Origin of the sequence: Streptomyces sp. NPDC048349 (genome assembly GCF_040651925.1) — a bacterium.
Lineage (GTDB): Bacteria > Actinomycetota > Actinomycetes > Streptomycetales > Streptomycetaceae > Streptomyces.
Genome location: NZ_JBEZLA010000010.1, coordinates 1 through 55338, shown reverse-complemented (window position 1 = coordinate 55338; position 55338 = coordinate 1). Strand labels below are relative to the sequence as shown.

Genomic DNA, 55338 nt, shown 5'->3' with positions numbered 1-55338 from the left:
GTCTGATCGTTGAAGCCGCGGGAGGGCTTGATCTGGAGGGCCTCGTGGGGGCTGAGGACGGCGGAACGGAAGCCTGCGACCCAGGCGGTCGTCGTCATGAGGATGAACTCCCTGTCGTGGTACGGGTTGCGAGGTCGGTCGGCGTCCGATGACCGACGCCGTTTTTAGTTGCTGTGAGGAATATCCCCGCAGCAAGTAGTTTCTACCGCCTAGATGTTCCGCACGTCAACTATCCTCATGTCAAACATCTGGGGTTAGAATGAGGGCATGGACCCCGATGTCTTCGACGACCCCCGCCTGACCGCGGCCGGCCTGCTCTTCGAGGCCCACGACGGCCTGATCGCGCGGCTGGCACCGACCTTGGAGAAGGCAGGCATGTCCTCTCTGGACTTCAGCGCCCTCACTCGGTTGAGCCGCTCCCCCGAGGGCCGCTTGCGGATGACCGACCTGGCCGCCCAGTCGCTGCTGTCGACCAGTGGCGTCACGCGGGTGGTGGACCGCCTGCAGCGCGGCGGCCTCGTACGCCGCGAGGCAAGCCCGGACGACCGGCGCAGCACCTATGCCGTCCTCACCCCCGAAGGCGCAGACCGGCTCCGCGGGGTACTGGCCGACCACCTCGAAGAGATCGAGCGCTGGTTCACCGGCCTCTTCACCCCTGAACAACTGCGCGACCTGGTCGTGGGCCTGCGGACGCTCCGCGATGCCGTCCACCCCAACGCTGCGAAGAACACCGACCCACCGCCCACCGCCGGGGAATGAGACCCCTCGCCCGGAGGACCAGGGCACGCCGAAAATGCCTCGACATCGGTTGCGGTGATCGGGGACGCTTCGCGCGATGACCAGAATCGACGACACCCCGCCCTCGTGGGACGAGCGCACCCAGCTCACCACTTTTCTCGACTACACACGTGACACCGCCCGCGCCAAGTGCGCGGGCGTGTCTGCGGAGAACGCCCGCAAGGCGCTCCTGCCGGGATCACCGCTGATGACGATGAGCGGGGTGATCAACCACCTCCGCTGGGTCGAGTACTACTGGTTCCAGGTGGTCTTCCTCGGCGAGGAAGACCACGGCCCCTGGACCGAGGAGGACCCCGACCGCGAGATGCGGATCGCCGTCGACTTCCCGCTCACTCAGCTGCTCGACGAATACGCCGAACAGAGCTGCCGCTACCGCGAGCTGGTCGCCGGGAGCGGCCTGGACGCCCAGGCCAAGCGAGCCGTCCGCGACGGCCTCCATGTCGACCTGCGCTGGATCCTCCTTCACCTCACCGAGGAGACAGCCCGGCACAACGGCCACTTGGACATCCTGCGCGAGATGCTCGACGGCACGACGGGCGGCTAGGTCGTCCCTTTCGGATCTTGCTCCCCCAGCTACCGCTGGGAGGTGCCGCCCCCAGACCCGCCCCGCACCATGGGATGGGAGCAGGTGGAGGTAAATGCGTCGACAGCCTCCCTCGGCACCGTGCAAGGTGGCTGCCCATGACGAGCAGTGAGCTGTGGACCCGTGCGACCGCTGACCGCTACGACGCCGAGGAGGTCCAGATGTCTTCGGCGGCCGTCCTCGAACCGACTCTTGCCTTCCTCGCCGAGCTCGCCGGAGACGGTCCGGCACTGGAGTTCGCCATCGGGACCGGACGCGTGGGCGTCCCGCTCCGCGAACGCGGCGTGCCGCTCGTGGGCATCGAACTGTCCGAGCACATGGCCGCGGTGCTGCGGCACAAGGTCGACGGCCACACGCTCCCGGTAGTCATCGGGGACATGGCCACCACCGTGGTTCCCGGCGAGTTCACCCTGGTCTATCTCGTCTACAACACCATCACGAACCTGCTCACGCAGGACGAGCAGGTCGAGTGTTTCCGCAACGCCGCACGCCATCTGGCGCCCGGCGGCCGGTTCGTCATCGAGCTGGGCGTGCCGCCGCTGCGGTTCCTGCCGCCCGGCCAGGTCGCGGTGCCGTTCGACGTCTCCGAGCAGCATCTCGGGTTCGACACCTTTGACCTCGTCGAGCAGATTCTCGTCTCGCACCACTTCACCCGCGACGGCGACGGCAGCGACGACGACGGCCGCTATCGCCGCAGCAAGTCCCGGCACCGCTACGCCTGGCCGGCAGAGCTCGACCTGATGGCACGGATCGCTGGGCTCGAGCTGGAACGTCGCGTCGCGGACTGGGACGGGTCGCCGTTCACCCAGGACTCCGCGAAGCACGTATCCGTGTGGCGCAAGCCGGCCTGAGGTCGGCCGCCGGCCGTCGACGTAGGCGGTGCCTGTCTTGGCACCCTACCGGTGTACGGAGTACTCAGCCTGGGGGCACTGCCCGCGGGAGGGGCTGGCTGATGCGGCGGCGGGAGGTCGTGGTCCCATGGGTTCCGAGCCCGACGGGCACCGGTCTTCGGCGAGCCCCATCCCCCTCTCGTTGCATTGGAGTTTCCTGCGTGACTGGTACAGCTGCCCTCGCGGAGCAGATCCGGACCCGCCTGGCCGGGTACGAGAGCCGGTTCGGGAGGCTCTGCGAGGAGTACTTCGCCGGTCTGGCGGCCACATTGGAGGCTCCGCGGTTCAGCAGGTTCACGCCTGAGTGCGTGGATCTGGTGAGGGACCTGTCCCTGCGCGGCGGCAAGCGGACGCGCGCGGCGTTTGTGTTCGAAGCCGCCCGGCTGGTCACCACCGAGCCTGTGGAGGGCCTGGATGCGGCGGCGCTGAGCATCGAGCTGCTGCAGACCCATGGCCTGATCCACGACGACATCATCGACGACAGCGCCACCCGCCGGGGCGGACCCTCCACCTACTACGCCTACCGCAGCCGCTTCCCCGGCCAGCCCAAGACGGCCTTGGGGCTGGCCGTGCTCGCGGGTGACCTCGCCTTGGGTCTGTGCCTGCAGGTCCTCCTGGATTCCACCGCGTCCCTGCCGGTGCGCCAGGCCATGGTCGAGACACAGCTCAAGGCGGCTACGGCTTCCTTCGTTGGTCAAATAGCCGACATCGAACGGGACTTCATTGCCGTCCCCTCCCAGGACGTCCTCGACGACGTCGCCGAGTACAAGTCCGCGCGCTACTCCGCGCTCGCGCCCTTGCAGCTGGGGCTGATCGCCGCCGGCCAGGACCCGGCCCCCTTCGAGAAGGAACTGAGCCGCTACGCGCGGCTCATCGGCATCGGCGGGCAGATGTGCGACGACTACCTGGACCTGTTCGGTGACGCGACGGCCATGGGTAAACCGACGGGAGGTGACATACGCGAAGGACGCCGCAACTACACCGTCAGCGCCATCCTGCGAGCCGCGTCCGGGGCTGAGCGGGCCCTGGTGGAGGCCGTGCTCGGCGATGAAGCCTGCACCCAGGACAGGATCGACACCATCCGCGACATCGCCGTGCGGCTCGGAGTCCAGCAGAAACTGCGGGCCGACGTGCAGCACTACGCCCAGCTGGCCAGCGCTGAGGCCGCCACCTGGCGTTCGCGCTGGCGGGACGAGGCGGTCGCGTTCTTCGAGCTTCTCCCCGTGTGGAGCGCGCAACGCATCATGCGCTGATCGGAGAGCGGCAGGCCGCTCAGGCCCTGCACTGCCGGGCCGGTGCCCCGGCCATGGCTACGTCATAGGAGCCCAGGGCCTGACCGGCGGGGGCCCCCGCCGCCTCCCGGCACGCGGACCAGTGGCACGAACATACCCTGCACACCTCGTGATCTTGTCGTTCCGTACAAGATCGTCCCGGAGCGCGCCGGCTGTACCCTGCGGGTGGAGCCTCGAGCTCCGAACTGCCCGCGGTGCCGCGAGAGTTCACCGCCCAGGCGACGCCTGGCAGGGCACCGGTCACGGCGGCGGCGACATGGGGGAAGCAGCATGTTCACGGTGGTCTCGACCGACGGTACGGCCCTGGCCTGCGAGCAGCACGGGGAAACAGGGCCGGCGCTGATTCTCGTGGGCGGTACGTTGATGACCCGGGCACGACACACGCCCCTCGCCTCGCTGCTGTCCCGGGACTTCACCGTCTACCACTACGACCGCAGAGGACGCGGCGACAGCGGGGACCATCCGCACTACGAGGTGCAGCGCGAGATCGACGACCTGGACTCCCTGATCGAGCACGCGGGTGGGCCGGTGCTCCTCTTCGGCATGTCCTCCGGAGCCGTTCTGGCCTTGGAGGCCGTGGCCAGGGGCAGCGCAGTCTCTGCCCTCGCCCTGTACGAACCGCCGTTCGTCGTCGACGGGACCCGTGCGCCCTTGCCACCCGACTACGCCGACCGCATCAAGGCCCTCGTCGCGAGAGGGGATACCGCAGGAGCCCTCGCCTACTTCCTGACGTATGGGCTGGCCATGCATCCGGCAGCCGTCGACGGCATGCGGCAGCACACGGGTAGATGGGCCGCGTGGGAGGCCGCTGCCCGCACCCTGCCCTATGACGGCCTGCTCATGGCCGACTTCATGGACGGACGCCCGCTGCCCAGTGATCGCTGGGCTGGTGTGACCATTCCGGTCCTGGTCGGACACGGCGCCGCGGGTGAGACCTACATGGCCAACGCGGCGAAGGAACTCGCCTCCCACGGGAGCAACTACACCCTTCACTCCTTCCCCGGCCAGAACCACGACGTCGACCCGCACGCCCTCGCACCCGTGCTCACCACGTTCTTCACCACGGCGCGGGCGACGGTGCAGAGCTAGGGCCTGGGGTCCGACCGTTCCCACCAAGGTCCGGACCGACCGTGTCCCGCGGGACGCCAACCCTTTGGACGCCCCGTGGGAACGCACCTACCATGCCGATGATCACCGCCGCCGTGACGAACCACGGCGGCGTCACCGTATCCCGGGGGAACATTCATGGACGCGTACAACGTGCCGGTCGGCCCGGCCGCCGTGCGGGGGCCCCGCTACAGATTCCGCAACCCGAACGGACCGGCGCTCGTCGTCCAATCACTGATCGCCACCTCAGCCCTGACCGACGTGTACGTCATCGCGACCGGCGGCAAGGACTCGCCCTGGCTCGCAGAGGACATGGTCCCCCTCCCGGCCGCGCTCCAGGTGTTGTGCTGGGCCTCGTTCCTCGTCTGGTTCCACCGCGTCCGCTGCAACGCCGAGGTCCTCGCCCCGGGCAGCCACAAGTACGCCCCCGGCTTCGCCGTCGGCTCCTGGATCATCCCACTCGCCATGTGGTGGCTGCCGCGCCGCATCACCCTCGACATCCACCGGGCCGGCGGCCCGCCCCGCGACGCCTGGCTGATCAACGCCTGGTGGTTCGTCTGGCTCCTCGACGGGCCGCTCTCGGTCGCCTTCCACCTCCTGGTCCTCGACCAGACGGACTACCGCAACCCGGTCGACGAGAGCCTCAACATCCTCTGCGCGATCCTCGCCATCGCGGTCGTCCGCCGGGTGACCGCAGCGCAACCGGCCGGCCCCCTGCCGTACTTCAACATGACCTGAGCCCCGAGGCCGTCTCTTCCGGATCGTGTCCGCCGGCCGGAATACACGATCACCGGCCGGCCGATCTGGCTTAACCTGCCCGCATGGTCTTCAAACGTCTGCTGAGCAAGGGCGGCATACCGCTCGAAGTGAACACGATCATCCAGTCCGACCCGGCCCGCCCGGGCGGACTGCTCACCGGCGAGGTGGTGCTGCGCGCCCCGGAGCGCGCCGTGGAGCTGAAGGGCATCAATCTGACGCTCCTCTACAACCCGCCCCAGGTGCGCAAGGGCGGTGGCGAGGGCACGAAGGGCGACACGATCGACCACATCCACGCGAACGGGTACTTCACCCTCGCCAAGGGTGCGGAACGGCGGGTGCCCTTCGCGCACCGGCTCCGATGGGAGACCCCGGTGTCCGAGACCCGCGGCCGGAAGCTCAGCGGCATCGACCTGTTCCTGAACACCGGGGTAAGGATCGAAGGGAGCGACACCCAGAGGGACTTCGACCCGGTGCGCGTCACCACGCTCCCCCTGCACGAGGCCGTCCTCGACGGCTTCACCACTGCGGGTTACGACCACGACCGCGCGGCCGTCCACCAGCTCCACGTCCCCGACGTCGAATGGCACCTCTCCCTCCGGCAGACCTTCCTGCTCACCGGCCCGCGACCGCTGGAGCTGACCTTCCACACCAACGCGGTCGGCAGTGAGGTCTTCCTTCGCGAGGCCGACCGGCGCCACACCTCATGGGAGGACAAGCCGCCGGCCCTGCGCTTCGTCGCTGCCCACCACGAGGTCGGCCGCCTCGACTTCATCGAGGCGGTCCGGCGCTGGATCAGCGATCTCGACGCCGTAGGCCAGGCACAGGGCGCGGGCGTCTGACCGTAGCTCCGGTGGCACCAGCGCCAAGGGCGGCGGCGAGCTGAGGGTGCAGAAGGCCCGCCCGGGCGGGAGTCGACACCTTCGCCTCGATCTGATCGACTTCGGCCGCTCGACGCACTTCGGCCCCGGAGGAGGAGCCGGGGCCGGGGCCGGCGGTGATCGCTTCGGTGGGTGTTGCAGCGGCGGAGTTCGTACCTTCCCGGTACGCCGGAGAACCCAGTCCTGTGCCAGGCATAGGGTCGTTCCCATGAACGACTTCCGAAGCGACAACCCTGATGAGCAGCCCGGAGTTGCCGTCGTCTGCCGGGACAACGCGTCCGTGAGGGTGAGATTCGGCGGGCGGGAATCCTCGGACGGCTACTGCGTGCACTACGCGGTCGAGATCCAGGCACCAGGACTCAGTGCCCGCATCGACAGGGCCGTGGCGTGGGCCGGCGGCCACAGCGAGCTGGCACCGTTCCTGGATCAGCTGGCTGCCGACTTCGCCGGCTGGGACGGAGAGCGCTGCTGGGAAACCAACGACCGGGACCTGGTCGTGTCCGCGGTCTGCCGGTCGGGCGGGTACGTCGGCCTGACGTGGACCCTGCGGCCCTGGCGCAATGCCGCGCGTGGATGGAATGCGTCGGTGACCACATGGCTGGAAGCCGGAGAGCAGATGAGATCGCTGGCCGCCGACATCCGCCACTTCATCGACGGCCAGGCGAGCTGATCCCCCAACTCCCCGGCAGCAGCGGCTTTCTGTCACGGGGGGCTTCGGCAGGCCGCTCAAGTCCTCCTTCCAAGCCGGACTCGCCTCGGCGATGGTGCCGCAGCGTTCCGGCGTCAGGAGCCGTCGGCGGCCTTCCGCAGCTCGTACAGCTTTCCGGAATCCGGGTGACCCACGTGCTGGTAGAGCCAGGGCTTGCGGTCGGTACCGCCGACGCTCCACGCCGGCCAGGAACACCCCGGGACGCGGACGTGGACTTCCTGACTCCAGGCGTCCCTGCCGGGCTGGTAGGACCAGGTGCCGGAACCCGAACACCGCCGTGACGGGCCGCTGGGATGGTCGTCGGGATCGTGTTCGCCGACGCCGGAGGCCGTGACCCGGCCGTCCGACGTGAAGACCAGCGTTCCGGTCGTGTGGTCGACCCATGTGCCGGGCACGGTCGCGGGACCGATCGTCGGCGGCTCGTACGCGGGCAGCAGGCCAGTGGTGAGTCCGAGAGCGCCGACAAGGCCCGTTCCCGCCACCACCGCCGTGCCGCCAAGGGCCACTTGCCGGACCAGTCCCGGATGCCGGGGCCGGGCTACCAGGCCACCCACCGAGAGCGCGGCCGTGGCCACCGCGCCGAAGACGAGCACGGGCCGCACCTCCACGTGGTTGTACGCCGCGAAAGCCACGACGGGCGGCGCCACCAGGGCCGCCACCACCAGCGGCACCCACCACCACGCCTCGCGGCCGCCGATCCGGCGCCCGAGCAGGTCGGCCAACGCCACCGCCGGCAGTACGAAAACCACGGACAGCACGAGCGCGATCACGCCGACGATCACACCGAAGGAGAGCAGGCCCGCCACCAGGGCTGCATGGTCGACGGGAGTGTTCGGCGGCGGCTGCGTCCGGACGTACAACAGGACCACCACGACGGCGAGCGCGACCTCCAGGCAGCCCACCAGCACCGACACCAGCAGCATCCGGCCGTACAACCGCTTCTGATGCACCGTAACCCCCCCCTGGTGACACGGCGAAACGAATGCGTACGCCCCTGTGGGCGACGTACATCCAGTCTGCCAGCTGCACTGAACACGTTCAATTCATTCTTCGTGCCTCGCAGGCGAGCGCGCACCTCCGGGGCCGGCAGCCACGGCGGCCCGGCGGCATCGCCGCCTTCGTGGGCAGGGGCGGTGGGCGTCTCCAGGGCCTGGCATGCCGACGGGTCACGGGCGGAGGGACGGTGGCAGGCCCCGCACCTTCTTGAGTGTGGCGCCGCCGAGCTTGGTACCCGTGAGGTCTGCGCCCGTGAGATTCGCGCCGGTGAGATCGGCCTTGGACAGGTCCGCCTTGGCGAGGCGGGCCCGTGTGAGGTCGGCGTCGGTGAGGTCCGCCCCGGACAGGTCCGCGCCGGTCAAGTCCACTCCGGAGAGGTTTGCGCCGGTGAGGGCCGCGCCCCGGAGGGTGGCACACATGACCTCGCTCGTCGGCTCCTCAGTGCTTCCGACGCGAGAGAGGAACCGTTCCGAGCAGAGCGTCGCCTTCCTGAGATCCGCGCCTTCGAGGATGGCGCGGCTCAGGTCCGCGCCTGCGAAGATCACCCCTGCCACATCCGCGCATCCGATCTCCAGACGACAGAAGGAGGCATCGGCGAGGTCGGCGAAGGTGAAGTCTGTGTCGCGTAACCGTGCTTTCAGAAGAACCGTTCCGGTGAGGGTCGCATGCGAGAGATCTGCCCGGCCGAGGTCTGCCTCGTCCAGGCTGGCTTCGGCGAGATCTGCGGAGCTGAGCTTCGCATCACTCAGGTTCGCCCCTGTGAGAACCGCTCCCCGCAGGTGGAGGACCCGCGCTTCATAGGGATACGTGGGCTTCCAGCCCCGCAAGTCGGTGCGGCTCAGGTCCAGTTCCAGGCCTCCGTCGTGTTCGGGGCGCCGCCGGACCAGCACGTTCATGGCCGCATTGATGTCGGCGGCAGGTGGGGAGGACGTAGACAGCGGGGCGTGACGGCGGACGTAGGCGGAGAGCACGGAAACGACGGTGGCCTGATCGCGCGGAGAGTCGCTCATGATGCGTTCCAGCGCATAGATGCCGCCGAGTCGCACATCCACGGAGCCCGATCCCAGGTTGCCGATGGCCGCGTTGAAGCGGTTGGTGATCTGCCCTTCTTCGATGATCCGCAGTTCCTTGCCGGTCTGGCCGACCTGGAGCCAGGTGAAGAGCAGCGCGGCCACGGCAGCAAGCCCCGGCAGGCTTAAGACCAGCAGGGACAGGCGGGAAGACTGGCCGTTACCGGATACCCCCGTACCGGCGGCCCGGCGGCGCCGGTTTCTCAGGCGGCGCCGCGCGGCACGCCGATGCGCGTTTCGGCGGAGTCGGGCAAGGGCGGAGCTCCCGGTCATCTGATCATTGGGACACGCCAGGGCAGAAGGGGGCGGCCGCCACACCGCACCTCCCCCCTTTGGAGCCGCGGTGCGGTCGACACGGCGACCTGCGGAGCCTCACCGACCCACGACACGAGTCGGCGCCGGGTGTCAAGTCACGGATTCCGGTGACATGACCGCAGCCGCGGCGCAGGGTTCATTGGAAGCAGGCCCCACCGGGAAAACCCGAACGATGCGGGGCCCGACAACCAGCCCCTTCCCCCATTCCCCGGAGAACTCCGATGAACAGCAGGACCTGGAACCGTCGTATCGTGCTCGCCGCAGCATCCGTGACGCTGATCGGCGGCGGCGTGGCCCTCCCCGCCACCGCCATGGCTGCCCCGACCGCCCCCCAGCACAGTGTCACCCTGGTCCCCCACGACGACGGCCACGACCCCGGCCTCCAGGACGGCGACCTCAGCGTTCCCGGCGTCATGGGCGGTGACCTCATGGACCCCCATTACCCGCAGGGTGACCAAAACGATAACCACGACACCCCGAACGGCAACGGCGGCTCCAGCCTCTTCGGGGGTAAGGGCGGCCACTCTGACGACTACGACCACAACCCACTCGGCGGCGATAGCGGGGTGGGCGACATTACCGGCCACACCGACTCCGGCAGCCACAACCGCCACCACGGCAAGGGTCTCGACGACTGGCACGACGACATGAACCTCGCGCCCGACAGCGACGTCGACCTCGACGACCTCGACCTCGGCCTCGACTGGTGAAAACCTCAGCAGCAGACACAGGCTGTCACCCGTCGGCTACCCGCGGGTGACAGGCCAGCGTGCCGACCAGAGGCTCAACCATCTCCCCGGCGCCACCCCAAGCCGGTGACGGAGCGACCGCCGACGGCATACAGGTATCGAAAGCTCACCATCTGTCACCATCGACATCCCAGAGTGACCAAGCACCGACACGACACCTGAGATCGAGTCCAGCTCTGATCACCGGGGCGGCGTCCGCGTGACTGAGCCGTAGCGCGGCCTACCGGCCCCGCGGTGTCGTCGAACGCTGCTGGCAACGAGCTCCAGCGGAGCAAGGCCCTCACCGGCACCGGAGGCCGAGGCGCCGTCGGATAGGGTCCTGAGCGCCGAAGGGCCGACCGACCGAGGAGTGCCGGGATGAGTGACAGACAGGAGCCGCTCAGCGGTGCGACGGTCGGGGCCGCGAGTGGCGTCGCGCTGGCGGACCAGAGGATCCAGCGCATACGCCGGCGTTTGGAGCGGCTCATCGGCATCGCGGCGACCGAGGGCAACGCCGTGCGGCCCCTGCGCAACGGGGACGAGATCTTCTCCGCGATGCTGGACGCGATCGGCGGCGCCCGCCACACCGTCGACATGATGACCTTCGTCTATTGGCGGGGTGACATCGCACGGCGTTTCGCCGAAGCCCTGGCCGATCGGGCGCGAGCGGGCGTGCGGGTGAGACTGCTGCTGGACGGTTTCGGCAGCCGTCTGATAGAGCGGGACTTGCTGGATCAGATGAGCGGTGCCGGAGTCGAGGTCGCCTGGTTCCGCAAGCCGCTCTACCTTTCGCCGCTCAAGCAGAACCACCGTTGCCACCGCAAGGTCCTCGTGGTCGACGAGCAGACGGCTTTCACCGGAGGCGTCGGCATCGCCGAGGAATGGTGCGGGGACGCGCGCAACCCCAGCGAGTGGCGGGACACGCACGTCGAGGTACGGGGGCCCGCCGTCGACGGCATCGCCGCCGCCTTCGCCCAGAACTGGGCCGAATGCCATGCGGAACTCTTCGACGAGCGCGACCGGTTCGTCGGCCACGAGCCCAGCGGGGGCGCCATCGTGCAGGTCGTCCGCGGCTCGGCCAGTTTCGGCTGGCAGGACATGCAGACCCTGATGCGCGTGATCCTCGAATCGGCCGAGGAGCGGGTGCGTCTGGCGACGGCGTACTTCGCGCCCGACGCCTACTTCATCGACCTGCTGTGTGACACGGCCCGCCGCGGCGTCGACGTCGAGATCCTGTTGCCCGGCCCCCACACGGACAAGCGGGTGTGCCAGCTGGCGGGACAGCACCACTACGAGGCCCTGATCGCCTGCGGCGTACGCATCCACCAGTACCAGCCGACCATGATGCACGCGAAGGTCATGACCATGGACGGCATCGTCTCCCTGATCGGTTCGACGAACTTCAACCGCCGCTCCCTCGATCACGACGAGGAGGTCATGCTCGCCGTCATGGACGCCGAGTTCACCGCCGTCCTCGACGCGCACTACGACGAGGACCTCGAGGCCAGCGAACTGATCCGCCCGGACCGCTGGAAGCGTCGCTCGCTGCTGCAGCGTGCCCGAGAGACCTCGGTGCTCCCCCTGCGCCGCTACCTGTAGGAGGAGGCCGGCGCCTCGCCGTCCCTGCACGGACGCAGCAGCGGAAGTGGTCTGCCCAGGCCCCTTGGGAGGGGCCGGTGGCATGGTCCGTGCTGCCGTCGTGCCGCGTCATCCCCGGGCCGGGTGCCCGCTGGCGGTTTACTGCATCCGTCGGCGGGTCCGGCGCAGAAGAGGTACGGGTTGGCGCGCGGGCAGGAGGCCGGGGTGAGCTGGGACGCCGAGGTGACCGTGGTGGGCGCGGGGGCGGCCGGGCTGTCCCTGGCGGTCGAGCTGTCCAAGCCGCTCCCCGGGGGACGGGTGGCGCCGCGCGTGGTCGTGGTCGAGGCACCGCCGGGGCCGCTGCGTCCGCCCACCCGGACCTGGTGCTACTGGGAGGCGGGGGCCGGGGCGTACGACGGGCTGCTCGCGGCGAGTTGGGACCGGCTGCGCCTCCACGGCCCGGACGGCAGGTTGATCGAGCGGCCCCTGGGATCCCTGAGGTACAAGATGCTCAGGTCGGACCGTTTCGAGGCGGCCATGGTGGAGCGGCTTGACTCGTACAGGGTGGAGGTGCGGCGGCTGACGGTGGAGTCGGTGCACGACGTCGGCGGGGCGGCGCTGGTCCTCGGGCGGGACGCCTCGGGGGCGCCGTCGGTGATCCGGTCGGGGCTGGTGTTCGACTCGCGGCCGCCGCGGCGGTTGCCGGCGGCCCGGACCACGTTGCTGCAGCACTTCCTGGGGTGGTTCGTGCGTACGGCGGAGCCCGCCTTCGACCCGGGTGCGGCGACCTTGATGGACTTCAGGCTCCCCCAGCCGTCCCGCGGGCTCGCCTTCGGCTACGTCCTGCCGCTGACCCGGTACGAGGCGCTGGTCGAGTACACGGAGTTCTCCCCCGCCGTTCTCGACGGGGCGGCCTACGAGCGCGCCCTGCGCGGCTACTGCACGTCGGCCCTGCGCCTGGGCGGCTACACCGTGACGGGGCGCGAGCAGGGGGTGATCCCGATGAGCGACGGCCGGTATCCCCGCCGCGCCGGGCGCCGGGTCTTCCTCGTCGGGGCGGCGGGCGGGGCGACCCGCCCGTCGACGGGCTACACCTTCGCGGCCATCCAGCGCCAGAGCCGCCACCTGGCCGCAGCGGTGCGGGCGGGCCGCTCCCCCGCCCGGGTGCCCCCCGTGCACGGGCGCCGCGCCCGGGCGATGGACGCGGTGCTGCTGCGCGCGCTCGACACCGGCCGGGTCGTCGGCGCGCCGTTCTTCGCCCACCTGTTCTCCTCGGTGCCGGCCGAGCGGGTCCTGCGCTTCCTGGACGGCGCGACGTCGCCCTGGGAGGACCTCGGCGTCGGGCTGCGCACCCCCGTCGGCCCCATGCTGCGGTCGCTGCTGGAACTGCCCTTGCTCCCCCGATCCGTCCCGGCCGCAGGGCCGGGCCACCGCTGAAAGGCTGTCATGTCCCTTCTTCGCGACGACGCCCTGTCGGCTGCCTTCGACCATGCCGCGGCACGGTACGACCTGCTGGTCGCAGCCAGTCCCGGATATCACGCGCACCTGCGCCGCTCGGCCCGCCGGCTGGGGCTGCCCGACGAGGGGCGCGGCGCCCGCGTCCTGGACCTGGGCTGCGGCACCGGCGCCTCGACCGCCGCCCTGCTGTCGGCCGTGGGACGAGCCGACATCACCGGCGTGGACGCCTCGCCGGGCATGCTGGAGCGGGCCACCGCCAAAAGGTGGCCCGCCAACGTCCGCTTCGTCCAGGCCTCGGCCGACCGGCTGGGGGCGGCTGGGGTCGACGGGCCGTTCGACGCCGTCTTCGCCGCCTACCTCTTCCGCAACGTGCCCGATCCCGATCACACGCTGGCCGCGGTGCGCGCCCGGATGGCACCGGGCGCCCGGATCGCCGTACACGAGTACGCGCTCAGCGGGAAGCCGGCGCACCGGGCCCTGTGGACGACGGTGTGCCGGGCGCTGATCGTGCCGCTCGGCCGGGCGGGCGGTGACGCGGGGCTGTACGAGCACCTGTGGCGCAGCGTGCTCGGCTTCGACACGGCCGAGGAATTCGCCGGGCGGATGCGCGCCGCCGGCTTCACGGACGTACGGGTGCTGCCGCTGCCGGGGTGGCAGACCGGGATCACCCACACCTTCGTCGCCCGGGTCGCCTCGTGAACGGGGCGCTCCCGGGCCGGGACCGCCGGGCACATCGCGTCGAGGCACGGGGCGGACGGGCCCGGATCGAGGGGTACGGCCGCCGGGTGGCCGTCGTGGGCGGGGGCATCGCCGGACTGTCGGCGGCGACCGTGCTCGCCGAACGCGGCGTCCGCGTCACCCTGTACGAGCGGGACGCGCAGCTCGGCGGTCGGCTCGCGGGGTGGAGGACGCGGCTGGCGGACGGCTCGGAGGCGACGATGAGCCGAGGCTTCCACGCCTTCTTCCGGCAGTACTACAACCTGCGGGCGCTGCTGCGCCGCGCCGATCCGGGGCTCCACGGTCTGACCGGTCTGCCGGACTATCCGCTGCGCCACCGCGACGGCGGGCAGGACAGCTTCGCGCGCGTGCCGCGCACCCCGCCGCTCAGCGCCCTCGCCTTCGTCGCGCAGAGCCCGTCCTTCGGCTGGCGGGATCTGGGGCGGATGAACGCCCGGGCCGCCCTGCCCCTTCTGGACGTCGGCGTTCCGGAGGTGTACGAGGCGCTGGACGGGGTCAGCGCCGCGGAGTTCCTGGCCTCGATCCGCTTCCCGGAAGCGGCCCATCACCTGGCCTTCGAGGTGTTCTCGCGGAGCTTCTTCGCAGATCCGGCGACCCTCTCGGCCGCAGAACTGGTGCTGATGTTCCACATCTACTTCCTCGGCTCCAGCGAAGGACTGCTCTTCGACGTGCCGCGCGAGCCGTTCCCGCAGGCCTTGTGGGAACCGCTGGCCCGGCATGTGCTCGGCCTCGGTGTGGAGATCCGCACCGGCACGCCGGTGCACGAGGTGGGCCCCGTCGGCGAGGACCGGGTGGAGGTCGTCGCGGGGGCGGACGCCGGGCGGTACGACGGGGTGGTGTTGGCCCTGGACACCGCCGGGCTGCGGGCCGTGGCCGGCGCGTCCCCGCGGCTCGTCGGTCCGGCGTGGCGCGCCTCGATCGACCGGCTGCGGACCGCGCCGCCGTTCCTGGTGTCGCGGCTGTGGCTGTCGCGGCCGGTGGCGGGCGACCGGCACCCGTTCCTCGGCACCAGTGGCTTCGGCGGCCTCGACAACGTGAGCGTGCTGGACCGGTGGGAGGGCGAGGCGCACCGCTGGACGCTGCGGACCGGCGGTTCGGTGGTGGAACTCCACGCGTACGCGGTCGATCCCGGTGAGCGACGCGCGGAGGTGCAGGAGCGGCTCGTGCGCCGGCTGCACGAGGTGTACCCGGAGACGGCGCGTGCCGAGATCGTCGACTCCCGGCACGAGTGGCGCGAGGACTGCCCCCTGTTCGCCGTCGGTGGATACGGGGACCGCCCCGCTGTGCGCACGGGCGACGCCCGTGTCGTGGTCGCGGGCGACCTGGTGCGTACGGGGCTGCCGGTGGCACTGATGGAACGGGCGGCCACCAGCGGATTCATGGCGGCGAACGCCCTGCTGGAGCGGTGGGGTGTGCGGGGCGAGACGCTGTGGACGGTGCCGGCCCGCGGCCGTATGGCCGCGGGCCGGGTGTTGGCGGGTCTCGGGCGGACGCCGGGTCTTGGGCGGACGCCCGGTCTCGGGCGGACGCCCGGTCCCGGGCAGACACCAGGTCCCGGGCGGACGCCGGGTCCCGGGCGGACGCCGGGTCCCGAGCAGGCACCGGGTCCAGGGCGGACGCCGGGTCTCGGGCAGGCATCGGGTCCCGGGCAGGCGCCGGGTCCCGGGCAGGCGCCGGCCCGGTTGCCGTAACGCGCCCGGAGCGGCCAGGGCGCTGCCGGGCAGGGCGGGACGGGTCATGCCCTGCCCGGCGGCTCATCCGGGGAAGCGTCCGGTGCGGCGGAGCTCCCAGCGGCGCTCCGCGTAGGCGAGGTCGTCCCGCCACAGGCGGCCTGCCGCGCGCCGGATGAGCGGGCGCAGCAGGGGTGCCGCCGTGCGGGCGAGGGCGAAGCCGCTGCGGTGGGAGGCGGCGATGACCGCCTCCGTGACGAGGGTGCGGGGGCGGCCGTCGTGGCCGGGTCCCAGCGGGGTGGCGTGGGTCTCGACGACGGAGCCCTCGCCCTCGCCCTCGGTGATGCGCATGACGACGGTGCGGGGCCCGGGGGCGGTGAACGCGGCGGTCACCGGCACGACCAGACGCCGGGCCACCTTGAAGGAGACGCGCACGGTGAGGACATCGCTCTCGGCGCCGTCGTCGAGGACGGTGAGGTCGACGAAGGAGTACGGGTGGAACCACGCGCCGTGCCAGGGGTCGAGGCGGTTGGCGACGATGTCCTCGCTCTCGCACACGCCGGTACCGGTGTAGACGGCGGCCAGCGAGAGCGCGGCGGGTGGCCGGGGCGGCACGGCGGGCGCCTCGAGGGGTTCCTCGCCTCCGTGTGCGTCCAGGCGTACCCAGGCCAGGACTCCGTCGTCGTGGGCGGGGTACGGGATCCAGCCGGCGAAGGGCGCGCCGGTGAGGGCGAGTCCGTGCCAGGGGCAGACCAGGGTGCCGCAGTGGACCGGGGCCCGGGCCAGCGGGGCGCCCAGGTGCGGGCAGGCGCCCGGTCCGGCAACGAGGGCTCCGTCGGGGTCGCGCCAGAGTACGACCTCCGTGCCCTCGACGGTGCGCCCGTAGCCGGCGTCCGGGCGGACGGCCGCGCTCGGGCCCAGCACGTACCAGTTGCCGGCGGGCCGGGCCCGGGCCCTTTTCAGGGCGGCGGCGATGAGCGGGGGCGAGGCTTCCCGCCAGGTCGGTTCCTGCCGGTGCCAGGCCACCGGCTCGCGGCGCACGCTCAGCGGGAGGCGTCTGCGACGTGGGGCTCGCGGGCTCATCGGGAGGGCTCCTGGATGTCACGGGCGGCGGGTGTGCGAAGACGAACGGCCGCGATCCTGGCGAGGCCCGCTGCTGCGACGGCTGCCCGCCGGGTGAAGGGGACCGTGGAGCGGCGGTGGACGCTCGCGTACCCGTCGCGGGCGACGGCGTCGAGGATGTCCCCGTAGAGGACGAAAGCCGTGCGGACGCAAGGACGGGAGACGGGGTCGAGCATGTCGAGACCTGCCTGCGCCGCCGCGTAGAAGCCACGGGTCAGGGCGGCGGCGGAGCGCAGTGCGCGGGTGATCCGGGGGTCAGGGCGGCCGGTGCGTCTGCTCCAGTGCAGCAGGTCCCGGTCCACGCCCTCGGAGGCGAGGAGCTCGGCGGGCAGGTACACGCGATCGCGGTCCAGATCCTCGCCGACGTCGCGGATGAAGTTGGTGAGCTGGAACGCCTCGCCGAGCGCGGCGGCGTGCGGAGCGGCCTCGTCCCGGGAGACGGTGTGGCCGAGCACGGGCAGCATCTGCAGGCCGATGACGGCCGCGGAGCCGTGCATGTAGCCGCGCAGGTCGTCGAGCGTGGCGTAGTCGGTGACGGTGAGGTCGCTGCGCATGGAGGTGAGGAAGTCGTCGAAGTGGCGGTGGGGGATGCGGTAGCGGTGGGCGGTGTGGGCGACCGCCGTGACGACGGGGTGGCGTCCGGGGCCGCCCTCCATCGCCGTGCGCAGGTCGTGCGACAGGTTCTGGAGTCGTGTGGCCCGTTCGCCGGGCGCGGCGGGGGCGGTCAGGTCGTCGACGATGTCGTCGGCGTAGCGGGCGAAACCGTAGAGGGCGTGCACGGCGGGGCGGCGGGACGCGGGGAGCAGCCGGGTGGCGAGGAAGTAGGTCTTGCCGTGGCGGGCGTTGAGGCGGCGGCAGCGGTCGAAGGCTGCCCGCAGGGCGGGGTCGGCGATGGCGGCGGCGTCGAGTTCGCGTCGTGTCACGCGGTGCCGCCTTCCGTCGCCGCGGCGGGGGGCGCGGTGGTGCGGCGGCGGGCACCGGGCAGGCCGGTGATACGGGCGGCCGCAAGGCGGCCGGAGATCACGACGGTGGGGACGCCGACGCCCGGGGTGGTGCCGCAGCCGGCGAGCACGGCGTTGGCGACGCCGTGTACGAGGTTGCGGGGGCGGAAGGGGCCGGTCTGGGGGAAGGTGTGGGCGACGGAGAAGGGTGTTCCGGCCGCGTGGCCCTGGGCTGCCCAGTGGGCGGGGGTGAGGAGTACCTCGGTGTCGATGGCGTCCTCGAAGCCGGTGAGGCCGCGGCGCTCCAGCTCGCGCAGCAGGCTGTCCCGGTAGCGGGGTCCGAGGTCCTTCCAGGCGGCGGCCGAGGGGCCGACGGTGGTGTTGGGGCAGGGTGCGAGCACGTAGTGGGTGTGCTTGCCGGGCGGGGCGAGGTCCGGGTCGGTGGCGGTGGGCCGGGTGATGAGCAGTGACGGGTCGCTCATCAGGCGGCCGGTGCGGGTCAGTTCGCGGAAGGTCTGCTTCCAGGCTGCGCCGAAGGAGATCGTGTGGTGGGCCAGTTCGGGCCATGTGCGGTCGGTGCCCGCGTGCAGGACCACCGCGGACGGGGAGTGGCGCAGGGCGAGCGGGCGGCGCGGACGGCGGCCGAGGAGCCGGTAGCTGGTGGGCAGGTCCGGGGTCATGACCACCGCGTCGCATGCGATGCGCCGGCGGTCGGTGACGACGGCGGTGATCCGCTCCCCGGTGCGCTCCAGACGGGTGACGGTTTCGCCGTGCAGGAGCGTGGCGCCCGCGTCGGCGGCGGCCTCGGACAGTGCGGTGGGTACGGCGTGCATGCCGCCTTCGGGGAAGAACACCCCGGCGACGGTGTCCATGTAGGCGATGACGGCGTAGGCGGCGAGCGCGCGGGCGGGCGGGACGCCGGCGTAGAGGGCCTGGAACGAGAACACCCTCTGCAGCCGCTCGTCGGTCAGGAAGCGACCGATCTTCGGCTGGAGGCGGCCGAATCCGCCCAGTGCGGCGAGCCGGGCCAGGTCGGTGTGCAGGAGCGAGAGGGGCGAGTCGAAGTTGGTGTCGATGAAGCGGCCCATCTGTACCTGGTAGAGGTCCTGGAGCCAGTGGCGCAGGCGCTGGTATCCGGCCGCTTCCCGGGCTCCGGCGAATCTTTCGATCTCCGCCTCCATGGCTGCGGCTCCGGTGTGGACGTCGAGGCTGCTGCCATCGGCGAACCGGGCCCGGTAGGCGGGGTGCAGCGGGTGCAGCGTCACCAGGTCGGACATCGTCCGGCCGACGGCGGCGAACGCCTCCTCCAGCAGGTGAGGCATCGTCAGGACGGTCGGCCCGGTGTCGAAGCGGTGGCCGCCGCACTCGATGAGGCCTGCTCGGCCGCCGGGTAGCGGGTCGCGCTCGACGAGGGTGACGCGGCGGCCCGCGCCCAGCAGGTGGAGGGTGGCGGACAGGCCCGCCAGGCCGGCTCCGACGACCACCACGTGGTCGGTTCGCCCGGTGACCGTCCTCATCGGGCTCCTCCCCCGGGCCCGGCAGCCGTCACGGGCGGTGCGGCGTCCCCTCCCGGGGGCGAGGCGACGGCCGTCAGGAGTTCTGCGAGGCGCCGGGCGGCGGAGCCGTGCAGGCGTGCCGCGGCCAGGTGGTGCTGGGCCGCCCGGGCCAGGCGCCCGATGCGCCGCTCCACCTGCGCCGGAGCTCCGGTCGACCGCAGGGCGTCGCGCACCGAGGACAGGGTGGCCGCGGACAGGTCGGCGCTGCCGCGGCAGTCCTCCAGGAGGTCGATGACGCCCCTCGCGCCGGCGGTGCGGGCCCGGGAGTGGGCCACGGCGAGGAGGTACGTCGCCTTCCCGGACCGGATGTCGTCCCCGGCGGGTTTCCCGGTCGCCTCGGGGTCGCCGAACACGCCCAGCAGGTCGTCCCGCAGTTGGAATGCGATTCCTGCGCACCGGCCGGCGGCGGTCAGCGCACGGGTCGTCGTCGCGTCGGCGCCCGCGAGCGCCGCTCCGAGCGCCAGGGGCCTTTCGATGGTGTAGCGGGCGGTCTTCAGGCAGACGGTGCGGATGGCCTGGACGGCGGAGCGGGAGGAGGTCGCCTGGCCGTGCAGGTCGAGGTACTGACCGGCGACCATCTCCGTCCGCATGAGCCGCCAGATCCGCAGGATGTCCGGGCGCACGGCGGCTGCCAGGTCCGCGCCCGCGACCAGGTCGTCGGCCCAGGACAGGGCGAGGTCACCGGCCAGGACGGCGGCCGAATGGGCGAAGGCGGACGGATCGGGTTCGCGGCCGTTCGCGGCGTGCTGGAGCGCGATCTGGGTGTGGAAGGAGGGCCTGCCGCGGCGCTCGGCCGACCGGTCCATGACGTCGTCGTGGATCAGGGCGCAGCTCTGGATGAGTTCGAGCGCGGCGGCGACGCGCAGGGCTGCGGGTACCTCGGCGTCCGTACCTCCGCACGCCCGCAGGGCCCACCAGAGGAACTGCGGCCGGATGCGCGCGCCACCGCCGAGGGTGTAGGCGCAGAGGCGCTCGGCGATGTCGTCGGCGAAGACGGCGTCGAGGGATCGGCTCAGCGAGACGAAGTCCTCGCAGCACAGGACGAGCTCACGGTTCACGGCCCGCACGACGTCCGCGTCGACAGCAGCCGCGGGCGTGGGGCGGGGACCTGGCCCGTTGTGACCGTGCGGGCTTCCTGTCATGGGATGTCGCTCGACGGATCGCGCTCGCATTCGGTCCTCCGTGTCGTGAGGTGGCACTTGCCGCCAGTTCCTCGTTCTCCGGGCGGACGGATGCAGCCGATCGCGTTCCTCCTGCCCCGCGCGCTATGGGTCCCCCGACGGCCGGTGTCTCAGCCCACACCGGCTGCGAACCACCCGATGAGTGCACGTGCCTCCTCCCACGGCCGCGTGCTGCCGGTGGGCTGGATCGGCGGAGCCTTCGCCGGAGTCCGGAGTCCGGAGCCCGGAGTCGGGCACGGGTGAGCCGGGACCCCTGGCGGAAGGCCTGGAGAGCATGCGGAAGGAGGGTGGCGCCGCGGCTGCTTGCGTGGCACTCTGACGGCGTGATCATCAGGGTGAGTGAGGCACGCGTACGGCCTGACCGTTTCCAGGCGTTCCACGACATGCTCGTCGCTGCGGTACGCGAGTTTCCCAGCCGCTACCCGGGTCTGCTGGACCACGAGGTGCTGCTCGCGCCGCCCACTTCGGTGCTCTACGTCAGCCGCTGGCGCAGCGAGCAGGACTTGGCCGGCTATGCCGGTGAGGGGTGGCGTGACCAGCCCGTGGTTCTGCCGGGCGAGGAGGGTTACCTCGTTGCACCGCTTCAGGTACGGCACTTCACGTCGGCGTCTTTGGGCTAGCAGGTGTTCCGCAGGCCTCGGGGGACCTTTCCTCGCCTGGGCAAAACTGCTTCTCCTGCGTGATCATCAGGCTCAGAATGATCCGCATGACGACGACACGGGTGGTCACCCAACGAGCCATCGGCGACTCCGGCGTGCTGGAACTCGCCGAGATGCCCCTTCCCTCGCCGGGCCCCGGCGAGGTCCTGGTCCGGGTGCGGGCCACCGGCATGAACCCGGCGGACTGGAAGGTCCGCATCGGCAAGGTGGACTTCTTCGGCCCGCCGCCGTTCGTGCTCGGCCACGAGTTCAGCGGCACGGTGGAGGGCACGGGTGAGGGGGTGACCCGCTTCTCGGTGGGCGAGGAGGTCTACGGCTGGACCACCCCGCCGCACGGCAGCCACGCCGACCACGTCGTGGTCACCGAGGACCGGATCGCGCCCAAGCCGCGCACCCTCGACCACATCGGCTCCGCCGCCCTGCCGATCTCCGGTTTCACCGCCTACCAGGCCCTGATCACCCTCTCCGACGTACGGCCCGGCCAGCGCGTGCTGATCCACGGCGCCGCCGGCGGCGTCGGCCACCTCGCCGTGCAGATCGCCAAGGCCCGCGGCGCGTACGTCATCGGCACGGGCCGCGCCGCCAAGCACGACTACCTGCGGGAACTCGGCGCCGACGAGCTGATCGACTACACCGTGGAGGACTTCTCGACCCTGCGCGGCATCGACGCGGTGCTGGACACCATCAGCAACGACTACGGCCCTCGTTCCCTGGCCACCCTCAAGCCCGGCGGCATCCTGGTCGACGTCGTCGGTGTCGGCGTCGACCGCACCGAGGTGACGGCCCGCGCGGACGAACTCGGCGTACGGTTCGTGGAGTTCTTCCTGGAGCCCACACCCGCCGTGCTCACCGCCTTCGCCGAACTCGTCGACGCCCACGGCGTACGCCCCACGATCGCAGAGACCTTCCCCCTCACGCAGGCCGCCAAGGCGCACGAACTCAGCGAAACCGGCCGGGTCCGGGGCAAGATCGTCCTCGTGCCCTAGGCTGACCGCTCTGCCCTCGGTGTCCGGCGAAGATCGTGCCCTCTCGGCGGTGAGGGTCACGTGGGCGGTCCATGTCCAAGGCTCCTGGGGCGGATCCCCCTTCACCTCGACGCCGGTGTCGTGGGGCGGCACAGCCGCAGCGCACCTGGTCAGTTGCGCCCGCACCACGAACTTCTGAAGTAGCGAGGAAAATGCATGAGTACGGGGAGATGGCTGCTTGCATCCCTGCAGCGCTACGTCCTGACTGCCCTCATCGGCTGGACAGCTGCGGTGGCGGTGTCGCCGGGAGACTCGTTCGGCGAGGAGTTCGGCTTGGGAATGCGACTGGGACTGGTCGCGGTACCCCTCCTCACGATCGGAACCATGTTCGTCGTCATCTTGCTGGCCGGTCGCCGTTTCGAACCGCCGACCGGCGGTCCTCAGCGGATCCGGGGCGGCTGGATGGTCGTGCTTCCGCTGGCTCCCCTGCTGCCCGTAGGGCTGCTCATGCCGCTGCAATACGTGATCATGGTGGTCACCCAGCTCGTCTTCGTCTGCTGGGTCCTGCCCTGCCAGGATGCCCGCGATACGGCCGGTGTCCTGCGCTTGCTCGCCGACCCGGACGTGCCCGCCGAGCAGCGGGCCCGAATAGCGCGGGCGGTCGGAGAGCTCCACTCCAGGCCGGTTCAGGAGGCTCTGGTGAAGGCCGCGACCGACGAAGCGCCGGAGGTCGCGGAAGCGGCTCTGCACACGCTCTGCACGATCTGGCGTCGCAACGACGCCATCGGCGAGGACCTTCTGATGAAGCTCCACCCGCACGGCCAGGAGCAGGTCCGCGCCCTGGGCGTCAAGGTGCGGAGCCCTTGGTGACGACGTGGTCACCGCCGCCACCGGCCAAAGGGCTGTCCACGAGTGCCGACACCAAGACCGAAGACGTGTGGACAGGGGGACGATCCAGGCGGCGGATGCACCGCTCCAGGGGGGCGAGGGCTTCGTAAATCGCTGGCGCGGTGTCCCACCGCGGTGGATGATCCGCAGGGTCCGGGGGCCGCCGCGAGCCCTCTCCTCCTGCTTGAGAGGCAGTTGTGATGACCGACGCCGAGTCCAAGCCGTCCGGGTCCCGGCCCGAAGTCCGCGTGGCAGCCGGGAAGCTGCGCGGCAGCCGGGAGGCGGGTGTGGCGGTGTTCCGTGGCATCCCGTTCGCCGAGCCGCCGGTCGGCGCGTTGCGCTTCGCCGCGCCGCGACCGGCAGGGGGCTGGAGCGGGATGCGGGAGGCCCTCTCGTACGGCCCGCCGCCCCCTCAGGGCGGGCACTTCGGCATGGACGGGCTGTCGCAGGACACGGCGGGTGACGACTGGCTGACGGTCAACGTCTGGTCGCCCGAACCCGACCCGGGTGCGGGGTTGCCGGTGATGGTGTGGATCCAGGGCGGCGCCTACGTGATCGGGATGTCGGGCCTCCCCGAGTACGACGGTGGTCGGCTCGCGCGGGAGGGTGGCGTCGTCGTGGTGACGTTCAACTACCGCGTGGGGATCGAGGGTTTCGCGCAGATCGAGGGGGCTCCTGCCAACCGCGGCCTGCTCGACCAGGTCGCCGCTCTCGAGTGGGTGCGCGACAACATCGGGGCCTTCGGCGGCGACCCCGACCGGGTCACGGTCTTCGGGCAGTCGGCAGGTGGGGGGTCGGTCGCGGCGCTGCTGGCGATGGACCGTGCGGCCGGGCTCTTCCGCCGGGCCGTCGCGCAGAGCGTGCCGGGGACGTTCTTCTCACCGGAGCTGGCCGCGGACATCACGGCTGCCTGCGCCGCCGAGCTGGGGCTGCGGCCCACGGTGGGCGACCTGTCCGGTGTTGCCCCACACCGGCTGTCCGCCGCCGGTGACGCGGTCGGCGCCAAGACGGGCCAGTGGGCGCATCGCTGGGGCCGGCCCGCGCACCGGTCGATCCCCTTCGCACCCGTCGTCGACGGCGAGGTCCTGGCCGTCACACCGTGGCAGGCCCTGAGCGAGGGCGCCGGCCGCGACATCGAGCTGCTCGTCGGCCATACCCGCGACGAGCAGCGCCTGTTCACCGCGATCAACGGTCTGCTCGGTGAGGTGGGCGAGGAGCAGGCGGCGAGCGCCCTCCAGGTCTTCGCGCCCGGCCCGGACGGCGCGCGCCGCTATCGCGACGCGTTCCCGGCGGCGGGGCCGGACGAGCTGTACGAACTGGTGCATTCCGACTGGCTGTTCCGCATGCCGTCGCTCCACCTCGCCGAGGCGCAGACGGCGGCCGGCGGTCGCGCGTACGTCTACGAGCTGGCCTGGCAGGCCCCGGGCATGGGTGGCGCCTTCGGCGCCTGCCACGGCCTCGACGTACCACTGGTCTTCGGCAACCTGGACCGTGGTCAGCCTGCCATGCTGATCGGCGAAACGCCCTCCGCGGAGGCAGAGGACCTGTCCGCGCGGATGCGCACCGCATGGGCTTCGTTCGCCGGCGACGGGGAACCCGGCTGGCCCGCGTACGACACCGATCAACGGCTCGTTCAGCGCTTCGACACCCGGTCGGCTGTCACCGCCTACCCGGAAGAGGCCTCTCGACTGATCTGGCAGGGTCACCCCTTCCCCGTGCTGCCGCTGATCAGCCGGTAGCAGCGACCGGCCCCGGCCGGCCGGGGCCACCTGCCGCCGCGGCGTTTCTCCGGTTCTGCCGAGGCGTTAGAGCAGGCCGAGGTATGCCTTCGTGGAGCGCGCCTCGGTCAGGACGATCGCTGCGGCCGAGAGTACGAAGGCGACGATGAAGCCCGTCAGTTGGTTCTGCGCCTGACTGGTGGCCAAGTCCGCCTGGGCCACCATGGAACCGATCGCGATGCCGGACAGGCCGGCCGGCACCACCAGCAGCTGGCTCAGCCGAGGGCCCGCCTCAGGCTCCCCCGACAGCACCTTGGCCCCGTTGCGCACCAGGGCCACACCGAACGGGATGACGAAGGCACAGAGGAAGACCACCCAGCCCACCTCACCGAATGCGCTCAGCCCCCACACCATCCCGGACACTCCAGCGCCCCCCACCACCAGCCCGTACGCAATACCGAGACTTCCCGCCGCCGTGGCGGTACCAGGGCGCCGCCGCGCGGGGGGACCGGAACGACCGCCACGGCGCGGGGGAACGGGCAAGTGTGACATGAACCAACCTCCTGATGATGACAAGCACGTGAGGGTCAGCAGTTCTCCGCGCCGACCCGGAAAGGAGCAACGTCCCCGCCCGGAGGGGACGGGGGCCCGGCCGCCGTTCGACGGCGGCCTTCGGCCAGGGGCCGCAGGCCTTCAATGGCGCCACGTGGTCACCACGGTGAGCAGGATGAGGGCCCCCGCCGTGAGCAGCAGGCATCCCTTGCGGGCGACCGGGCCGCGCCTTCGGGTTTCGACCTGGCCGGCCGGGTGCATGCCGGGGTGCTTGCGGGCGTAGTGCTCCATCTGCCGGCGCAGCCCCTCGGGACTGTCGACCCAGGGCGTCTTGAAAGTGCACTCTCCGCACCAGAAGCGGTTGGCCACGTCGCCTCCCTGCTGTGACGTCCGTAGGGGCATGGCCCCCAACGGTGGTCGCGGTCATGGTTCTTGTACAGGTCAGACACCCGGCCATTGGTGACCGGCGGCCACGGGTAGGCTCACCGCCGTTCGTACTGGCGGATCAGGGGAGAGGCTGGATGACGGAGGACCTCGGAACGTTGCTGCGCAAGCTGCGCGACAAAGCGAATCTGACGCAGGAACAGGTGGCCGAGCGGTCCGGGGTCAGCGTGCGCACCATCCGCCGGCTGGAGAACGGCGGATCCACCAACCACCGGATGGGGACGGTGAATCTGCTCGCGGACGCGCTCGGCCTGGAAGACGCGGACCGTCTGCTCCTGGCGAGTGCGCTCACCAGCTCATCCACTGCGCCGCATGACACCGGTGCGGACAGCGGACACGGCCAGGGCCAGGGCCACGGCCACGGCCACGGCGTGTCCATATCCGCGCCTGCGCGCCCGCCTGCACCCGATCCCGCGCCCGCGCCCGCGCCCGCACCACCCGCCGGGCCGCCCGTCCACCCCGCGCTCGCCGACGCCGCGCGCGAGCTGGCGACGGAGGTCCGGCGGCGCTGGCGTCGCGAGGAGGCGCAACGTCGCGTCCACGATCCGTTCCCCCTGCCCGTGCGGTGGAAGCCGGCGCCCGCCGTGCTGACCGACCGGGCGGAGAACATCCAGCGGCTGGGGCCGGGCGGGACTCCGCGCGAGGTGGATCTGGGCGGCGACCTGCGGAGCATGGCCGAGGTCTACCTGAAGATCCCTTCCGGGCGGCTGGTGATCCTCGGTCGGGCCGGCTCGGGCAAGTCCATCCTCACCATCAGGCTCGTCCTGGACCTCCTGGAGACCCCCGCCCCCCACCGCCGCGTGCCGGTGATCTTCAGCATCGGCTCCTGGGACCCGTCGACCACCGCACTGCGCGACTGGCTGATCGGCCGACTGCTGCGCGACCACCCGCATCTGGCCCGGCGCAGCTCCGGCGGGGCGACCCTGGCCGCCGTGCTGGTCGACGCCGACCTCATCCTGCCGGTCCTGGACGGGTTCGACGAGATCGCCGAGGGGTTAAGGCGCGAGGCCTTGGACGCGCTCAACGCGACCTCCTCCCCTCTCGTCCTCACCAGCCGGCGCGCCGAGTACGCCGAAGCGGTCCGGGCGGCGCACGCGCCGCTCATCTGGGCTGGGGGCATCGAGCTCACGGACCTCACCCTCGAGGACCTCGCCGACTACCTGCCCCGCACGGCCCGCGCCGTCCCTGCGTCCGACGCCGGCACTGCCCACGACACCTGCGTGCCCGGCTCGCCGTGGGACGCGGTCCTCACGGAACTGCGCACGCGCCAGGGGCCGGCACACACGAACCTCGCCGCCGTGCTGACCACCCCGCTCATGGTCATCCTCGCCCGCACCCTCTACAGCGAGTCGCCCGACCGGGATCCCGCCGAGCTCCTGGACGCCACCCGGTTCCCCTCCGTGAAGAGCCTGGACGAGCACCTGCTGGCGGGCTTCGTGTCCGCGGTCTACCGACGCCGCGCCCCGGAACGGGATGCGGCCGGCCGACGGCCCAGGGCTCCTTACCCGGACCCCGCTCGGGCAGAAGGCTGGCTCGGCTACCTCGCCCACCACCTGGTCCGCCTCGACCGCGAACGCCAGGACCTCGCGTGGTGGCAGCTCGGCGATTCGCTGTCGCGTTCGGCGCGCACCCTGGCGTTCGTCCTGGCCACCGTCGTGTGCGTCACCCTGGCCGACTGGCTGGTCGGCCTCGTGCTCACTCCGCTCCCCCTCGGCGAACTCCTCGTGCAGGGCGGTCTCATGGGCCCCGCCGCGGGCCTCGCCTTCGGAGCCGTCTACGCGATGGCGGACCGGTCCGGCGACGGAGCGGCCTTCGAACCCGCCCGCATCCGGCTGGCACTGCGCGCCACGCACGAGAGCCTCGGCCGCCGGCCCCTGCGCACCTTCACCGCTCGCTTCGGGCAAGGTCTGGTCGGCGGCACGGTCATGGGCATCGGGTGCGCCTGTGCTCTCACCCTCGGACGCGCGCTGGCCGCGGGAACGTCCATCACCGACCCGCGCATCGTCGAAGGCACCCTGATCAACATGCTGGTCCTCGGGCTGATCTTCGGCTCGGCCGCCGGTCTCGTCTTCGGGCTCATGGCCGCACTCGAAGTGCCCGTGGACGTCACCGCGGCGGCCACCCCGATCAGTCTGCTGTCCTCGAACCGTGCGACGGCCGGCCGGCAGTTCCTCATCCTGGCTCCGGCGTTCACCCTGGCCATCGCCTTCGGCGGGTACGTGATCGTCCGGCTGCTCCAAGGGACGTTCGTGGGACCACTCAACTGGGGGGTCCAGGACAGTCTGTTCATCGGCGCGGTCGGCGGCCTGGGCGGCGCGGCCTCCTACGTGCTCACCTTCACGGCGTGGGGGCAATGGATCGTGCTGGCACGTGTCTGGCTGCCCTTGGCCGGGCGCCTGCCGTGGGACCCCGCCGCGTTCCTGGACGATGCCTACGACCGAGGGGTGCTGCGCCAGACCGGAGCCGTGTACCAGTTCCGCCACGTCCGGCTGCAGCACCACCTCGGACGTACGTTCCGCGGTCGGCACCGGGACTTCGCACCGGCCACGTTCACACCCCCGTCGACCAGCGCCCCGTGACCACGCGGACACGGGGGCGGCGGTCCCCGAAACGGCACGGACCGGGGGCCGTTCGACCGCCGGTCACCAATGGCCGGTGGCTTGGCCTGTTGGCCGGGCGGTTGCGGACACCACCATCGGGATGTCCGGCTCGCGGCAGCCCAGCACGCCGCGAGCCTCCTCGACGAAGGATTCCCCATGACGTCCCTGCGCCTCACCTCACTCGGCGCGGCACTCGCGCTCACCGCCCTGACGGGCGCCGGCGCCGCACACGCCGCAGCGCCGGCCGCAGTACCGGCCGCAGTACCGGCCACGGTGCCGGGCTCCGACCCGGTGTCCGCCGCCTCCTCGGAGTCGGCCGACGTCCCCGACTTCAGCGACGGCTACGGTCTGTCCCTGGTCCGCGAAGAGACGCAGGTGCACAGCCCCACCGACTTCACCCTCACCGTCACCACCCCGCAGCTCTCCGGGAAGCACCGGATACGCATCCTCCTCCCGGCCGCCTACGACACCGACTCCGGCCGCCGCTGGCCGGTCACGTACTTCCTGCACGGTGGTGGCGGCAACGTGAACGATGTCGCGGCCGCCCCGGCGCTGCACTCGGACTCGATGATCACCGTGGTGCCGGACGGAGGAATGAAGGGCTGGTACGCCGACTGGCTGATGCAGACCACGGCCGAAGGGAAGGCGAACTGGGAGACCTTCCACCTCACCCAGGTCGTCCCGTTCATCGACGCCAATCTCCGTACCCGCGCCGACCGCGCCCACCGCGCCGTCGTCGGACTGTCCATGGGCGGTTACGGCTCCCTGCACTACGCCCAGGCCCGGCCCGACCTGTTCGGCCACGTGGCGGCCCTGTCCGGGGGCATCGATTTCGGCATGTGGGAGGTCCGCGGGGCCGTCCTGGCCACCGAGCTGAACCTCGCCGGTGCTTGGTGCGCGGCGAGCAGCTCGTCCGGGTCCGGTTCCGGCGACTGCGCGGGCCACGGGCCCTATGTGGACAGCGACGCGATCTTCGGCTCCCCGTACCCGTTCTTCGACGCCGACCGCGTGTGGAAGGCGGTCGATCCGGCAGCGCCGGTGAACCTCGCCAAACTCTCCGCAACCGGCATCACGCTCTACACGGGCAACAACGACCTCATCGACGTCCACACCGCGACGGCTTCCCACACCGTCAAGGCCCGCCTGGACCAGCTGGGCATTCCCAGCCGTCTCGTCGACTACGGCAACGGCGCGTCGCTGGCCCCGACCTGCAACGGCGGCCACAACTACGGGTGCTGGGCCCCGGCCTTCGCCGACTACGTCCCCCGCCTCGAAGCCGCCTTCGCCGCGGCGGGCTGACCCACAGGGAGACAGCGCACATGAGCCACGACCAGCCCGGACCGCACGACCAGCAGCCGCCCTACCCCCGGCCCGGAGCTTTCGGGCCGCCTGACGCCTCCGGGCCTCAGCCGCTCGGCCAGCAGGGCTGGGGCCCGCCCCGGCAACCCCACCCCTTCGGCCGGCACTCCCCGTCCGCAGGCGCACCGGGTGGCTTCCTCGGTCCGCCCCCGAAGCCGGCCACGGGGAAGAAGACCGGCCTGATCGTCACCGGAGTGATCGTCGCCCTCGCGGTGATCGCGGGTGGCGCGTACTTCGCACTCGGCGGCGACGGCGACGGCGTGGGCAACGGTGACGTCACCGTGGACAGCAAGGGCTACACGCTCGTCGCCCCCGAGTCGGTCGACGCCTACAAGAAGTCGAGTCCGGGCAGCGCGCCCGCCGAATTGAACGCCGGGCAGAGGAAGGAGGCCGCGGGTGTCGGCGTGAACAACGCGCAGGCGGTGTCCGGCATCTACAACGCGGTGAGCACTGACCCCGACGATCCCGCGAAGGTGGGCGGCAAGCGCCTGACCTTCGACGGCCTCTACGGCGACATCCCCGACCCCGCCACGGCGCTCGACAACTACTTCGCCAACGTCACCAAGAAGGGCTTCAAGGGCGACGGGAAGGCGCGGGGGCTCACGATGGAGCGCCTCGGAAGCCCCCGGGCCATGAAGCCCGCCGGTTTCGAGGGCGCGCTCATGAAATGCCAGGACGTGAAGGTCACCCACGACAAGGATGCCGGCGCCCCCAAGGGCGGTGCCGCGGAGTTCCAGTTCCCGGTCTGCGCCTGGTCCGACTACTCCACTCTGGGAGGCGCCAACGTCTTCGAGTTGGCGCAGGCGAAGACCGGCGGCAAGGGCGCCTCGCAGGAGGAGGTCGCCGCCCTGACCGCCGAGCTCTACAAGACGGCCCGCAAGAAGGCCTGACACAGGGGGGGACGGGGCCCGGCCGAAGCGATCGGCCGGGCCCCGGGCTGACCGCGTGCGCCCACGAGACCGGTGATTCCACCGATGTGGGCTTGCCGGGTGCGCCGTGACAGTGGTCCGGCCAACGAAAGCGGCGGTACCACCGGCAGGCAGTACGGTCCTCGGCGCGGAGCCGGGCGCCGGCGGCCGGCCGGTTCTACTCCGCCACGACCGAGAGGACGACTCCGTCGTGCAGCAGCACCCCACCGAGAACGCCCACCCCCGCGGCGCCCGTACCAACGGCCGGTCCGCCCGCCCCGCCGGCTCCGGGAGGACGCGCCTCCGGTCGCTCCTCGCCCCCTGGGCGGCACTCCTGACCATCGGCGGACTCGCCACGTTCACGGCGCCCGGGGCCCAGGCCGCAGCCAACCCGTACGAACGGGGACCCGCACCGACCACGTCGAGCATCGAGGCCGCCCGCGGCCCCTACGCGGTCTCGCAGACCAGCGTGTCGTCCCTGGGCGTCACGGGCTTCGGCGGCGGCACCATCTACTACCCGACCGCCACCGGCGACGGAACGTTCGGCGCCGTGGCCATCTCCCCCGGGTACACCGCCACCCAGTCGTCCATCGCCTGGCTCGGCCCGCGACTGGCCTCACAGGGCTTCGTCGTCCTGACCATCGACACGCTCACCACCCTCGACCAGCCCGACAGCAGAGGGCGGCAACTGCTGTCCGCACTCGACTACTTGACGCAACGCAGCACCGTCCGCAGCAGGATCGACAGCAGCCGGCTCGGTGTGATGGGCCACTCGATGGGCGGTGGCGGCACGCTGGAGGCTGCCAAGACCCGGCCTGCGCTGCAGGCAGCCATCGCTCTCACCGGGTGGAACCTCGACAAGTCCTGGCCCGAGATACAGACGCCGACCCTGGTCGTCGGAGCCGACGGTGACACGATCGCACCGGTCAGCACGCACTCGGAGCCCTTCTACGCCAGCCTGCCGAGCTCGCTCGACAAGGCGTACCTGGAGCTCAACAACGCCACGCACTTCACACCGAACACGTCGAACACCACCATCGGCAAGTACAGCGTCGCGTGGCTGAAGCGGTTCATCGACAACGACACCCGCTACGAACAGTTCCTCTGCCCGCTGCCGAGCCCCGGCCCGACCATCGAGGAGTACAGGGGGAACTGCCCCCACACGTCCTGACCTTCCGATCCGGCCGGTGGAGACTGCGCCCTCGGGGCCCTCCACCGGCTACGCCGAGGGTTCCGCCGCTGTTTACACCGCAGTAACCTCACCGGCGTGACCGGACAGACGACCGTGGGACGTCCTCGCCGGATATACGGCCGGACGACCGAGAGAGCAGCAGTCGAAGCGCTGTGGGCCCAGCTCCGGTCCGGACGCGGTGGGGCGCTCCTCCTCGCGGCTGAGCCAGGACTGGGCCGGAGCGCTCTTCTGGCCGGAGCCGCCCGCGAGTTCACGCTCGGGCCCGTCCTGAGCCCCCCGCCCCTCGTCGCCCTCCCCCGTCCGTACGACGGCATGCACGCGCTGCTGCGGGCGGCAGCCGAGGGCGGGGGCGCGGCGCCATCGCACCCGCCCTCGCCTTCGCCTTCGCCCTCGCCCTCGCCTTCGCCCCCGCCCCCGCCGTCCGCCTGCGGAGCGGGCTCGCGGACAGCCGGCCTGCCCCGGTTGCTGCGGCCGTACGTCCCCGGGGAAGGGCCGCTGCTCGTCTGCGTGGACGACGTACACCTGTGGGACGCGCCCTCGCGTGCCGTCCTGGCCTCCGCCGCACGTCACCCCGACCCCGATCGCCCGATCGGGCTCCTGCTGTCGACAGCGGAGCACCGGGCGGACGAGCCCGACTGGGCGGGACTGCCCGTGGTCCGTCTCGGCCCCCTCGACGACTGCGCGGCGGCCGGCCTGCTCCACGATCTCGCCGCTGCGGGCGTGGATCCGTCCGTACGGTCGGAGCTGCTGTCCGAAGCCGAAGGCAACCCCGCCGTCCTGGCAGCCCTCGCCCAGCGCCTGACGCCGGACGAACTCGGCGGCCACCGTCCGCTGCCCCGCCCCCTGGTGGACGGCGGCACCCTGTGGGCCACCTTCGGCGGCCGCTTCGCCCCGCTGCCGTCCCCCACGCGGCAGCTCCTGCTCCTGGCGGCAGCCGCGCACGCACCCGACCCGGCGGCGGAAGGCGCGGACGCCTCCCTGGTCCTGCGCGCCGCCCGCGAGGCCGGCCTGGACCCGGCCGCGCTGGACCCCGCCGAGGCGGCGAGACTGGTCTACCACGCGGGCGATCGCCTCACCTTCGCCAGCTCCCTGCTCCGGCGGACGGCCTACACCGGTGTGCCGTCGTCACAGCGCCGGGCGGCCCACGCCCTGCTCGCCTCGGCCATCGACCCCGACCGGTACCTGCTGCGCCACCTGCTCCACCTCGCCCTGGCCGCGCAAGGCCCCGATGCCGCTCTCGCCGCCGCACTGGTCGCCGCGGCCGCCCCCGACACGCCCACGTCCACGATGGAGCGCTCTGCCGCACTTTCCCGCGCCGCCGAACTCACCGCCCACGAGGGCATCCGTACGGTACGCCTGACCGCCGCGGCCGACTACGCCCGCATGGCCGGACGACCCCGCAGGGCGCGCCGACTGCTGGCGGCAACCCGGCCCGGTGCCTTGCCGGAGACGGTGCACGGCCGCACGGAACTCGTCCGGGGCAGCCTCGGCCTCGGGGACGGACCCGTCGGCGACGCCTACCAGGCGCTGCTCATGGCCGCGGAGCGACTCGACGCCCTCGACGCCGAGGCAGCCCTGGAAGCCAGGATGGAGGCGGTCGACGCGGCGTGGGCCGCGGGTGACGCCCACGCCTGCCTCGCGGCCCTCGCCGACGTACCCCTCCCCCTCCCGGCGCACGCCCAGGACCCCGCCGTAGCCGGTGCGCCGCCGCCGGCCGATCCACTCGCTCCGGCCCTGCACGAGACGTTCTCACGGCCCGAGCCGGACCCCCCGGCCCCTTTCCCCTCACCCTCCCGCGATCCGGGGCGGGACTACCGAACGGGACTGCGCACGGCGCTCGACGGACATCTGACCGAGGCCGCGCAGCCGCTGCGCCGGGTGCTCGACCGTGCGCGCCACGACGACGACCCCACCCGCCTGGTGCGGGCCGGTGTCGCCGCGCTGGTGCTGGGGGACATCCCGGCGGCGTGCCGGATCAACGCCCGGGCCCTGGCCGCCTCGCGATCGAAGGGACTGGCCGCTCTCACCCCCCGGATCCTCGAACACCTCGCGTACGCCGAGCTCCGCGCCGGCCAGCACGCGCGGGCCCGGACCCACGCGCAGGAAGGCCTGCGCGCGGCCCACCGGGCGGGCCAGCGCAACGTCGCCGCGAGTCAGCACGCGATCCTGGCACTGGTCGCCTCCGTCGAGGACGACGCGGCCGCCGTCGCCGCACACGCCCGCGCCACCCTGGAGATCGCCCGCCCGCACGGGCTCCTCCAGGCCGTCACCCTGGCCGAATGGGCCCTGGCGCGTGCGGACCTGTGCCGCGGCCGGCCCCTCGAGGCGGCCGCCCGCCTCGGCCCGCTGACCCGGCCGGGTCCCGGGCGCGGCCACTTCGCCGTCCGCATGCTCGCCCTGCCCTGCTTCGTCGAAGCCGCCGTGATGTCCGGAGCTTCGGCGGAAGCGCGGGCGGCGGTCGAGGAGTTCGCCCGGTGGGCGGCCCAGGGCGCCGACCCGCAGGCCCCGGCGCAGCTGGCCCGGTGCCGCGCCCTGGCCGCCCCGCCGGACGACACGGCCGACGCCCTCTACGCCCTGGCCCTGAGCCGGCACGAGACGGCGCACGGCGACTTCGAGCGTGCCCGCACCCAGTTGCTGTACGGAAAGTGGCTGCGCCGCCGACGCCGTCCGGCGGAGGCCAGGAACCGGCTGCGGGACGCGCTGGTCGCCTTCGAGCGCTGCGGGGCCCCGGCCTGGGCCGAGCAAACCCGTGCCGAACTGCGGGCCACCGGTGACGCCCCGGCCCCGGTGCCGGCGGGTGGTCTGGGCCGGCTGACCCCGCAGCAACTGCGCATCGCGCGCTGCGTCGCCGAGGGCGCGACCAACCGGGAGGTGGCCCTGATCCTCTCGGTCAGCCCCCGGACGGTCGACCACCACCTGCGCAACGTCTTCGCCCTGATGGGGGTGCGCTCGCGGACGGAGCTCTCCCGGATGGTGCACCGCACCGAAGGCGGCGGCGCACCACCGTGAGGCGGCCTGCCCACAGCCGGGGACAGGAGGCCGGGTCGGACGGCGCCGCGCCCACCTCAACGGGTGAGGAAGCGGGTGGCACCCACGTAGACACGGCCGGTGGAACCGATGGGTTCCTCCTTCACCACGTCACCGGTGCGGGGCGCGTTGATCATCATCGGTTCGCCGTTCCTCGTCCCCGAGTAGATGCCGACGTGGGTGACGTCCGTGCCGGTCGCGGGGCGGAAGGCGACGATGTCGCCGGGCCTCAGGTCCTTCGGGTCGGTGACGCGCACCCCGACGGCCGAACCGGCGGGTGCCCGGCCGCCACCCGCGTCGAACTGCGGCTGGGCGTCCCGGGGGATCGTCACGCCGAGGGCGGAGTAGACCTGGCTGGTCAACCCGGAGCAGTCGTAGCCGAATCCGGACGTGCCCGACCACAGGTAGGGCAGGCCCATGAAGCTGCGTGCGGCGGCGACCACGTCCTCGCCGCTCGGCGCCGCGGGCACCCTCGCCAGGTCACCGGCTCGGAAGAACACCCGGGCACCGCTGCCGGAGTAGGCGGTGACGACGCCGGGCAGCGGGCCGGCCTTCACGGGGAACGAGGTGTTGTACGAGTACTCCCCTGCCTGCCCCGACCCGGCGCCCGAGAGGGCGGCCCCGGCGGTGGTGAAGCCCCGGGCCGTGGCGCGCCGGACCCGTTCCTCGTGCGTACTGCCGGGCGGGCGCCGGTGGTCGGAGGTCAGCTGGCGGTCGGGAATCCAACCGGGGTAGGCACCTCGTCCGGCCTCGTCCCTGGGGGTGGGCTGGCCGTGGACCCAGACGTGGTCCCAAAGGAGGCCGCCGTGCCACATCGTCCGGTCGACGGTCACCTCGGCGCCGTGCAGCGCCTGCGTCTCCCCGGCCACGTCACGTCGCTCGTCCAGGGTCATGGACCCCAACCAGCCGCGGATATCCGCGGGATTGGCGGTCGCGGGAGCGTCCACGGGCCGGACCTGCTCGGGGCTCACCCAGACCTGGGCCACCGTCACGTCGACGTAACAGGTCGGGGCCCCGTCGCACGGACGCGCCGCGGCGGGCTCGGTACGGTCGGCCGCAACGGCCGGCCCGGCGGGAACGGCTGGACCGGCGGGAACGGCGGGGAGGGCGACGGCAGGGGCAGCGAAGGCGAGGAGCGCTGCGGCCGCCGTCAGGGCGGTCTTCACGGAATACATGAGCCGATTCTGTCCACGACGCCGCCTCCGCGAACCCGACCGGCGGTGGAGGTGGCGGAACGCGGAACTTCACGTCGGCCCGGCTGCTCCGGCGATACCCGCAGCCCCGTCCCGGGGACGCGCTCGCGCGCCGTTCCTCCAGCCCCGCTCCCCCGAATGCCCCCCGCCCGTACTCCCGACGGTCTGCCTGTGCTCGTACGCTCCTTCGACCGGGCCGGGTACCCGGCCGCCGCCTCCACGGGCTAGCGTGGTGGCGTGGACGTCTTTTCCTCCTCGTGGGCGGCGTTACGGGCGGCGGTCGCCGGGCTCGGTGACGAGGACTTCGCGCGGCCGTCCGGTTGTGACGGATGGCTCGTACGGGATCTGGTGTGCCACCTCGTCATCGATGCCCAGGACGTGCTGATCACCCTCGTCACTCCCGCCGGCACGGAGCCCACCCGGGACGCGGCGACCTACTGGGAGGTCGGCGGAGCCCCGGCGGCCGCGCAGGACCCGCTCGACGCCCTGACCGTGCGCCTGGCCGCCGCGTACGGGGAGCCGTGGCTGCTCACGTTCCACCTCGACGACGTCGGCTCCGCCGCGGGCCGCGCCGCTGCCCTCGCGGACCCGTCAGCCCGGGTCGGCACCCGGGGCCAGGTCCTCAGCGTCGGCGACTACCTGTCCGCGTACGTCCTGGAGTGGACGCTGCACCACCTCGACCTCATCGCGCACCTCCCCGACCGGCCGCGGCCGCCCGCCGCGGGCCTCGCCGCGGCCCGCGCACTGCTCGAGCGGATCGCGGGGACGGCGTACCCGCCGTCGTTCTCCGACGAGGATGCGCTGCTGGTCGGCACCGGGCGACGCGCTCCGACCGCCGCCGAAGCCGACGCACTGGGCGCATGGGGAGTGCGTTTCCCGCTCGTCCTCGGCTGACCGCCTTCGGCACGCCGTGCACTCCGCTGAAGCGAGGCGGCACCGCGCGTCGTTCGCGACCGCCGGCCACGTGCCTCCTGGTTCGCTGCACCGACGGGCGACACGCCCGGCGCCGGAGGACCTCCGTATCCGCTGACCGGCCGCGACCACGCGCGCCGCGGGCCCGAACCGACGCCCGGCTGCTAGGCAGGGGGCACCAACCGGCCTTGCCGACCGCCTGCCGCATACCGGGAGACACTCGTGCCCACCCGCGCCGTACGCCGCTTCCGCACCGGACTGTCCGCCGCCGCCGTCACCGCCGCCGCGCTCGGCGCGCTCCTCCCCTCCGCGCAGGCGGCCGGCGCGGACCCGGGCCCCGCCGGTGGACGCCCGCACCACGACGAACGCCTCCAACGGCAGCTCGAACGGCTCGTCGCCCAGGACGATGGCCCGCCCGGTGTGATCGCCGTGCTCACCAGAGGCGAGCGGACGCAGGTCTACACCGCCGGCGTCGGGGACATCTCCACCGGCCGCCGCCCGGACCCCGACGACCACATGCGCATCGCGAGTATCGCGAAGGCGTTCAGCGGGGCCGTCGCGCTCCAGCTCGTCGACCAGGGGGTCCTGTCCCTCGACGACACCATCGGCAGCCGTCTGCCCGCCCAGCCCGCCGCCTGGCACGCGGTGACCCTGCGCCAGCTCCTCCAGCACACCAGCGGCCTGCCCGACTACTCGGCCGACCCCGAGTTCCTCAGGATCCTGCAGGCCGACCCCCGCCATGCCTTCGACCCCCGCCGGCTCCTCGACTTCGTCGCGGACGAGCCGCTGCTCTTCCGCCCCGGCACCCTGTACGAGTACTCCAACTCCGACAACATCGCCGTCGCGCTCATGGCCGAAGCCGCGACCGGCCGCCGCTACGAAGACCTCCTGCGGGACCTCGTGTACCGCCCCCTGGGGCTACGCCGGACCAGCCTGCCCCTGGGCTACCGCCTCCCGAGCCCGTTCCTGCACGGCTACGACGTCAACCCGCCCGCCGAACCCGAGGACATCAGCGAGGCGCTCAGCACCTCGGGGGTCTGGGCCTCCGGCGGCATCGTCTCCACCCCCAGGGAGCTGGGCGCCTTCATCCGCGCGTACGGCGGTCCCGCCCTGTTGTCGCAGGAGACGCGCGAGGAACAGCTCGCCTTCCGCCCCGGCGACTCCTCCGAACCGGCCGGCCCCGGCACCAACGCCGCCGGCCTCGCGCTCTTCCAGTACACGACCCGCTGCGGCGTCCTCTACGGCCACACCGGCAACTTCCCCGGCTACACCCAGCTCGCCGCCACCACCCCCGACGGCACCCGCTCCCTGACGTTCTCCATCAACACCCAGACGAGCAAGAGCAACAAACCCGCCCTCCTCGCCCGGCTCCGCACGGTCCAGGAGGACTTCGCCTGCGCACTCCTCAAGGACGACGGAGCCCCTCGGCGCGGATAGGACCCGACGACGGCCGCCGGCCGGTGCGGGCCGCGGTGGAACTGTCGCGCGAGACGTTGCGGGGCATGCGACCAGGGGTCGCCGGACCTCGCACCGGACAGCCGTACGCGCACTGCCGGCCGGTGCGGGCGAGGGCGTCCCCGCCGAGGCGGCGGGTCGTCGTGCACGGCGCGGGTGGAGGTGACGTCGCGCCGTCGCCGTGCGTCAGCGGCCGGCGGCGGCGAGGTCGGCGTCCGCCTCGTGGGGCGCGAAGCCGGCATTGGCCTTGCAGCCGAGCTCCTCGTACGTATTGACCTTGGTCTGCGGGTCGGTGTGGGTCAGCCTGAATTTGCAGGCGCCCTTGATGTAGCGGCCCTTGACCCCGCCGGGGAAGTCGATCTCCTTGTTCCACAGGTAGGGCGAGCCGTAGTTGTTGAAGCGGGCGGTGGCGTTCACGTCGATCCCGCCGGGCGCGTACATCTCGTAGACCCAGCCCGTCTTCGCACTGCCGTAGGTGGCGAACTTCTGGGCGACCCACTTCTCGCAGCTGGTGCTGAGGTGCGCGCTGTTCTGGCCGCCGCCCTTGACGATGTACTCCGCGAGCGGGGTCACCTGCTCGCCCCGCGGCGTGAAGCCGGTCTCGAAGATCTCCTCTACCGTCTCCCGGGTGTCACCGCGCCACAAGGCGTTGACGTCCGTACGCCACTGCCAGCGCTCGGTCGCCGCGGCGGAGGCGACGGGACGGGCGATCGACGGGGTGGTCGTCGTACGCCACCAGTCCCAGGCCCGGTATTCGACCGTCGGGCCGCAGGGGGTGGTCAGGTCGTACGCCGCGGCGGACGGGGCGGCGGTGGCAGCGGCCGGGGCGGCGGATGCCGCTGCCGGGGCGACAGCGGCGGCGGACAGGAGGGAAAGAGCGGCGAGCACGGGCAGAGCGGCCTGCAGCATGGTGAGGACCCATCAGTCGATCAACGTGACGGGCCCTTTATAGGTGCGGCTGCCGGGTCCTGACGGGCGTGGTGCACCGGGGCCACCCGTGCGGGTGGATCAGTCGTACTGGGGAAAGGATCCGCCGCCACGGACCGGGGCCTGGCGATCCTCGGGCCGTGTCGGACGGATCGTGCGAGGCTCGTCCTACGTCCGGAACGGAGGAGCCAGCCGTGGAGGCGGCTCTGGGCCGGCGCCGTGGCCACGTCCCGCCCGGGACGAACGGGATCCGTTCCGCTCCGATCCCCTCCGGTCCTGCCGCCCTCATGGGGTGTCGACAGTGCCCGTGATGCCTTGGCAGAGAGCGGTCAGGCCTGTGATCAGCGCGTTGCGCTGCTCGGCACTCATGGTGTCGAGGACGCGGGAAAGCCTCTGGCTGCGGTGTCGGCGTATTTGAGCGAGGTGGGAGGCCCCGGCCGGGGTCAGCCGGAGGGTGAGTTCGCGGCCGCTGTGGGGCGAGGGGTGGCGGGCGAGGTATCCGGCGGTTTCCAGGCGATCGCACAGCCGTGTGACGGAGGGGGCTGCCGCTCCGAGGAGCTGGGACAAGGTGCGCATGCGGATCCCCGGCTGGCGGTCCACGAGGTGCATGAGGCGGAGTTGCGCGGTCGGGATCGGGGCCGTGCCAGTGCTCTGGCGGGCGCTTTCCCACACGGCGTCGAGGAGTTCCACCAGCTCCGTGACGGAGGCGAGTGCGGTGACCGGAACCGGGGCACGGCCGTCGGTGCGGTGGACGGCGGGGTCCGGTGCCGACATCTGGATTCTCCGCAAGGTTGCGGGTGGCGCCGGCGCGCTCCGTGTCAGACGCTGTCCGTGGTCCCGGGGCGGGCCGGTATGGCTTCCTCGGAAGCGGCGGATCGCTGCTTCGGCGTCGAGGAGGTGTGCTGCGCCCCAGCCTCCGGGGTGGTGAGGTAGTCCAGCGTACCGGTGAGTTCCAGGAGCCGGTCCAGTCGCAGCGGCCGCTTCTCGATGTGTAGCCGGACCTGCGCCGCGCCGGTGCGGCGGCGGATCATCAGCAGGGCCGACAGCCCGACGGAGTCGACCGCGGTCAGCCCCGCGCAGTGCAGGTGCAGATCCCGCAGACCCGCCTGGTCGGCCAGCACCCGCTCCACCGCCTGCAGGAGCACTTCGGCGCAGTAGTGGTCGAGGTCCCCGTGCAGCTCGAGGCGGGTGGTGTCCGGCGTATCGAGGCGCGTCAGGTGGAGCGGGCTGAAGGGAAGGTTGGTCATTCGGCGATCCCGGATGTGGTCATGGGGGTACGGGTCAGGTCGGCGGCACCGGTGCGGAGCATGCCGGCCGCGCGGGGGAAGTCCTTGAGCTCCCGGCCCAGGAGGTCCAGGGCCGGGAGGAGGGACTGGGCGGGGACGCCGCGGGCGGTCAGGACGTCGGCGGTCCACAGCAGGAAACGCGAGAACAGCGCCTGGTCACCGGTGTAGAGGGCGGTGGCGAGGAAGTCCACGATGTGGGCGAGGTCTTCGGCGGTGCGCTCGCGCTGCTGTTCGGTGTAGCCGCGCATCGCCGGGTACTCGCCCTCCAGACCGGTGAAGACCGCGCGTACGAGGTCGGGGCGGGTGCGGGCGACGAGGGTGTACTCCTGGTCGGTCAGGTGGGGCAGGTCGTCGATGGTCTGGTGGTCGGGCTGGGGCCGCGGCAGCGGGCCGCGGGCCAGGTCGTCGGCGGCGGTGCGGGCGTCGGCGGCCCAGGCGTCCGCCCCGAGCAGGCGCGCGTACCGGCCGTCCGGCCCGAACGCGGCCCCGCCCACCAGGACGGGGACGCCGACGACCTGGCAGGCGGTGATCGTCGCGTGTGCCGTGGGCAGGCGGGTGGGGATCGAACCGGACAGGGCCACGGCGTCCGGGCCGGTGCGGTGCAGATGCGCGATGAGGTGGGGGGTGGGCACCTGCGCGCCGAGGTAGTCGACGTGCCAGCCGCGCAGCCGCAGGACCTCCGCCAGCAGGCGCGCGGGCAGGGCGTGCCACTCCCCGTCGACGCACGTGACCGTGATGCGGCCGCGTGTCGGGGCCGTCCGGGCGGAGGGGTGCCGGGCGAGGGCGGCAATGGCCCGGTCGTTGATCGCTGTCGCTGCGTGTTCCTGCGCGACGGTGATCCGGTTGGCGGCCCACTCCTCGCCCACCCGGGCCTGGACACGGCCGATCGCATCGAGCAGCACGCTCTCCGCGTCCATACCGCCGTCCAGGGCGCGCAGTACGGCTGTGATCGCGGCGGGCTCGTCGAGTCCGAGGACTGCTTCCCACAGTGCGTCGGTCAGCGGCTGGGCGCCGACGGGCGTGCCGGCCGGGGCGGGCGGGGCGGGCGTGGTGGCGTTCATGCGGTGAACCTGCCCCGGGTGTGTCCGTCCACGGCCGTGAGGTGGTTGGTGCGGGGCGCGGCGATGACGACGACCGCCATGTCGTCGTGCTTTCCGGTGCCCACCCATTGGGAGGCGAGCATCTGGACCCGCTCCACCACCGCCTCGGCGGGCATGCCCGCGCACTCCAACAGCGCCCGGCGCAGGCGCTCCTCGCCGAACATGGTGTCGCCCATCGGGCCGCCGCGCGCCTCGCTGATGCCGTCCGTGTAGAGGAGGCAGGTGTCGCCGGGGGCCAGCGTCACCTCTGCCGTCTCGGTGACCACCTGAGGGAGCACGCCCACGAGCGTGCCCCGGGTGGGGGCTTCCTCGACCAGACCGCCGCTGCGGAGGATGAACGGGGCCGGGTGACCCGCGCTGGTCAGCCGCAGCTCCACGGAGTTGCCGACCCGGGACGCCGAGGCCAGCACCATCGTGACGAAGCGCGCGTTTTCGGTGTTCAGCAGTGAGGTGTTGAGCAGGCTCAGCATCCGGTGGTGGTCGTCCGCCATCGGCAGGAGCGCGTGCATCGTGGTACGGATCTTGCCCGTCATGACGGCGGCCTGCAGGCCCTTGCCGCACACGTCACCGAGGACGACCAGGGACGCGTCGCCCGCCACGGCTGCGGGGTGGACGTCGTAGAAGTCGCCGCCGACCCGCTCGTGGTCCTTCGACGGTCGGTAGCCGCCGGCATAGTCCACACCGGAGACCTGGCGCAGCGTGGGGGGCAGGAGCTCCCGCATCAGGATCTCGGTTATCGACGCCTGTTCCGCATAGAGGCGGGCGGCGGACATCGCGGCTCCTGCGCGGGCCGCGAACAGCCGGGCGAAGACCTCCTCGCCCTCGGTGAACGCCTGTTGTCCCGTACGGCGCAGGAGCACCAGGGCGCCGGCGGGCACTCCGTGGCCGGGCAACGGGGTGACGACGATCGAGCCCACCGTGCCGAAGCCGTCGGGGACCAGCCAGGCCGGCGCGGTGGCGGGGTCGATCCAGCGGGACGGAACCGGCGGGAACCCTTGCAGGGCCTCCGCAAGGCCGGGTACCTGGGCGGGGTCGACGGACAGATGCGATGTCGACGGCGTCCCGCCGCGCAGGCAGGCCACCACCGGCAGGACGCGGCCGTGGGACGGAGCGATCACCAGCGCCGCATCCGCGAGGTGCTCGGCCGCCATCTGCGCCGTGACGTCCATGCACCGCTCCAGGTTCAGCGACGACAGCAGCAGGTTCGAGGCCTGCGTCAGGAATGCCGTGCGCTCCCGCTCCATGTGCAGCGCCTCGCGCGCCAGACGGTGATCGGTGTCATCGACCAGCCACCACACCACCGTGCCGTCTTCGGCAGCGGTCGGATGCGCCTCGTACGTGCGGTCGTCGACCGGGCCGTGCACGGTCGTCGGTGGTACGGCCACCGGTCTTTGAGCAGGAACGCGGATGACGTCCCTGTGGGCTGAGATCAGCCAGCCGGGCAGGACTCCCTTCATGTCCGCGCCCGGGCGGGCGTCGGGAAAGACCAGGCCCGCCGCTTCGTTGACGAACTGCAGGGTCGCTTGCGAGTCCGCAACGAAGACGGGATAGGGAGCCTCGGTCCACGGGAAAGCCACCGCGGACGGGGCGGATGTTGCCTGGGTGTCATTCAGCACACATAGAAGGCCCGCTGCGCGAACCCCTCACCTCACTGCATCGAAGGGAAACCCTTGCCGTACGGCAACCATCCTCCAACCGTCGGGGCTCTGGCAACCCGGCCTCGCCCGCACGCCCGTCCACCACCTCACCCACACAGGGCGATCACACCGTCTCCTCAGGCCTGGCCGTGCGACGTGCGGCTGAAAAGCAGTCAGGGGCGGGGTGGTCGCGGCGTTCGCCCCTGCGGCGCCTCCCGGCGCGTATGCCCCGGGGAACCGGTCGCATGCCGGGCCTGTCGTGGCGCCGCCCGTTCGGCCGGGGCCCGCCCGCACCGGGTCCGCCGCTGCCGGCGAAGTCCGGCACGGTGATCGCCGCCCGACGGATCCCGCGCCCCCAGGGCTCCACGAGGCCCGACCGCCCTCGAAGCGATGCGGGAAATCCGGCGCCGGGGGTCAACCGGGCTCGCCCGTATAGGAAGATGTCGGGGTGATCGGAGATGAACCGGTGGTCACCGCGACCACGCACGAGGGAGTGACCGTCATCACTGTCCGCGGCCACCTGGACGACGAGAGCGCCCCCCGCCTCACCGAGGCCCTCGTCGAAGCCGCAGGGAACGGATCGGCCCGCACGGTGGTCGACCTGTCCGGTACCGGCTTTGCGGATTCATCCATCCTGCACGCTCTGTTCGACGGCCAGAAGATCCACTCTGCGGCAGGAACCGCGTTCGTCATCGCCGGCCCCTTGGGGACCGCAGTCAGCCGACTGTTCGACATCACCGGCGCCAACCGCGCCTTGCGCGTGGCGGACAGCCTGGAGATCGCGATGACATGCTGACCCCCGCCACCATCCGAACCGGCGTGTGGCGGCATCGCCCGCGCGACCGAGGGCAGGCGATGACCGTATGAGTCCGCCGACAGCAGCCGACGGCACCCGCGGCCCGGGTCCTGGATCCGGACACGAATCCGGACACGGATCCGGACCAGGATCCGGACACGCACGGGCCCGTGGCCGTACGGGCGCCGAGGCACCCCTGACCGCGGCCGGCGCCCGCACCCGCGTCAGCAGCCTGTTGGAGCAGAGTGGCATCAGCCTCGACGGGGTGGCCGCCGCCGACGCCCTGCTGGTGACCTCCGAGCTCGTCACCAACGCCATCCGGCACGGCGGCGGCATCACCGCCATGAGCAGCCACCTCGCCGACGGCACCCTCCACCTGTCCGTCAGCGACGCCAACCCCCGGCCGCCTGCCGCCCGCACGGGGAGCCCCCAGCACCCCGGCGGCTACGGATGGCCTCTCGTCCAGCGCCTCGCGCAACGCGTCACCATCAGCACCCATCCCGCCGGCAAGACCATCAGCATCACACTGCGAGTGACCTGACCCCACCGTCCCTCACACCACCACGGTCACCGCAGCCCTTGCGGGTCCTAGTGAAGGCAGAGGCAGAACGGGTGGCCGGCCGGGTCCGCATAGACCCGCCAGTTGGCCTCCGGGCGGAGCTGGTCCGTCCGCTCCAGCACGGTCGCGCCGAGTGCGAGCGCCCGTTCCTCCTCCCCCTCGAGGTCGTCCACGTCGAAGTCCAGATGGAGCTGCTGCGGGTGCTGCCGGCTGGGCCACTCGGGCGGTCGGTAGCCCTCCACCCGCTGGCAGGCGAGCGGCGTACCCTCGAACCCGTGCACCTCCACCCAGTCGGGATCTTTCGGGTCCGCGACCACTCGGCCGCCGAGCAGGTCCGCGTAGAACTGCGCGAGCCGTACGGGATCTGCGCAGTCCAGCGCGACCGCCTGCAGCTTACGAATCACTTCCGGCACCCCTCGTTTCTCGACCGCTTCCACGCCACATGCGTATCGGAGGGGTGATACCCGCCGCCGCGGCGGCCATGCACGGCGCTTCCCGGGCCGCCTGCTTGGCGCTGTCCTCGGTGCGCCGGCAGGCGGTTGCCGGCTCGGGGGCTTCTCGTGCTACTTCTTCCGGTCGTTCTTCGCCTTGCGCCCCTTGTCCTTGCCCGCAGGACGCAGGCCGGCCGGTGGTGCCCAATCGGCGGGAGTCACCGCGGAGGGGTGATCGGGGGCTGCGTCCGCCGGGGCAGGGGGGCGCGGGGCAGGGACCACGGGTGCGGTGGAGTCGGCAGGTGTCGTCGCGGGCGTGTGCGGCGGGCGCGCAGCCGCCTCGGGCGTGGTCGGCCTGCTGCCGGTGGAGGCGAGAGGGGACGCGGTCGCCCCCACGAGGAGCAGGGCTGCGCCGGTGACGCTCGCGGCCATCAGAGCCACGTCCGTCGTACGGCGGCGGGCCCGACGCCTCGTGCCGCCCGGCCCCTTCGCGGCCCGGTGGAGCGGGGCCGGCGCGCGATGGGTGTGCAGGGTCGCGCTCGTAGGGGCGGAGGTACGCGACGGTGTCGGCACCGTGCCCGGGTGGGGCGCTGCGCCGATGCCCCGAAGGGTCAGGTGTATGCGGGCGGCGTCGGGACGGGCCCGCGGGTCCTGGTCGGTCATCGCCTTCAGCAGCCGTGCCAGAGCGGCGGGCAGGAACTCGGGCACCTGCGGGGGACGCAGCAGCGGGGCAACACCCACCTCGACGGCCGTACCCAGGTACTCGCGGACGCCGGTGAGCGCTTCCAACAGCGTCAGGCCCAGCGCATAGACGTCGCTCGCCGGACCCGCTCCGTGACCGAGGAGCTGTTCGGGGGCCATGTAGGGCAGGGTCCCGACGAGCATGTCCGGTTCGCTGCGGGACTGGTGGTCGACGTCGCGGGAGAGCCCGAAGTCGGCGAGGAAGGGTGAGCCGTCGTCGCTGAGCAGGATGTTGGACGGTTTGATGTCCCGGTGGATGATGCCGTGCGCGTGTACGTGGTCGAGGGCCGACGCGATGTCGGCGCCGAGCCGGATCACATGGACGGGGGCCAGGGGGCCGGCACTGATGCGGGTGCGCAGCGTGGTGCCGGATATCAACTCGGTGACCATGTAGGCCCCTTGTTCGTGGCGGCCGGTGTCGTACACGGTGACCAGGGCGCGGTGGGAGAGCCGCGCCAGTATCTGCGCCTCGTCGCAGAAGCGGTCGGCCGTGACGGTGTCGGCTCCGGGACGGAAGACCTTGACCGCGACCTCGCGCCGCAGGACGTGGTCGACACCCCGGTACACGTCCGCCGTCCCACCGGAACCGATGAGGGCCCGGAGCCGGTACCGGTCACCCAGCAGCGTGCCGGGCTGGATCTGCGCGGCGTGGGCTGAGCTCGGGTGCGCCGACATGCGCAACCTCCTCGACTGGCTGGCAGTACGCCGCGTGTACCCCTTGGGCGGCGGGCTACGCAGGCCCGGGCGGAGATCCCGCGTCGCCGCCGGCTGCCGGAGACGTACGAGGGCCGCCACCTCCTGGCGGGGAGGTGGCGGCCCTGGTGCGGCCCTCAGCGCGTCAGCACTCGCGCAGGCCCGGCGCGGGGTCGACCGACGTGTGGACGTCCACAGCCGCGACGTTGCCCCACTGACCGTTGTCCAGCTTGGTCCAGTACCAGACGTTGTTGCCGCCGGCGTGCTGGTCTCCGCGGCCCCAGCACTGGAACCAGCTGGGGCTCGTGTTCAGCGGCCCCCGCACTGCGGAGTTGTACCGGCGGTGCTCGTAGCCCTTGGCGCCGACCCGGTTGCCGCACCACAGCTTGCCGTCGGCGCGGACGCCGCATTCGGCGGCCGCGCTCTTCCCGGTGGCGGGCGTCGCCGCGGCGGGCCCGGTCACGGTGGCCATGCCGCCCACCAGTGCGGCGGTGGCGAGACCCAGGGCGATCTTCCTGCTTGCGGACATGCGTCCTCCTCGAAACGGGCTCCCTCGGGAGCCGGGTGATGGTGATGAGGGATGAGTGACGAGTGATCAGGGGTGCGGGTGGTTCTCAGGGGCAGATGCGTACGCCGTCCAGCCAGGCGCCGCCCTTGATGTAGATGTTGGTGATCCACGCCCCGTACTCGGGCAGGTAGGACCAGGCGTCGTTGGTGTAGCCCTCCGCCGTCACCGGTTCGGCGTGCTTCTGGCACTCGATGCGCACCGTGGTCGGGCCGGGAAACCGGTGCACGCGCGGGCTCGTGGTGGACGGCTCCTTGTGGGTCCACACATCGGTGCCCCAGGTGCTGAACGTGCCGGGAGCCGCCGCCCCGGCGATGCGGACCGCCCCGGCGTAGTCCCCGCCCAGCCGCACGTCGCTGACGGTGATCCGGGTGCCCGACTCCCGGGCCTCGACCATCTTCCCCGCACCCAGGTAGAGCGCGATGTGGTGGACGGAGCCCCCCGACCCCCAGGCCAGCAGGTCCCCCGGCAGCAGCGGCGCAGTCCCCTGCGCGGCCGTAAAACGCTGCTTCACCTGCGGCGAGTTGAACTGGTGGTACGCGTTGCCGGGCAGCGGGTCCCCGCCGGCCGCCCGGGCGTAGGCGTACCGGACCAGTCCCGAGCAGTCGAAGCCCAGCCGCTCCGGGTCGTGTGCGCTGTCCGGGTCGCTCGGGTCGACCTGACCGTACGTCGGCCCCGGCTGCGGTCCGTGGCCGCCGCCCCAGGTGTACCAGACGCCGATCTGTTCGCATGCGGCCCGTACGGCCCCCTCCGCCTCCGCGGAGGCCCCGGGGGCGAGCACATCGCACGCCCCCGCCGCCTTCGGTGCCGCAGCCGCCGGGGTCCCGTGGGCCCCTCCCCAGGTGGCGAGGAGGGCCACCGCCGCCACCACCGCCCCGACCGTTCTCCGCATCGCCATGTCCGTTCCCCCGTCCCCGCCGAGGTGTCCCGCGGGTCACCGTGCTCGTCGTGGTAGTCGTCGGCGTGCTCGTCGTACCAAGCCACGCACCGGCCGTCCACCGGCACTCCGAGACTGTGGCCCGACACCCCTCCGTGTCGAGGAAGCGCGAGTGGCCCACCGCAACGGGAAACGGGAAACTTTCGGGAAACCCCCGCCCACCAGGGCTTTTGACGGACCGTACGAAAACGGCGCCGGACCGGGAGCTCCCGGTCCGGCGCCTTCCTGCGATGCGGAATGCCCCTTACCCGCCCTCGTCACGACCGGATCTGCACGTGGTGATGAAATGTGCGCGATGCACTGTGACTCGTCACGCTGCTGAGCTGCACTGTCGTCTCGGGAGTCGAACCCGATGCGCTGCTCCCCGCGCGCCAGCCGGGCCGGTAACCGCCGGCCCTCGGTTGTGCACGCCTCCGGAGGGACTACCTGCTCCACATCGCGGGTCTCAGTCCAGGAGGTCGGCCTCCCAGTTCGTGCGCTGGATGCGCACGTCGATCTCGCGGATCTCGCGGGCGGCATCGTCGGCACGGGCGCGCAGCTCGGCGACGGGTAGCGCGGGGAGCACCATCAGCTCCGAGCGCAACTGGCGGCCGTAGCCGCGCTCTCCGCTGCCGGCGGCGGCGTCGGCAGCCGAGGTGAGCACGGAGTGGCGCAGGCGCAAGGTGTCGCGGCGGGCGAGGGCGTCGGTGAGGGTGCCGTCGGCGCCCATGTCGACGGCGGCGTTGGTCCGGTTGATGCGCCGGATCAGGGACTCCAGGGCGTCGAGCGTCTCGGTGACCTCGGTGAGCAGCGCCGCCGGGTCCTCGGCGGGGGTCTCGCCCTCCTGGTGGCGGGCGTTGGCCACGATGCGGGCCCGGAGCTGTTCGACGCGACGAGCCGCCTCCGCGCGCTCCGCCAGTGCTTCGCCGAGTTTCATCGTGAGGGGTCCCCGTCCCGTGGTGCCGTTCGTCGGGCGGTAGCGCTGTGCCGCCGTACCGCTGCGCCGATCACCCTACGTCACACCACGGCCGGCCCGGCTCTCAGGCGGACTGCCGACACGAGGCTCCCTCGTGTCGGCAGTCCCTCGACGTGTGTTCGCGGAAAGCCGGAGGCTCAGGCGATCACTCGCACCGGCCGCACAGGTGGCCGCGGCGCACAGCGGGCCGGGACCTGGCCGGCACGGGCACGGGCGCCCACCGGCCGCGGCGCGCCCGGTGCGGCGGCGGACCGTACGGCGACTGCCAGGCCGGCCGCCCGGTTCGACCCGAGCCACCCACGCCGTGGCGCCGCAGGACCGGGTTCCGGAACGGTTCGGCTGCCCGCAGAGCGGTGAGCTCGACGGTGTCCCCGCACTCGATGCACAGCGGGAGGAACCAGGCGTCGAGGCGCTTGTGGTTCGTGTGGACGTGGAGGGTGCCGTTCACCTGGAAGCTCCTGGAAGGGCATCCCTGGCAACGGCGGAGGACGATCGGCAGGCCGGTGGGCACTACCACCCAGTTTTCGGACATGGAAACACACCTGTTCCAGTGAGAAGACCGCAGCGAAAAGGAGCGCGGCGCACGGGTGCGACGCGCACGGATCAGCAGGTGGGGATCTCACGTGGTGTACAAGGGTCCGTCCTTCCCGGGGTGGTGACTGGAGGCGGGAGCACGGTAACGGCGTGCGGGAGGCCCGCTCCACCGATTTTCCGGACCGCCGGAATCCCTCCCGCCGTCACGCCGTGCCGGGGCATGCCGCAAAGCCCAACCGTCGTGCGCAGTGGGGTCGGTAGGGTGACAAGATGTCGACGCCACCTCTGATCCTCTTGCTGTCCGGAAGCCTTCGGGCCGGCTCCTCCAATGAGGCCGTGCTGAGCACCGCCCGGGCCGTGGCCCCCTCACGGATACGCACCACCGTCTACGAAGGGTTGGCTGCGCTTCCGCATTTCAACCCTGACGACGACACCGATCCGCTACCGGCTCCTGTGGCCGAACTGCGGGCGGCGATCAGCGAGGCGGCTGCGCTGCTGATCTGCACTCCGGAGTACGCGGGCACGCTGCCCGGCTCGTTCAAGAACCTGCTGGACTGGACGGTCGGCGGCACTGAGATCTGCGACAAGCCCGTGGCCTGGGTGAACGCGGCGGCCGCGGGGCGCGGTCAGGGTGCGGAGGACACGCTGCGGATGGTGCTCGGCTACACGGGCGCCGACATCGTGGACTCGGCCTGCGTCCGGATTCCGGTGACCTCTCAGATCGTCGGCGCGGACGGAACCATCACCGATCCGCAGGTGCGGGAGCAGCTGGGCAAGGTGCTTGCCCTCCTGGCGGAGGCGGGCGGAGCGCTGCCAGAACCCGACCGGAGCTAGCCGATTCCGGAGCCGGTGTCGGATGGGGCGGCGTGGGGCCGGCGGTCCGGGCGGCTTTCGGCGGCGCGCACCGGCTCAGAGCGGCAGTACGGGCCGGGTGGAGAAGTCCTCGTAGAGGCCCTCACCCTCCGGGCCGTAGACGAACTCTGCCATGGTGGGGTTTCGGTGGGCGGTTGCCAGCGGGAGCCAGGCCAGGAGGGCGCCGTACCCGCCGCACACCGACTCGCCGCCGTCTCCCCCGTGCACCGCCGTGACGTCGCTGGTCAGCTCCGTGCGGTAGGTGTCGTAGGCGATGTGGAGGCCGAAGGCGCTGAGTCGGCTGTGCGGGCCGGTCTCGTCGCCGTAGGGAATGCGGTCGAGCGGGCACTCGTCGCCCCACCGGAAGAGGGTGCCCGCGCCCGCCCCGCACGCGTGCTCCCACTCGTCGCAGGAGGGCATGCGCAGGCCGCGCTCGCCGAGCACTGCCGGCATGTCGGCGGGCAGCTCGGTCAGGGCTTCGTCCTCCACGGCCATGAGCACGGTGGGCAGGGTGGCGGTCCGGTACGGGCTGAGCACGGTGGCCAGGTGGGCCCGCAGATCGGGGCCGTACGCGAAGCCTTCCTCCAGGCTCTCGGCGTAGTCGGCGATCTGTTCGGGCGTCGGTCGCCAGCTGTCGAGATCGAACCCGAGGGCCACCGTGCCACCGGGTATCAGGGCGAACTCCGTACCGGCACGCTCGATCCGGACCCGGTGCAGCGGCGCACCGAGGTGGTCGACGGTCTCGACGGACACCACGCGGCCTTCCACTGAGGCGGCGGCCTGCTGGGCGATGCGGCGTGCGGTGGGCAGGCCGGTGGACCGCCATTGGTCGAGTGTCAGTTCGGCGAGAGACATGGACGGCAGTCTGGCACAGGGGTCCGACAGCGAAGGCGGGCCATCAGCCGGCAGCGCAGCCCTTGTCACCTGACGTTTCGTCGGTTCGGCGGGGGCGGCGAGACTGCGGGGCCTCTCACTCCGTCGGACGGCAACGGCCCCCGGCGGTCGCCAGGGGCCGTTGCCGTCCTTCAATGACGGGCGGCCTGCCGTAGCCGGCCATCCGCGCCGGCCGCGGCTGCGGACCGTACCGCCGGAGGCGATTCCCCTCGCGCGCGTCCTCGGCGTCACCGCAGGTCAGGCACCGCCGGAAAGCTCCACCTCCTGATGGAACTCCGGAACGCGACGGTTGAAGGCCTCCAAGGGGATGCCGTGCCCCGCATGGGCCACCACCTCGGTCCGTACGTCGGGTATGAGGCGCCGCGCACGAGCCTCCGCACGGCGGGAATCCATGACGCGGTCGGCCCCGCCCAGCAGCACCAGGGTGGGCGCCTTGATCGAGCCCAGCTCGTCATCGCTCATGGACTGCGGCTGCGGAAGCCGGATGCGGAAGCCGTTGATCGCCTCCAGAGACAGCCGCGTCCCCGCCTCGGCCTCTTCCGCGGCGACGCCCGTCTCACCGATCAGGCGCGTGAACCAACGACGCTGGAAGCCCTCGGACCCGCTCAAGGCGCCGGCGATGGCACCCAGCAGAAATCCGGGCTTGAGCGGGGCAAGGGCCCGGGGCGGCTCGTAGACGGCCACCGACACCACCCGCTCCGAGGCACGCACCGCGTGCTGCAGGGCCACGTAGCCGCCGTACGAATGCCCGACCAGGTGAACGCGCTCCAGACCCAGCCAGGCGAGGGCCTCCTCCAGCCAGGCGGCGGTGTCGTCGGCACTGCCGATCGGCAGGCTCTGCGAGCTGTATCCGGGCTCACCCACCCGGTCGACTGCCAGCACACGCCGACCTCCCTGAGCCAACGCCGCGACGTGGGGCGCCCATTCGGCAGGGGTCGCGCTCTGCCCGTGCAGCAGCACGACCGGAGTCCGCTCCCCCGCACCGTACGCGTAGACGCGGGTCCTGCCGAAGCGCGTCGGGACGTCCTGGTCCTCGCGCGGCTCAGGCCAGAACGCCATCGCCCGGTCGTAGGCGGCCAGGACGCGCGTTCGCGCCGCATCATCGTGGAAAGAACTGATCCGTGCTGTCATGGTTGCCTCCCCTGGAACACCGGGCCCCGTGGCCCGTTCCGATCCTCGCAAGACGACCGCACGGGAAACGCGCCGACTCCCTGCCTCTGACAGCTGTTTCACGCCCGAGGCAGCGGGGAGCCCCCGACTCGGCGTGCCGAGTCGTTTCCAACGCCTCATCGATTCGCTTCAGTTGGTTGCACGTCGCTGACACCGCGACCCTCATCGGGGCCGTGACCATTGCGGGTAGGCGCAGGCGTCCCACAGAGACCGGCCACCACAAGAAGAACGTCACCCATTGTGTTTAGCAGGCAGCATTTCGGTAACAACAAGTAGCTACAGGAAGTCAGAACCCGACGGAAGGCAGGAACATGAACGTCGTTACCGTCCTCATCCTCGTCGCGGTCCTCGCCGTCGTCGCTCTCTTGGTCGTGGCGCCCAGCGCGCCGGCACGGCACAACCCGGCCCCGGGCCGCCGTCCGCGAGCCGCCCACCGCCGCCCGGCCACGCCCCGCGTGACCAAGATCCCCGGCCAGCGTGGAATCCAGCGTCACGCCCGCTGACCATCCCCGGCCTATCCAGCGGGGCTTGTCGAGGGCCTGGTCAGGAGGATTGCGCGGGTCCCGTCGCATGCCGGTCGGCGTGCCCTCCGGCGCCCAGCAAGCCGGTCGGCTCCACCGGGCCGCGTTCGGCCAGGCGCGGCAGGGCTCGGCGGGACACCGCGGACACCACGAGCGGCAGGAGGGGGCGCAACGGTTGCACGGAGCGCAGCCACGGTGGGGCGTACACGGTGGGAGAGCGGCGGTCGACGCCGCGGGCCAGCCATGCAGCCACCTTGTCCACCGGGTAGGTGCGCCGCGCTCCGGGCGGCATGTGTGCGCGCAGTTCCCGCAGCACGGTGTGGCGGTCGGCATCTCGGATCATGTCGGTGTCGGTCCAGTGCACGTACGCGACGCCCACGGCGACCCGCTGGTGGGCGAGTTCGGCGCGCAGGGACTGGGCGAACGACTCCGCTCCGGCCTTCGAGGCGCAGTACGCGCTCATCATGGGTGCCGAGCCGAAGGCGGCGGTGGAGGCGATCTGCAGGAAGTATCCGTGCGTGGACAGCAGGTCGGGCACGAAGGAGCGTGCGGTGACGGCGCTGCCGACGAGGTTCACCTCGATGACGCGCCGCCACGTCGCGGCGTCCGAGGTGGCGAAGGGACCGCCTTCGGCGATACCGGCGTTGGCGATGACGATGGACGGGGCGCCGAAGACCCGGTCCACCGCCCGGGCCGTGCGGTCCATGGCTGCGTCGTCGGTGACGTCCACCTCGTAGCAGCACGCTTCGACCGGTAGGGAGCGGGCGACCGCCTCCAGCTCGTCGCGTTCGAGGCCGAGGAGCGCCAGGCGGATGCCGCGTCCGGCCAGCTCGCGTGCGAGGCCGGCGCCGATCCCGCGGGCGGCACCGGTGATCACCGCGGTGCGGCCCCGCAGGGCATCGGCCTGCCTCATCACGTCCTCCTCGGTTGATCGGCTGCGGCCGCCCGGCGTCCGGTCAGCCGCGGGGATCGCCCTGAACCTCCTGGCGGCGGGCGCGCTCCTGCGGGGTCTGCCAGGCATCCTCGCGGCGCTGTGTGAGGGGGTTCTGCCCGGCCGGCGGCGCCGCCCGGCGCCTGCGGCGGCTGCCGTACCAGAAGGCGCCGATCAGGAAGAGGACCAGGACCACTCCGGCGAGCATCAGGAGGAGCGAGGCCTGACCTTCGGCCGCGAGGCCTTCGATAGCAGTCATGCGCGGCCTCTACCCACGATCCGCCGGCCTACCGGTTTTCGTACGCGCCTGCTGACAGTCACGGATTTGCCCCGCGGCGCGGATCCTTCACCAGCCGGCGTTCCTGCTGATCAGCGCGCGTCAGCAGGGCGCTTCGCGGTGCGCATCTTCGACGGTGTCGACCGGCCGGGTGACCTCCCGCCCGCCGACGGCCGCGTCCGCTGCCCCGGGCTCGGGCACGCGCGAGGATGCACGGGTTCGTTTCCCCGTTCCTCCTCCGCTGGAGTCTTCCGTGCTCGAACGCAAGCGGGTCAAGGGCCGTACCCAGGTCACCTTCATCCTGCCCGAGGACACTCCCGGCGGGCCGGTCAGTGTCGTCGGGGACTTCAACCACTGGAACCCCGCCGCGCATCCGCTGGAATCCCGCGGTGACGGCACGCGTGCGGCAACCGTCGCCCTGCCCGCCCACAGCGCACACTCGTTCCGCTACCTCGCGGCCGACGACCACTGGTTCGACGAGGAGCACGCCGACGGCCACGACGGCCTCAACAGCCGCGTCCACACCTGAGCGGCAGCCGACCTCCCCGCCCGCGATGCCCCGTAGCGGGCGGGGACCCGACCACCCCTACGAAGGGAGCATCCGGATGACGACAGCCCGCGAGATCATGACGGAAGGCGCCGAGTGCATCGGCGCCGAGGAGACAGTCCTCGAGGCCGCGAAGAAGATGACACAGATGGGGGTCGGCGCCCTGCCGATCTGCGGTACGGACGACCGGCTCAAAGGCATGCTCACCGACCGCGACATCGTCGTGAAGGTCCTCGGCGTCGGCAAGGACCCCGCCCAGGTCAAGGCCGGGGAACTGGCCCAGGGTGAGGCGGTGACCATCGGCGCCGACGACGACGCGCAGGAGATCATGCGCACCATGAGCGAGCACAAGGTACGGCGGCTGCCCGTCATCGACGGCCACCGGCTCGTCGGCATCGTCGCCCAGGCCGACGTCGCCCGCGCCCTTCCCGACCCCCAGGTCGGCGACCTCCTCCAGGCCCTCTCCACCGACTGACGCGTCGGTCCCGTCCGTTCGCGGCTGAGGCTCCCCTGCACACAGGGGAGCCTCAGCACCCGCTCCCCGGGCGCCCCTGACGGGGGGGCGTCGGGCGGCCCGGAGCCCGGCACGAGGTGCGGTCAGCGGCCGAGTGCGTTCTTGAGCTGCTGCTTCGTCATCGTCGAGCGGCCCTCGATACCGCGCTTCTTCGCCTCCTCGTACAGCTCGTCCTTGGTCCGCTCGGACGAGGAGCCGCCCCCGCCCGACCGCTCGCCGCCCCGCTGCGA

At 72.1% G+C, this 55338-nt stretch carries 56 protein-coding genes (1 of these 56 only partly in view); 30 read left to right on the top strand and 26 right to left on the bottom strand.

From position 1 onward, the window contains the following. On the bottom strand, positions 1-98 hold the start of the coding sequence (locus tag AB0D44_RS08450) for a GDSL-type esterase/lipase family protein (RefSeq protein WP_362586363.1). Its footprint begins 1036 nt before the window's first position; the window shows 98 of its 1134 coding nt (coding positions 1-98); its start codon is at positions 96-98; its stop codon lies beyond the left edge, outside the window. Between the two features lie 169 nt (positions 99-267). Here AB0D44_RS08450 and AB0D44_RS08445 point away from each other — a divergent pair, with 169 nt between their 5' ends. From AB0D44_RS08445 to AB0D44_RS08410, 8 genes are all read left to right on the top strand, one after another. Beyond that, positions 268-759 carry a MarR family transcriptional regulator gene (locus tag AB0D44_RS08445; protein WP_362586360.1) on the top strand — a complete coding sequence of 164 codons (492 nt, stop codon included), beginning with the start codon at positions 268-270 and terminating at the stop codon, positions 757-759. A 76-nt stretch (positions 760-835) separates the two neighbouring features. Further along, entirely contained in the window at positions 836-1342 is a 507-nt protein-coding gene (locus AB0D44_RS08440; RefSeq protein ID WP_362586357.1) for a DinB family protein, read from the top strand. A 137-nt stretch (positions 1343-1479) separates the two neighbouring features. After that, complete coding sequence (locus AB0D44_RS08435) at positions 1480-2232, top strand: class I SAM-dependent methyltransferase (protein ID WP_362586354.1); 753 nt, start codon at positions 1480-1482, stop codon at positions 2230-2232. A 200-nt stretch (positions 2233-2432) separates the two neighbouring features. Then, on the top strand, positions 2433-3524 hold the full coding sequence (locus AB0D44_RS08430; RefSeq protein WP_362586351.1) for a polyprenyl synthetase family protein: 1092 nt from the start codon (positions 2433-2435) through the stop codon (positions 3522-3524). A gap of 309 nt (positions 3525-3833) precedes the next feature. Further along, a complete protein-coding gene (locus AB0D44_RS08425) occupies positions 3834-4652 on the top strand; it encodes an alpha/beta hydrolase (RefSeq protein ID WP_362586348.1) in 819 nt (272 codons plus the stop codon). Between the two features lie 156 nt (positions 4653-4808). Further along, positions 4809-5408 (top strand): DUF4328 domain-containing protein, encoded by a 600-nt coding sequence (locus AB0D44_RS08420; RefSeq protein ID WP_362586346.1) that lies wholly within the window; start codon positions 4809-4811, stop codon positions 5406-5408. 83 nt (positions 5409-5491) lie between these two features. Beyond that, complete coding sequence (locus AB0D44_RS08415; protein WP_362586343.1) at positions 5492-6268, top strand: sporulation protein; 777 nt, start codon at positions 5492-5494, stop codon at positions 6266-6268. 247 nt (positions 6269-6515) lie between these two features. Next, a complete protein-coding gene (locus AB0D44_RS08410; protein ID WP_362586341.1) occupies positions 6516-6977 on the top strand; it encodes a DUF6228 family protein in 462 nt (153 codons plus the stop codon). A gap of 113 nt (positions 6978-7090) precedes the next feature. Here the strand turns inward: AB0D44_RS08410 and AB0D44_RS08405 are convergent, their stop codons facing one another. Together AB0D44_RS08405 and AB0D44_RS08400 are read right to left on the bottom strand one after the other, a co-directional pair. Next, a complete protein-coding gene (locus AB0D44_RS08405; protein ID WP_362586338.1) occupies positions 7091-7966 on the bottom strand; it encodes a hypothetical protein in 876 nt (291 codons plus the stop codon). Positions 7967-8182: 216 nt separating this feature from the next. Further along, a complete protein-coding gene (locus tag AB0D44_RS08400; protein ID WP_362586335.1) occupies positions 8183-9355 on the bottom strand; it encodes a pentapeptide repeat-containing protein in 1173 nt (390 codons plus the stop codon). Positions 9356-9618: 263 nt separating this feature from the next. Between AB0D44_RS08400 and AB0D44_RS08395 the strand changes: the two genes are divergently transcribed. From AB0D44_RS08395 to AB0D44_RS08375, 5 genes are all read left to right on the top strand, one after another. Then, on the top strand, positions 9619-10107 hold the full coding sequence (locus AB0D44_RS08395) for a hypothetical protein (RefSeq protein WP_362586332.1): 489 nt from the start codon (positions 9619-9621) through the stop codon (positions 10105-10107). A gap of 396 nt (positions 10108-10503) precedes the next feature. Then, complete coding sequence (locus tag AB0D44_RS08390; protein WP_362586329.1) at positions 10504-11724, top strand: phospholipase D-like domain-containing protein; 1221 nt, start codon at positions 10504-10506, stop codon at positions 11722-11724. A gap of 204 nt (positions 11725-11928) precedes the next feature. Beyond that, positions 11929-13140 carry a lycopene cyclase family protein gene (locus AB0D44_RS08385; RefSeq protein WP_362586326.1) on the top strand — a complete coding sequence of 404 codons (1212 nt, stop codon included), beginning with the start codon at positions 11929-11931 and terminating at the stop codon, positions 13138-13140. Between the two features lie 9 nt (positions 13141-13149). Beyond that, positions 13150-13860 carry a class I SAM-dependent methyltransferase gene (locus tag AB0D44_RS08380; RefSeq protein WP_362586324.1) on the top strand — a complete coding sequence of 237 codons (711 nt, stop codon included), beginning with the start codon at positions 13150-13152 and terminating at the stop codon, positions 13858-13860. After that, positions 13857-15590, top strand: a complete 1734-nt coding sequence (locus AB0D44_RS08375) for an FAD-dependent oxidoreductase (RefSeq protein WP_362586321.1) — start codon at positions 13857-13859, stop codon at positions 15588-15590. Before AB0D44_RS08380 ends, AB0D44_RS08375 begins: the two co-directional genes overlap by 4 nt. Positions 15591-15653: 63 nt before the next feature. Here AB0D44_RS08375 and AB0D44_RS08370 read toward each other — a convergent pair whose 3' ends face one another. The 4 genes from AB0D44_RS08370 to AB0D44_RS08355 are packed head-to-tail and all read right to left on the bottom strand — an operon-like array spanning position 15654 to position 20246. Beyond that, positions 15654-16652 carry a DUF5914 domain-containing protein gene (locus AB0D44_RS08370; protein WP_362586318.1) on the bottom strand — a complete coding sequence of 333 codons (999 nt, stop codon included), beginning with the start codon at positions 16650-16652 and terminating at the stop codon, positions 15654-15656. Then, positions 16649-17614 (bottom strand): phytoene/squalene synthase family protein, encoded by a 966-nt coding sequence (locus tag AB0D44_RS08365; protein WP_362586315.1) that lies wholly within the window; start codon positions 17612-17614, stop codon positions 16649-16651. The genes AB0D44_RS08370 and AB0D44_RS08365 overlap by 4 nt, the downstream gene beginning before the upstream one ends. Next, positions 17611-19149 (bottom strand): phytoene desaturase, encoded by a 1539-nt coding sequence (locus AB0D44_RS08360; protein ID WP_362586312.1) that lies wholly within the window; start codon positions 19147-19149, stop codon positions 17611-17613. The genes AB0D44_RS08365 and AB0D44_RS08360 overlap by 4 nt, the downstream gene beginning before the upstream one ends. After that, a complete protein-coding gene (locus AB0D44_RS08355) occupies positions 19146-20246 on the bottom strand; it encodes a polyprenyl synthetase family protein (RefSeq protein WP_362586310.1) in 1101 nt (366 codons plus the stop codon). Before AB0D44_RS08355 ends, AB0D44_RS08360 begins: the two co-directional genes overlap by 4 nt. Before the next feature lie 446 nt (positions 20247-20692). Between AB0D44_RS08355 and AB0D44_RS08350 the strand changes: the two genes are divergently transcribed. The 4 genes from AB0D44_RS08350 (at position 20693) to AB0D44_RS08335 (ending at position 24620) form a co-directional block, all read left to right on the top strand. Then, on the top strand, positions 20693-20989 hold the full coding sequence (locus AB0D44_RS08350) for an antibiotic biosynthesis monooxygenase (protein ID WP_362586307.1): 297 nt from the start codon (positions 20693-20695) through the stop codon (positions 20987-20989). 86 nt (positions 20990-21075) lie between these two features. After that, entirely contained in the window at positions 21076-22014 is a 939-nt protein-coding gene (locus AB0D44_RS08345) for an NADP-dependent oxidoreductase (protein ID WP_362586304.1), read from the top strand. A 195-nt stretch (positions 22015-22209) separates the two neighbouring features. Beyond that, on the top strand, positions 22210-22863 hold the full coding sequence (locus tag AB0D44_RS08340; protein ID WP_362586301.1) for a HEAT repeat domain-containing protein: 654 nt from the start codon (positions 22210-22212) through the stop codon (positions 22861-22863). Positions 22864-23081: 218 nt separating this feature from the next. Further along, the gene (locus tag AB0D44_RS08335) at positions 23082-24620 is read left to right on the top strand and encodes a carboxylesterase family protein (protein ID WP_362586298.1); all 1539 of its coding nucleotides are present in this window, start codon (positions 23082-23084) and stop codon (positions 24618-24620) included. A 66-nt stretch (positions 24621-24686) separates the two neighbouring features. Here the strand turns inward: AB0D44_RS08335 and AB0D44_RS08330 are convergent, their stop codons facing one another. Further along, positions 24687-25013, bottom strand: coding sequence for a hypothetical protein (locus AB0D44_RS08330; protein ID WP_362586295.1), 327 nt, complete (start codon positions 25011-25013; stop codon positions 24687-24689). 279 nt (positions 25014-25292) lie between these two features. Beyond that, positions 25293-25520, bottom strand: a complete 228-nt coding sequence (locus tag AB0D44_RS08325; protein ID WP_362586292.1) for a hypothetical protein — start codon at positions 25518-25520, stop codon at positions 25293-25295. Between the two features lie 152 nt (positions 25521-25672). Here AB0D44_RS08325 and AB0D44_RS08320 point away from each other — a divergent pair, with 152 nt between their 5' ends. The 5 genes from AB0D44_RS08320 (at position 25673) to AB0D44_RS08300 (ending at position 34663) form a co-directional block, all read left to right on the top strand. Further along, entirely contained in the window at positions 25673-28174 is a 2502-nt protein-coding gene (locus AB0D44_RS08320; RefSeq protein ID WP_362586289.1) for a helix-turn-helix domain-containing protein, read from the top strand. A gap of 177 nt (positions 28175-28351) precedes the next feature. Further along, positions 28352-29494, top strand: coding sequence for an alpha/beta hydrolase-fold protein (locus AB0D44_RS08315; RefSeq protein WP_362586286.1), 1143 nt, complete (start codon positions 28352-28354; stop codon positions 29492-29494). Between the two features lie 20 nt (positions 29495-29514). Continuing rightward, positions 29515-30444: a hypothetical protein gene (locus AB0D44_RS08310; protein ID WP_362586283.1), complete on the top strand. Its 930-nt coding sequence runs from the start codon at positions 29515-29517 to the stop codon at positions 30442-30444. 352 nt (positions 30445-30796) lie between these two features. Further along, entirely contained in the window at positions 30797-31633 is an 837-nt protein-coding gene (locus AB0D44_RS08305; protein ID WP_362586590.1) for an alpha/beta hydrolase, read from the top strand. 96 nt (positions 31634-31729) lie between these two features. After that, complete coding sequence (locus AB0D44_RS08300; RefSeq protein ID WP_362586280.1) at positions 31730-34663, top strand: LuxR C-terminal-related transcriptional regulator; 2934 nt, start codon at positions 31730-31732, stop codon at positions 34661-34663. Between the two features lie 56 nt (positions 34664-34719). Here AB0D44_RS08300 and AB0D44_RS08295 read toward each other — a convergent pair whose 3' ends face one another. Further along, entirely contained in the window at positions 34720-35856 is a 1137-nt protein-coding gene (locus AB0D44_RS08295) for a C40 family peptidase (protein ID WP_362586277.1), read from the bottom strand. Positions 35857-36111: 255 nt separating this feature from the next. On the opposite strand from AB0D44_RS08295, the gene AB0D44_RS08290 reads away from it, so the two are divergent. Then, positions 36112-36768: a maleylpyruvate isomerase N-terminal domain-containing protein gene (locus tag AB0D44_RS08290; protein WP_362586274.1), complete on the top strand. Its 657-nt coding sequence runs from the start codon at positions 36112-36114 to the stop codon at positions 36766-36768. 240 nt (positions 36769-37008) lie between these two features. Then, the gene (locus AB0D44_RS08285; RefSeq protein ID WP_362586271.1) at positions 37009-38223 is read left to right on the top strand and encodes a serine hydrolase domain-containing protein; all 1215 of its coding nucleotides are present in this window, start codon (positions 37009-37011) and stop codon (positions 38221-38223) included. 204 nt (positions 38224-38427) lie between these two features. Here AB0D44_RS08285 and AB0D44_RS08280 read toward each other — a convergent pair whose 3' ends face one another. The 5 genes from AB0D44_RS08280 to AB0D44_RS08260 form a co-directional block, all read right to left on the bottom strand. Further along, a complete protein-coding gene (locus AB0D44_RS08280; RefSeq protein ID WP_362586268.1) occupies positions 38428-39150 on the bottom strand; it encodes a hypothetical protein in 723 nt (240 codons plus the stop codon). Positions 39151-39453: 303 nt separating this feature from the next. Continuing rightward, entirely contained in the window at positions 39454-39942 is a 489-nt protein-coding gene (locus AB0D44_RS08275) for a MarR family transcriptional regulator (protein WP_362586265.1), read from the bottom strand. A 44-nt stretch (positions 39943-39986) separates the two neighbouring features. Beyond that, positions 39987-40415 carry an STAS domain-containing protein gene (locus tag AB0D44_RS08270; RefSeq protein ID WP_362586262.1) on the bottom strand — a complete coding sequence of 143 codons (429 nt, stop codon included), beginning with the start codon at positions 40413-40415 and terminating at the stop codon, positions 39987-39989. Beyond that, complete coding sequence (locus tag AB0D44_RS08265; protein ID WP_362586259.1) at positions 40412-41515, bottom strand: cobalamin B12-binding domain-containing protein; 1104 nt, start codon at positions 41513-41515, stop codon at positions 40412-40414. The genes AB0D44_RS08270 and AB0D44_RS08265 overlap by 4 nt, the downstream gene beginning before the upstream one ends. Then, positions 41512-43167, bottom strand: a complete 1656-nt coding sequence (locus tag AB0D44_RS08260) for a PP2C family protein-serine/threonine phosphatase (protein WP_362586587.1) — start codon at positions 43165-43167, stop codon at positions 41512-41514. The genes AB0D44_RS08265 and AB0D44_RS08260 overlap by 4 nt, the downstream gene beginning before the upstream one ends. Positions 43168-43657: 490 nt before the next feature. Between AB0D44_RS08260 and AB0D44_RS08255 the strand changes: the two genes are divergently transcribed. Next, entirely contained in the window at positions 43658-43987 is a 330-nt protein-coding gene (locus AB0D44_RS08255; RefSeq protein ID WP_362586256.1) for an STAS domain-containing protein, read from the top strand. A 196-nt stretch (positions 43988-44183) separates the two neighbouring features. Next, positions 44184-44528: an ATP-binding protein gene (locus AB0D44_RS08250; RefSeq protein ID WP_362586584.1), complete on the top strand. Its 345-nt coding sequence runs from the start codon at positions 44184-44186 to the stop codon at positions 44526-44528. Between the two features lie 47 nt (positions 44529-44575). On the opposite strand, the gene AB0D44_RS08245 is transcribed toward AB0D44_RS08250, so the two are convergent. From AB0D44_RS08245 to AB0D44_RS08220, 6 genes are all read right to left on the bottom strand, one after another. Further along, positions 44576-44950: a VOC family protein gene (locus AB0D44_RS08245; RefSeq protein WP_362586253.1), complete on the bottom strand. Its 375-nt coding sequence runs from the start codon at positions 44948-44950 to the stop codon at positions 44576-44578. Positions 44951-45109: 159 nt separating this feature from the next. Next, complete coding sequence (locus AB0D44_RS08240; RefSeq protein WP_362586250.1) at positions 45110-46393, bottom strand: serine/threonine-protein kinase; 1284 nt, start codon at positions 46391-46393, stop codon at positions 45110-45112. 163 nt (positions 46394-46556) lie between these two features. Further along, positions 46557-46940, bottom strand: coding sequence for a hypothetical protein (locus AB0D44_RS08235; protein ID WP_362586247.1), 384 nt, complete (start codon positions 46938-46940; stop codon positions 46557-46559). 85 nt (positions 46941-47025) lie between these two features. Continuing rightward, positions 47026-47874 (bottom strand): NlpC/P60 family protein, encoded by an 849-nt coding sequence (locus AB0D44_RS08230; protein WP_362586244.1) that lies wholly within the window; start codon positions 47872-47874, stop codon positions 47026-47028. Positions 47875-48358: 484 nt separating this feature from the next. After that, a complete protein-coding gene (locus AB0D44_RS08225; RefSeq protein WP_362586241.1) occupies positions 48359-48829 on the bottom strand; it encodes a DIP1984 family protein in 471 nt (156 codons plus the stop codon). Between the two features lie 184 nt (positions 48830-49013). Continuing rightward, positions 49014-49316 carry a hypothetical protein gene (locus AB0D44_RS08220; RefSeq protein WP_362586238.1) on the bottom strand — a complete coding sequence of 101 codons (303 nt, stop codon included), beginning with the start codon at positions 49314-49316 and terminating at the stop codon, positions 49014-49016. Positions 49317-49672: 356 nt separating this feature from the next. On the opposite strand from AB0D44_RS08220, the gene AB0D44_RS08215 reads away from it, so the two are divergent. Further along, complete coding sequence (locus tag AB0D44_RS08215) at positions 49673-50236, top strand: NADPH-dependent FMN reductase (protein ID WP_362586235.1); 564 nt, start codon at positions 49673-49675, stop codon at positions 50234-50236. 75 nt (positions 50237-50311) lie between these two features. On the opposite strand, the gene AB0D44_RS08210 is transcribed toward AB0D44_RS08215, so the two are convergent. Together AB0D44_RS08210 and AB0D44_RS08205 are read right to left on the bottom strand one after the other, a co-directional pair. Beyond that, the gene (locus tag AB0D44_RS08210) at positions 50312-51109 is read right to left on the bottom strand and encodes a hypothetical protein (protein ID WP_362586232.1); all 798 of its coding nucleotides are present in this window, start codon (positions 51107-51109) and stop codon (positions 50312-50314) included. 276 nt (positions 51110-51385) lie between these two features. Then, complete coding sequence (locus AB0D44_RS08205; RefSeq protein WP_362586229.1) at positions 51386-52279, bottom strand: alpha/beta fold hydrolase; 894 nt, start codon at positions 52277-52279, stop codon at positions 51386-51388. 350 nt (positions 52280-52629) lie between these two features. Here AB0D44_RS08205 and AB0D44_RS08200 point away from each other — a divergent pair, with 350 nt between their 5' ends. Then, positions 52630-52821: a hypothetical protein gene (locus AB0D44_RS08200; RefSeq protein WP_362586226.1), complete on the top strand. Its 192-nt coding sequence runs from the start codon at positions 52630-52632 to the stop codon at positions 52819-52821. Between the two features lie 40 nt (positions 52822-52861). Here AB0D44_RS08200 and AB0D44_RS08195 read toward each other — a convergent pair whose 3' ends face one another. Both AB0D44_RS08195 and AB0D44_RS08190 read right to left on the bottom strand, forming a co-directional pair. Next, on the bottom strand, positions 52862-53752 hold the full coding sequence (locus AB0D44_RS08195; protein WP_362586223.1) for an SDR family oxidoreductase: 891 nt from the start codon (positions 53750-53752) through the stop codon (positions 52862-52864). A 43-nt stretch (positions 53753-53795) separates the two neighbouring features. Further along, on the bottom strand, positions 53796-54029 hold the full coding sequence (locus AB0D44_RS08190; RefSeq protein ID WP_362586220.1) for a DUF6479 family protein: 234 nt from the start codon (positions 54027-54029) through the stop codon (positions 53796-53798). Positions 54030-54300: 271 nt separating this feature from the next. On the opposite strand from AB0D44_RS08190, the gene AB0D44_RS08185 reads away from it, so the two are divergent. Both AB0D44_RS08185 and AB0D44_RS08180 read left to right on the top strand, forming a co-directional pair. Continuing rightward, positions 54301-54576, top strand: a complete 276-nt coding sequence (locus tag AB0D44_RS08185) for an isoamylase early set domain-containing protein (RefSeq protein ID WP_362586218.1) — start codon at positions 54301-54303, stop codon at positions 54574-54576. A gap of 76 nt (positions 54577-54652) precedes the next feature. Beyond that, complete coding sequence (locus AB0D44_RS08180) at positions 54653-55069, top strand: CBS domain-containing protein (RefSeq protein WP_362586215.1); 417 nt, start codon at positions 54653-54655, stop codon at positions 55067-55069. Between the two features lie 122 nt (positions 55070-55191). On the opposite strand, the gene AB0D44_RS08175 is transcribed toward AB0D44_RS08180, so the two are convergent. Further along, positions 55192-55338, bottom strand: a 147-nt coding sequence (locus AB0D44_RS08175) for a Rho termination factor N-terminal domain-containing protein (RefSeq protein ID WP_362586581.1), incomplete at its 5' end; no start/stop codon positions are given.

Excerpts from the sequence above, each read along its gene's own strand:
- AB0D44_RS08445 (WP_362586360.1), top strand. The coding sequence starts at position 268 with ATGGACCCCGATGTCTTCGACGACCCCCGCCTGACCGCGGCCGGCCTG.
- AB0D44_RS08440 (WP_362586357.1), top strand. The coding sequence starts at position 836 with ATGACCAGAATCGACGACACCCCGCCCTCGTGGGACGAGCGCACCCAG.
- AB0D44_RS08435 (WP_362586354.1), top strand. The coding sequence starts at position 1,480 with ATGACGAGCAGTGAGCTGTGGACCCGTGCGACCGCTGACCGCTACGAC.
- AB0D44_RS08425 (WP_362586348.1), top strand. The coding sequence starts at position 3,834 with ATGTTCACGGTGGTCTCGACCGACGGTACGGCCCTGGCCTGCGAGCAG.
- AB0D44_RS08420 (WP_362586346.1), top strand. The coding sequence starts at position 4,809 with ATGGACGCGTACAACGTGCCGGTCGGCCCGGCCGCCGTGCGGGGGCCC.
- AB0D44_RS08415 (WP_362586343.1), top strand. The coding sequence starts at position 5,492 with ATGGTCTTCAAACGTCTGCTGAGCAAGGGCGGCATACCGCTCGAAGTG.
- AB0D44_RS08410 (WP_362586341.1), top strand. The coding sequence starts at position 6,516 with ATGAACGACTTCCGAAGCGACAACCCTGATGAGCAGCCCGGAGTTGCC.
- AB0D44_RS08400 (WP_362586335.1), bottom strand. The coding sequence starts at position 9,355 with ATGACCGGGAGCTCCGCCCTTGCCCGACTCCGCCGAAACGCGCATCGG.
- AB0D44_RS08395 (WP_362586332.1), top strand. The coding sequence starts at position 9,619 with ATGAACAGCAGGACCTGGAACCGTCGTATCGTGCTCGCCGCAGCATCC.
- AB0D44_RS08390 (WP_362586329.1), top strand. The coding sequence starts at position 10,504 with ATGAGTGACAGACAGGAGCCGCTCAGCGGTGCGACGGTCGGGGCCGCG.
- AB0D44_RS08380 (WP_362586324.1), top strand. The coding sequence starts at position 13,150 with ATGTCCCTTCTTCGCGACGACGCCCTGTCGGCTGCCTTCGACCATGCC.
- AB0D44_RS08370 (WP_362586318.1), bottom strand. The coding sequence starts at position 16,652 with ATGAGCCCGCGAGCCCCACGTCGCAGACGCCTCCCGCTGAGCGTGCGC.
- AB0D44_RS08360 (WP_362586312.1), bottom strand. The coding sequence starts at position 19,149 with ATGAGGACGGTCACCGGGCGAACCGACCACGTGGTGGTCGTCGGAGCC.
- AB0D44_RS08345 (WP_362586304.1), top strand. The coding sequence starts at position 21,076 with ATGACGACGACACGGGTGGTCACCCAACGAGCCATCGGCGACTCCGGC.
- AB0D44_RS08340 (WP_362586301.1), top strand. The coding sequence starts at position 22,210 with ATGAGTACGGGGAGATGGCTGCTTGCATCCCTGCAGCGCTACGTCCTG.
- AB0D44_RS08335 (WP_362586298.1), top strand. The coding sequence starts at position 23,082 with ATGACCGACGCCGAGTCCAAGCCGTCCGGGTCCCGGCCCGAAGTCCGC.
- AB0D44_RS08330 (WP_362586295.1), bottom strand. The coding sequence starts at position 25,013 with ATGGTGTGGGGGCTGAGCGCATTCGGTGAGGTGGGCTGGGTGGTCTTC.
- AB0D44_RS08320 (WP_362586289.1), top strand. The coding sequence starts at position 25,673 with ATGACGGAGGACCTCGGAACGTTGCTGCGCAAGCTGCGCGACAAAGCG.
- AB0D44_RS08315 (WP_362586286.1), top strand. The coding sequence starts at position 28,352 with ATGACGTCCCTGCGCCTCACCTCACTCGGCGCGGCACTCGCGCTCACC.
- AB0D44_RS08310 (WP_362586283.1), top strand. The coding sequence starts at position 29,515 with ATGAGCCACGACCAGCCCGGACCGCACGACCAGCAGCCGCCCTACCCC.
- AB0D44_RS08295 (WP_362586277.1), bottom strand. The coding sequence starts at position 35,856 with ATGTATTCCGTGAAGACCGCCCTGACGGCGGCCGCAGCGCTCCTCGCC.
- AB0D44_RS08280 (WP_362586268.1), bottom strand. The coding sequence starts at position 39,150 with ATGCTGCAGGCCGCTCTGCCCGTGCTCGCCGCTCTTTCCCTCCTGTCC.
- AB0D44_RS08275 (WP_362586265.1), bottom strand. The coding sequence starts at position 39,942 with ATGTCGGCACCGGACCCCGCCGTCCACCGCACCGACGGCCGTGCCCCG.
- AB0D44_RS08270 (WP_362586262.1), bottom strand. The coding sequence starts at position 40,415 with ATGACCAACCTTCCCTTCAGCCCGCTCCACCTGACGCGCCTCGATACG.
- AB0D44_RS08265 (WP_362586259.1), bottom strand. The coding sequence starts at position 41,515 with ATGAACGCCACCACGCCCGCCCCGCCCGCCCCGGCCGGCACGCCCGTC.
- AB0D44_RS08240 (WP_362586250.1), bottom strand. The coding sequence starts at position 46,393 with ATGTCGGCGCACCCGAGCTCAGCCCACGCCGCGCAGATCCAGCCCGGC.
- AB0D44_RS08235 (WP_362586247.1), bottom strand. The coding sequence starts at position 46,940 with ATGTCCGCAAGCAGGAAGATCGCCCTGGGTCTCGCCACCGCCGCACTG.
- AB0D44_RS08230 (WP_362586244.1), bottom strand. The coding sequence starts at position 47,874 with ATGGCGATGCGGAGAACGGTCGGGGCGGTGGTGGCGGCGGTGGCCCTC.
- AB0D44_RS08225 (WP_362586241.1), bottom strand. The coding sequence starts at position 48,829 with ATGAAACTCGGCGAAGCACTGGCGGAGCGCGCGGAGGCGGCTCGTCGC.
- AB0D44_RS08215 (WP_362586235.1), top strand. The coding sequence starts at position 49,673 with ATGTCGACGCCACCTCTGATCCTCTTGCTGTCCGGAAGCCTTCGGGCC.
- AB0D44_RS08210 (WP_362586232.1), bottom strand. The coding sequence starts at position 51,109 with ATGTCTCTCGCCGAACTGACACTCGACCAATGGCGGTCCACCGGCCTG.
- AB0D44_RS08205 (WP_362586229.1), bottom strand. The coding sequence starts at position 52,279 with ATGACAGCACGGATCAGTTCTTTCCACGATGATGCGGCGCGAACGCGC.
- AB0D44_RS08200 (WP_362586226.1), top strand. The coding sequence starts at position 52,630 with ATGAACGTCGTTACCGTCCTCATCCTCGTCGCGGTCCTCGCCGTCGTC.
- AB0D44_RS08195 (WP_362586223.1), bottom strand. The coding sequence starts at position 53,752 with ATGAGGCAGGCCGATGCCCTGCGGGGCCGCACCGCGGTGATCACCGGT.
- AB0D44_RS08190 (WP_362586220.1), bottom strand. The coding sequence starts at position 54,029 with ATGACTGCTATCGAAGGCCTCGCGGCCGAAGGTCAGGCCTCGCTCCTC.
- AB0D44_RS08180 (WP_362586215.1), top strand. The coding sequence starts at position 54,653 with ATGACGACAGCCCGCGAGATCATGACGGAAGGCGCCGAGTGCATCGGC.